The 56,077-nt window shown below is 26.9% G+C and carries 54 protein-coding genes; 9 read left to right on the top strand and 45 right to left on the bottom strand.

Features of this window, described 5'->3' with window-relative positions:
- Positions 1-52: 52 nt before the first annotated feature.
- From NG904_RS11620 to NG904_RS11640, 5 genes are all read right to left on the bottom strand, one after another.
- Positions 53-1,660: a putative polysaccharide biosynthesis protein gene (locus tag NG904_RS11620; protein WP_252231729.1), complete on the bottom strand. Its 1,608-nt coding sequence runs from the start codon at positions 1,658-1,660 to the stop codon at positions 53-55.
- A 9-nt stretch (positions 1,661-1,669) separates the two neighbouring features.
- Positions 1,670-2,638, bottom strand: a complete 969-nt coding sequence (locus tag NG904_RS11625) for an RluA family pseudouridine synthase (RefSeq protein WP_252225416.1) — start codon at positions 2,636-2,638, stop codon at positions 1,670-1,672.
- Positions 2,639-2,668: 30 nt separating this feature from the next.
- Positions 2,669-3,850 carry a M20 metallopeptidase family protein gene (locus NG904_RS11630; RefSeq protein ID WP_252231730.1) on the bottom strand — a complete coding sequence of 394 codons (1,182 nt, stop codon included), beginning with the start codon at positions 3,848-3,850 and terminating at the stop codon, positions 2,669-2,671.
- Between the two features lie 24 nt (positions 3,851-3,874).
- Complete coding sequence (locus NG904_RS11635) at positions 3,875-5,989, bottom strand: cell division protein FtsA (RefSeq protein ID WP_252231731.1); 2,115 nt, start codon at positions 5,987-5,989, stop codon at positions 3,875-3,877.
- 571 nt (positions 5,990-6,560) lie between these two features.
- The gene (locus NG904_RS11640; protein ID WP_252213746.1) at positions 6,561-8,567 is read right to left on the bottom strand and encodes an ATP-dependent helicase; all 2,007 of its coding nucleotides are present in this window, start codon (positions 8,565-8,567) and stop codon (positions 6,561-6,563) included.
- A 183-nt stretch (positions 8,568-8,750) separates the two neighbouring features.
- Here NG904_RS11640 and NG904_RS11645 point away from each other — a divergent pair, with 183 nt between their 5' ends.
- On the top strand, positions 8,751-10,229 hold the full coding sequence (locus tag NG904_RS11645; RefSeq protein WP_252213748.1) for a nicotinate phosphoribosyltransferase: 1,479 nt from the start codon (positions 8,751-8,753) through the stop codon (positions 10,227-10,229).
- Between the two features lie 117 nt (positions 10,230-10,346).
- On the opposite strand, the gene NG904_RS11650 is transcribed toward NG904_RS11645, so the two are convergent.
- From NG904_RS11650 to NG904_RS11660, 3 genes are all read right to left on the bottom strand, one after another.
- Positions 10,347-10,553 (bottom strand): hypothetical protein, encoded by a 207-nt coding sequence (locus tag NG904_RS11650; protein ID WP_252213750.1) that lies wholly within the window; start codon positions 10,551-10,553, stop codon positions 10,347-10,349.
- 281 nt (positions 10,554-10,834) lie between these two features.
- The gene (locus tag NG904_RS11655; protein WP_252225422.1) at positions 10,835-11,152 is read right to left on the bottom strand and encodes a hypothetical protein; all 318 of its coding nucleotides are present in this window, start codon (positions 11,150-11,152) and stop codon (positions 10,835-10,837) included.
- Positions 11,153-11,399: 247 nt separating this feature from the next.
- Positions 11,400-11,717: a hypothetical protein gene (locus tag NG904_RS11660; RefSeq protein ID WP_252213754.1), complete on the bottom strand. Its 318-nt coding sequence runs from the start codon at positions 11,715-11,717 to the stop codon at positions 11,400-11,402.
- A 276-nt stretch (positions 11,718-11,993) separates the two neighbouring features.
- Between NG904_RS11660 and perR the strand changes: the two genes are divergently transcribed.
- The gene (gene perR, locus NG904_RS11665; RefSeq protein ID WP_205449880.1) at positions 11,994-12,410 is read left to right on the top strand and encodes a transcriptional regulator PerR; all 417 of its coding nucleotides are present in this window, start codon (positions 11,994-11,996) and stop codon (positions 12,408-12,410) included.
- A 124-nt stretch (positions 12,411-12,534) separates the two neighbouring features.
- A complete protein-coding gene (locus tag NG904_RS11670; protein ID WP_252231732.1) occupies positions 12,535-13,443 on the top strand; it encodes a hypothetical protein in 909 nt (302 codons plus the stop codon).
- A 136-nt stretch (positions 13,444-13,579) separates the two neighbouring features.
- On the opposite strand, the gene NG904_RS11675 is transcribed toward NG904_RS11670, so the two are convergent.
- The 10 genes from NG904_RS11675 to NG904_RS11720 form a co-directional block, all read right to left on the bottom strand.
- Positions 13,580-14,176 (bottom strand): hypothetical protein, encoded by a 597-nt coding sequence (locus NG904_RS11675; RefSeq protein WP_205449877.1) that lies wholly within the window; start codon positions 14,174-14,176, stop codon positions 13,580-13,582.
- A 114-nt stretch (positions 14,177-14,290) separates the two neighbouring features.
- Positions 14,291-14,554, bottom strand: a complete 264-nt coding sequence (locus NG904_RS11680; RefSeq protein ID WP_205449878.1) for a hypothetical protein — start codon at positions 14,552-14,554, stop codon at positions 14,291-14,293.
- Positions 14,555-14,585: 31 nt separating this feature from the next.
- Entirely contained in the window at positions 14,586-15,113 is a 528-nt protein-coding gene (locus NG904_RS11685; protein WP_252225428.1) for a hypothetical protein, read from the bottom strand.
- A gap of 183 nt (positions 15,114-15,296) precedes the next feature.
- Positions 15,297-15,893, bottom strand: coding sequence for a ribosome biogenesis GTP-binding protein YihA/YsxC (yihA, locus tag NG904_RS11690; protein ID WP_252231733.1), 597 nt, complete (start codon positions 15,891-15,893; stop codon positions 15,297-15,299).
- Positions 15,883-18,216, bottom strand: a complete 2,334-nt coding sequence (gene lon / locus NG904_RS11695; RefSeq protein WP_252231734.1) for an endopeptidase La — start codon at positions 18,214-18,216, stop codon at positions 15,883-15,885. Before lon ends, yihA begins: the two co-directional genes overlap by 11 nt.
- A gap of 306 nt (positions 18,217-18,522) precedes the next feature.
- On the bottom strand, positions 18,523-19,812 hold the full coding sequence (gene clpX, locus NG904_RS11700) for an ATP-dependent Clp protease ATP-binding subunit ClpX (RefSeq protein ID WP_252231735.1): 1,290 nt from the start codon (positions 19,810-19,812) through the stop codon (positions 18,523-18,525).
- Positions 19,813-19,851: 39 nt separating this feature from the next.
- The gene (gene clpP, locus NG904_RS11705; protein ID WP_252231736.1) at positions 19,852-20,451 is read right to left on the bottom strand and encodes an ATP-dependent Clp endopeptidase proteolytic subunit ClpP; all 600 of its coding nucleotides are present in this window, start codon (positions 20,449-20,451) and stop codon (positions 19,852-19,854) included.
- A 153-nt stretch (positions 20,452-20,604) separates the two neighbouring features.
- Positions 20,605-21,888 (bottom strand): trigger factor, encoded by a 1,284-nt coding sequence (tig, locus tag NG904_RS11710; RefSeq protein WP_252231737.1) that lies wholly within the window; start codon positions 21,886-21,888, stop codon positions 20,605-20,607.
- A gap of 92 nt (positions 21,889-21,980) precedes the next feature.
- Positions 21,981-22,778 carry a hypothetical protein gene (locus NG904_RS11715; protein ID WP_252231738.1) on the bottom strand — a complete coding sequence of 266 codons (798 nt, stop codon included), beginning with the start codon at positions 22,776-22,778 and terminating at the stop codon, positions 21,981-21,983.
- 98 nt (positions 22,779-22,876) lie between these two features.
- The gene (locus tag NG904_RS11720; RefSeq protein WP_252213774.1) at positions 22,877-23,083 is read right to left on the bottom strand and encodes a hypothetical protein; all 207 of its coding nucleotides are present in this window, start codon (positions 23,081-23,083) and stop codon (positions 22,877-22,879) included.
- Positions 23,084-23,404: 321 nt separating this feature from the next.
- Between NG904_RS11720 and NG904_RS11725 the strand changes: the two genes are divergently transcribed.
- Positions 23,405-24,175 (top strand): histidinol phosphate phosphatase, encoded by a 771-nt coding sequence (locus NG904_RS11725; protein ID WP_286674346.1) that lies wholly within the window; start codon positions 23,405-23,407, stop codon positions 24,173-24,175.
- A 167-nt stretch (positions 24,176-24,342) separates the two neighbouring features.
- Here NG904_RS11725 and hisE read toward each other — a convergent pair whose 3' ends face one another.
- The 16 genes from hisE to NG904_RS11805 form a co-directional block, all read right to left on the bottom strand.
- Positions 24,343-24,669 (bottom strand): phosphoribosyl-ATP diphosphatase, encoded by a 327-nt coding sequence (gene hisE / locus NG904_RS11730; protein ID WP_252231740.1) that lies wholly within the window; start codon positions 24,667-24,669, stop codon positions 24,343-24,345.
- 21 nt (positions 24,670-24,690) lie between these two features.
- Entirely contained in the window at positions 24,691-25,020 is a 330-nt protein-coding gene (hisI, locus tag NG904_RS11735) for a phosphoribosyl-AMP cyclohydrolase (RefSeq protein ID WP_252213780.1), read from the bottom strand.
- Between the two features lie 51 nt (positions 25,021-25,071).
- Positions 25,072-25,833, bottom strand: a complete 762-nt coding sequence (gene hisF, locus NG904_RS11740) for an imidazole glycerol phosphate synthase subunit HisF (RefSeq protein ID WP_252213782.1) — start codon at positions 25,831-25,833, stop codon at positions 25,072-25,074.
- A 37-nt stretch (positions 25,834-25,870) separates the two neighbouring features.
- A complete protein-coding gene (gene hisA, locus NG904_RS11745; RefSeq protein ID WP_252231741.1) occupies positions 25,871-26,584 on the bottom strand; it encodes a 1-(5-phosphoribosyl)-5-[(5-phosphoribosylamino)methylideneamino]imidazole-4-carboxamide isomerase in 714 nt (237 codons plus the stop codon).
- Positions 26,581-27,201 carry an imidazole glycerol phosphate synthase subunit HisH gene (hisH, locus tag NG904_RS11750; RefSeq protein ID WP_252231742.1) on the bottom strand — a complete coding sequence of 207 codons (621 nt, stop codon included), beginning with the start codon at positions 27,199-27,201 and terminating at the stop codon, positions 26,581-26,583. The genes hisA and hisH overlap by 4 nt, the downstream gene beginning before the upstream one ends.
- A gap of 21 nt (positions 27,202-27,222) precedes the next feature.
- Positions 27,223-27,810: an imidazoleglycerol-phosphate dehydratase HisB gene (gene hisB / locus NG904_RS11755; RefSeq protein ID WP_252213789.1), complete on the bottom strand. Its 588-nt coding sequence runs from the start codon at positions 27,808-27,810 to the stop codon at positions 27,223-27,225.
- Positions 27,800-28,852, bottom strand: a complete 1,053-nt coding sequence (gene hisC / locus NG904_RS11760) for a histidinol-phosphate transaminase (RefSeq protein WP_252231743.1) — start codon at positions 28,850-28,852, stop codon at positions 27,800-27,802. Before hisC ends, hisB begins: the two co-directional genes overlap by 11 nt.
- Positions 28,853-30,139, bottom strand: a complete 1,287-nt coding sequence (gene hisD / locus NG904_RS11765) for a histidinol dehydrogenase (RefSeq protein WP_252231744.1) — start codon at positions 30,137-30,139, stop codon at positions 28,853-28,855.
- A 61-nt stretch (positions 30,140-30,200) separates the two neighbouring features.
- A complete protein-coding gene (gene hisG / locus NG904_RS11770) occupies positions 30,201-30,824 on the bottom strand; it encodes an ATP phosphoribosyltransferase (protein WP_252213795.1) in 624 nt (207 codons plus the stop codon).
- A 2-nt stretch (positions 30,825-30,826) separates the two neighbouring features.
- Entirely contained in the window at positions 30,827-31,975 is a 1,149-nt protein-coding gene (hisZ, locus tag NG904_RS11775) for an ATP phosphoribosyltransferase regulatory subunit (protein ID WP_252231745.1), read from the bottom strand.
- A gap of 617 nt (positions 31,976-32,592) precedes the next feature.
- Positions 32,593-33,099: a GNAT family N-acetyltransferase gene (locus tag NG904_RS11780; RefSeq protein ID WP_252231746.1), complete on the bottom strand. Its 507-nt coding sequence runs from the start codon at positions 33,097-33,099 to the stop codon at positions 32,593-32,595.
- A gap of 189 nt (positions 33,100-33,288) precedes the next feature.
- Positions 33,289-34,140, bottom strand: a complete 852-nt coding sequence (locus NG904_RS11785) for a DegV family protein (RefSeq protein WP_252231747.1) — start codon at positions 34,138-34,140, stop codon at positions 33,289-33,291.
- A 269-nt stretch (positions 34,141-34,409) separates the two neighbouring features.
- On the bottom strand, positions 34,410-34,847 hold the full coding sequence (locus NG904_RS11790) for an ACT domain-containing protein (RefSeq protein ID WP_252213809.1): 438 nt from the start codon (positions 34,845-34,847) through the stop codon (positions 34,410-34,412).
- Positions 34,844-35,743: a homoserine kinase gene (thrB, locus tag NG904_RS11795; RefSeq protein WP_252231748.1), complete on the bottom strand. Its 900-nt coding sequence runs from the start codon at positions 35,741-35,743 to the stop codon at positions 34,844-34,846. Before thrB ends, NG904_RS11790 begins: the two co-directional genes overlap by 4 nt.
- A gap of 3 nt (positions 35,744-35,746) precedes the next feature.
- Complete coding sequence (gene thrC / locus NG904_RS11800; protein ID WP_252231749.1) at positions 35,747-37,210, bottom strand: threonine synthase; 1,464 nt, start codon at positions 37,208-37,210, stop codon at positions 35,747-35,749.
- A 119-nt stretch (positions 37,211-37,329) separates the two neighbouring features.
- Positions 37,330-38,268, bottom strand: a complete 939-nt coding sequence (locus NG904_RS11805; protein WP_252231750.1) for a DUF6414 family protein — start codon at positions 38,266-38,268, stop codon at positions 37,330-37,332.
- Between the two features lie 271 nt (positions 38,269-38,539).
- Here NG904_RS11805 and NG904_RS11810 point away from each other — a divergent pair, with 271 nt between their 5' ends.
- Positions 38,540-39,523 (top strand): alpha/beta hydrolase, encoded by a 984-nt coding sequence (locus tag NG904_RS11810; protein ID WP_252231751.1) that lies wholly within the window; start codon positions 38,540-38,542, stop codon positions 39,521-39,523.
- Between the two features lie 264 nt (positions 39,524-39,787).
- On the opposite strand, the gene NG904_RS11815 is transcribed toward NG904_RS11810, so the two are convergent.
- Entirely contained in the window at positions 39,788-40,345 is a 558-nt protein-coding gene (locus NG904_RS11815; protein WP_252231752.1) for a DUF3867 domain-containing protein, read from the bottom strand.
- Positions 40,346-40,534: 189 nt separating this feature from the next.
- Here NG904_RS11815 and NG904_RS11820 point away from each other — a divergent pair, with 189 nt between their 5' ends.
- Positions 40,535-41,305, top strand: a complete 771-nt coding sequence (locus NG904_RS11820) for an alpha/beta hydrolase (protein ID WP_252231753.1) — start codon at positions 40,535-40,537, stop codon at positions 41,303-41,305.
- A gap of 129 nt (positions 41,306-41,434) precedes the next feature.
- On the opposite strand, the gene NG904_RS11825 is transcribed toward NG904_RS11820, so the two are convergent.
- From NG904_RS11825 to NG904_RS11860, 8 genes are all read right to left on the bottom strand, one after another.
- Complete coding sequence (locus tag NG904_RS11825; protein ID WP_252231754.1) at positions 41,435-42,232, bottom strand: sirohydrochlorin cobaltochelatase; 798 nt, start codon at positions 42,230-42,232, stop codon at positions 41,435-41,437.
- On the bottom strand, positions 42,222-43,505 hold the full coding sequence (gene hemL, locus NG904_RS11830) for a glutamate-1-semialdehyde 2,1-aminomutase (protein ID WP_252231755.1): 1,284 nt from the start codon (positions 43,503-43,505) through the stop codon (positions 42,222-42,224). Before hemL ends, NG904_RS11825 begins: the two co-directional genes overlap by 11 nt.
- Before the next feature lie 194 nt (positions 43,506-43,699).
- Complete coding sequence (hemB, locus tag NG904_RS11835) at positions 43,700-44,665, bottom strand: porphobilinogen synthase (RefSeq protein WP_252231756.1); 966 nt, start codon at positions 44,663-44,665, stop codon at positions 43,700-43,702.
- Positions 44,666-44,667: 2 nt separating this feature from the next.
- Complete coding sequence (gene cobA, locus NG904_RS11840; protein ID WP_252231757.1) at positions 44,668-46,143, bottom strand: uroporphyrinogen-III C-methyltransferase; 1,476 nt, start codon at positions 46,141-46,143, stop codon at positions 44,668-44,670.
- Between the two features lie 215 nt (positions 46,144-46,358).
- Entirely contained in the window at positions 46,359-47,231 is an 873-nt protein-coding gene (gene hemC, locus NG904_RS11845) for a hydroxymethylbilane synthase (RefSeq protein ID WP_252213831.1), read from the bottom strand.
- Between the two features lie 49 nt (positions 47,232-47,280).
- Positions 47,281-47,955 (bottom strand): NAD(P)-dependent oxidoreductase, encoded by a 675-nt coding sequence (locus tag NG904_RS11850; protein WP_252225451.1) that lies wholly within the window; start codon positions 47,953-47,955, stop codon positions 47,281-47,283.
- The gene (gene hemA, locus NG904_RS11855) at positions 47,913-49,118 is read right to left on the bottom strand and encodes a glutamyl-tRNA reductase (protein WP_252231758.1); all 1,206 of its coding nucleotides are present in this window, start codon (positions 49,116-49,118) and stop codon (positions 47,913-47,915) included. Before hemA ends, NG904_RS11850 begins: the two co-directional genes overlap by 43 nt.
- A gap of 334 nt (positions 49,119-49,452) precedes the next feature.
- On the bottom strand, positions 49,453-50,319 hold the full coding sequence (locus NG904_RS11860) for a ferredoxin-like domain-containing protein (RefSeq protein ID WP_252231759.1): 867 nt from the start codon (positions 50,317-50,319) through the stop codon (positions 49,453-49,455).
- Between the two features lie 241 nt (positions 50,320-50,560).
- Between NG904_RS11860 and NG904_RS11865 the strand changes: the two genes are divergently transcribed.
- Both NG904_RS11865 and NG904_RS11870 read left to right on the top strand, forming a co-directional pair.
- Positions 50,561-51,202 (top strand): undecaprenyl diphosphate synthase family protein, encoded by a 642-nt coding sequence (locus tag NG904_RS11865; protein WP_252231760.1) that lies wholly within the window; start codon positions 50,561-50,563, stop codon positions 51,200-51,202.
- Between the two features lie 147 nt (positions 51,203-51,349).
- The gene (locus NG904_RS11870) at positions 51,350-51,625 is read left to right on the top strand and encodes a DUF1294 domain-containing protein (protein WP_252213841.1); all 276 of its coding nucleotides are present in this window, start codon (positions 51,350-51,352) and stop codon (positions 51,623-51,625) included.
- A gap of 214 nt (positions 51,626-51,839) precedes the next feature.
- On the opposite strand, the gene NG904_RS11875 is transcribed toward NG904_RS11870, so the two are convergent.
- Together NG904_RS11875 and metA are read right to left on the bottom strand one after the other, a co-directional pair.
- Positions 51,840-53,192, bottom strand: coding sequence for a sodium-dependent transporter (locus tag NG904_RS11875; protein ID WP_252225453.1), 1,353 nt, complete (start codon positions 53,190-53,192; stop codon positions 51,840-51,842).
- A 357-nt stretch (positions 53,193-53,549) separates the two neighbouring features.
- Positions 53,550-54,470, bottom strand: coding sequence for a homoserine O-acetyltransferase MetA (metA, locus tag NG904_RS11880; RefSeq protein ID WP_252213845.1), 921 nt, complete (start codon positions 54,468-54,470; stop codon positions 53,550-53,552).
- Positions 54,471-54,832: 362 nt separating this feature from the next.
- Between metA and NG904_RS11885 the strand changes: the two genes are divergently transcribed.
- Positions 54,833-55,891: a lactonase family protein gene (locus tag NG904_RS11885; RefSeq protein ID WP_252231761.1), complete on the top strand. Its 1,059-nt coding sequence runs from the start codon at positions 54,833-54,835 to the stop codon at positions 55,889-55,891.
- Positions 55,892-56,077: the final 186 nt, after the last annotated feature.

A 56,077-nucleotide genomic window follows, 5' to 3' on the forward strand; every position in this document is an offset into this window, starting at 1 on the left:
CTCAGTCCACTTTGCTTATGTATATATCAACGCTCTACTAAAACATAGCCAATTATTTTAATTTTACTCTCAAAAATCTTGGCAAGATATTATATGCTTTTTGAGAGAATGACGTAATATCATTTTTTCTGATGCCGCCTAATATTATCATCAAGTACAAGTATGCAAATCCACCTACTGAAATCATAAGCATTGTTACTAATCCTTGTGCTATTCCTCCAGCATCTAACAATATGAGTAATACTCCAAAAGGTTCTTTAATTAAGTATATGCCTGCAACCATTCCTATTGAAGAAAGAATAGGTTTTAAAGTATGCTTAAATATTGGTAATCTCATTTTTAATGTTTTGCTAAGTTTTCGTTGATTTAATATAAAAGGTATTGCAAACCATAGAAAATTACCAAAAACAGCACCTAATACATTGATCTCTGGCATTCCAACCAATATGTAATTTGTAACTATTTTAGCTACTATACCTATCATAAATGTTCCTAAAACAAAGTAAAGCTTATTCATACTTTGCAATATAACATTTTGAATTTGTACAACGGCCATTAATATTACAACAACAGAACCATATATCATTAATTCAAACCCTTGTTCTGAGCCATATAATAATAAATAAATTTCTTTACTTAAAACGGCAAGTCCTACAGCTGCTGGTATTGTTACTGCATAAGTTATTCTAAATGCAAAATTTACTTTTCTTCTAATCTCTTTTTTATCTTTTATAGCTACTGCACTTACAATTGCAGGTAATACTGTTGTTGCTAGTGCTGTAACTATTACTAACGGAACAGAAAGTAATGTTTTGTACGTTCCAAGTATTCCGTAAAGCTCATTAGCTTGTTTTTCTAAAAAACCAGCATAAGCTAATCTATTTTTTACATTTACCATATCAATTAAGCTACCCAAGTTTTGTAATCCAGCACTTAATGTGATTGGTACTCCGTATTTGACTAATTTCCTAACTATTCTCTTATTGCTTACCCTTTTAACAGGTGACTCTGCACCAAAGGCTTCCCCTTCATAATTTTTCTTATAATATACATATATCATATAAAGGCACGCTATTATTGCACCTAATGTAGTACCTACTGTTCCACCAGCGCTACCATAAGGAATGCTTATTTTTACTAAAACATAAGCAAATGCTAAACTCACTCCAACATTTATTATTTGTTCTAATACTTGAGATACAGCTATTGCTGTCATATTATTTTTACCTTGAAAGTACCCCCTATATGCTGACAATATAGAAGTCACAAAAATACTTGGAGCTAAAAATAGCAGACCATATGCCGCTTGTGGTGTTCCTATTGCATTTGCTATAGGCGTAGATAATATCATGATAAGTATACTTATTATACCTCCAACGCCAGCATAAAGTATTGTAGATATCTTTAGTGCCTTAATTGCATCTCTTTTATTTTTCATAGCTGTAAGCTCAGCTACAACTTTTGCAATTGCTGGCTGAGCTCCTAAAGTAGTTACTGCATATGCAAATATGAATACTTCATAACACATTTGGTATATTCCAAGGCCTTCAAGACCTATTGTTCTTCTTAATAACGGAACATAAAATACAGACATCAGTTTAGCTAAAAGTCCTGCTGCTGAAAGAATTACAAAGCCTTTAGTAGATGATTCTTCTTTCATATTAAACCCCTATCTAAGTGAAAATTTAAATACATCACTCTTTATCTTCTTTAATATCGGAGGTAAAGCATTAACTACAGTTTTATTTGTTAAATAAGCTACTTTACCTTTCATTTCTTTAAAAACTAATTTATATGCATATAAATATTGATATTCTAATCCATACTTGTTTTTGAAGAATGAATTTAATTTTCTATCTCCATATTTGTCATCACCAATTATAGGACTTCCTAAATGTGATAAATGAGCTCTTATTTGATGGCTTCTTCCTGTAATTAAATTAATTTCAAGTAATGAATATGCACCATTAGTTTGTGTTGTAGTAACTTCCATTGCTATTTTTTTAGAATCTGGTACTTCTTTTTCATATACCTTAGATATATTTGTATCTTGATTCTTTAATATATATCCTGTATATAATCCATCTTTTACCTTTCCCTTAACTAAAGCTACATAATATTTTCTTACTCTATCTTCTCTTATTGTTTCATTAATAGATTTTAATCCCTCAAATGTTTTTCCAAACATAACCAAACCAGATGTGTTTCTATCTAATCTGTTACATGGTGCAGGTGTAAATGTAATTTCATTTTCTGGAACGTATGATCCTTTTTCTTTTAAATATGAAAGTACATAATCTGTTAATGTAGGTTCTTTTTCATCTTTATCAGGATGTACTAAAATACCTGGCCATTTTTCAACGACTAATAAATTTTCATCTTCATATGCTGTTTTCATTCCACTAAAATTTACTTGAATAAATTTTTCTTTCTTTTCCGGATTACTCTTTATATATTTTATTTCAACAATATCTCCTTCTTCTAAGAAATACTTTTCACTTTGTTTTTTACCGTTAACTCTTATATCTTTTTTTCTTAAAGCTTTAAATATTGCACTTAGTGGAACGTCCTTTAATAACTTTCTTAAAAATTTATCTAATCTTTGACCGGCTTCATTAGCTCCTATTTCGATTTTCAAATATTATCACTCCTATAATTTTTCTTTTGGTTACTTTGTTAAATAATTAAATGCTGTTAAACACTGAATTGCTACACCAAGTGGTATGCAATCTTCATCTATATTAAAAAGATTACTATGTGCAGGTTCAGTGGTTTTCTTTTGTTTATTTCCTGACCCTAGAAAATAAAATGCTCCTGGTCTTTCCATTGCAAAATATGCAAAACTTTCAACTCCCATATGAGGTGCTTTTTGTTCAACTACATTTTCATTTTTTAATATATTACTTGCAGAACTCTTTAACAATTCTACCATATAATCATCATTGTATAGACAAGGATAGCTTTCTTCTATCTCTATTTCTGCTTTTGCTCTTGAAGACACAGCAATTCCATTAACAATTTCTTTTAATCTTTCGCTTGCAAATATTCTGTCTTCTTTTGTCATCGTTCTAATTATTCCGCTTAATGTAACTTCCCCTGGAATAATATTTTGAGCTGTCCCCCCATTTATTGTTCCAATAGTAATTACTGATGGATTTACAGGCGATATTTCTCTACTAACTATACTTTGAAGTGCAACTACTATATGACTAGCTACAACAATAGGATCAATTGTTGTATGTGGTGCAGCTCCATGTCCCCCTTGACCTGTAATTTTTATTTTAAATGGATTAGATGCAGCATTAACAACGCCTTTTTTAACTTCTATATTTCCAATACTTACATTTTCATCAACATGAAGACCCAACACATAATCAACCCTTGGATTTTCTAGTACTCCATCTTGTATCATATATTGAGCTCCACCAACAGTTTCTTCAGCAGGTTCAAATAATAATTTCACATTTCCACTAAATTCACTTTTGTATTTATTTAATATTTGGGCTACTCCTAAAAGTATTGTTGTATGTGCATCATGTCCACATGCATGCATTTTCCCACTTACTTTTGAGCTATACTCACAAGATTTCATATCTTGAATAGGAAGTGCATCCATGTCTCCTCTTATTGCTATAGTCTTATTGCTGCCTACTTTTTCTCCTTTTATAATTCCACAAACTCCAGTTTTTGATACCTCTATATATTCAATGCCTTCTGTTTTTAAAAAGTCTTTTATAAGGTCAGAAGTTCTATGTTCTTCAAAACCAACTTCTGGATGCTCATGTATATCTCGTCTTATTGATATCAATTTGTCTTTTATATCATTAGCCTCTTTTTTAAAATCTATCATAAACACATACTTCCCTTCTAGATATTATGACCAATAAACTTCTATAACATCGCCCTCAACTATTCTAGCTGTATATGATGAATTTTCCCCATTAACTTTAGAATTTATTGTGCCCTTTGAAATTGTTAAATCAAAATCTATATAGTCAAAAATATCAACAAAAACATATTCATTTTTGCCTTTTAATACTATCTCTTTATTATTTACAATAACTTTTATTTCATTAAATTTTTCCTGAAATTTATCTTTATCTACATCATTATTTAAATTATCATCAGTACTTAATTCATAATCTTCATTTAACTTAGACTCTTCGTTTTCTTTTTTAAGTTCTTCATTGCTATCGTTTATTGGTTCAATATCTTCTAGTTTATCATTCTCTATTTGTGTTTCAACTAATGAACTATCTTTTTTTATAAGTCTTTCTCCATCTTGAGCTTCGTATTCCTCATATAACAAAACATCATCTTTGAACAAGCTTATTTCATCATTATTTAAAACATATTCTTTTATTTCAGAGACTTTATTTGGTATAAATACTCTAAGTTCATCACTATTTTTCAATTCATAATGTATATCTTCTATTTTATTATTTATTGTTATTATAGGTTCCAAATTTATAAGTTCATCATTAATATAAATAGTTATAGAATTTATATTTTCAATATAATCACGTACTTTAGGACTCGCATTATTACCATTCTTAGCATATTGTACTTCTATATTATCATTAGCCTTAACTTCTGTTTCTAATGCAGATTCATTTCCATTTATAAATATCTTAGCACTAGTTCCATATTCTCCAAATACAATTCTTTTACGTCCATTATATTTAAATCTTATACTCTTTCCATTTTTAGCTATAAGTAATGAGGGATTAATTCCCGCTTGAAGTAATACATCCATAACTGTATGCTTATGAGAATTAAATAAACTAACAGGTGTATCATTTAATATAACATCAATAAAATCTGTACCTAAATTTCTTAATGCTATAAGTCCTATTCCTAGTACTGTAACCCCTGCTGATCCCAAGGAATTATCAGATATGCATTCTGTAATAGCATTTCTATCTTTAATTGCAATTCTTTGAGGTGGTAAATTTAAATTCACACTTATACATTCTAATAGTCTAGGTGTATGTGCCCCTCCACCAACTAAAAATACAGCACTTGGAGACTTTCCACCATTTAATTCTAAAATCTTACTTGAAATCTCTTCTGATATCTTTTTTACTGATGGATCAATTAGTTTAATAATATTTGATGATAAAATTGTATTTTCAAGGCCTAACACATCAGTATAAACAATTTCTTTAGATTCATTTACAGACTTTTTTATAAATTCTGCTGTATTAAAATCAACTAAATACTCTTGTGCTATTATTTCAGTAACTTCATCTCCAGCCATGGGTACCATACCATATGCAGATATTGTTTCTTTATTACTTATTGCTATATCTGATGTTCCCGCACCAACATCTATAAGAGCAATATTTAATAACCTTAAATTTTTAGGTATAGCAGCTTCTATTGCTGCAATAGGTTCTAATGTTAAATTAGTTACTTTTAAATTTACCTTATTCATTACAGAATAAAGAGAATCAATGACAGATCTCGGTAAAAATGTTGCTATTACTTCTGCTTCAATAGTTTTCCCCTTATGTCCTATTAAATTAGATATAACAAAGCCATTTAAATAAAAGCTTTTAACAGAATAACCAACACAATATAATTTTCCATCAGCACTATTATCTATTTCTTCTTCTGCATTTTTAACAACACTAAGTTCTAAACTCCTTACAATTTCCTTATCAATTTCTTGATCTTCATCTATTTCTATTTCTGCCCTTGAATTTACAGTTCTTAAAAATCTCCCAGCAGCTGCTATGGATACTTCTGTAAGTGTAATTTCTATTTTCTCTTCTAATACTCTTTTCACTTTTTCAACCACAGAAGCAACTAAATTAATATCATGAATTTGACCATCTACCATGGCTCTTTCTTCATGTTCCATATATTCTTCACATACTACTTCAAATTTTTTATCTCTTATTATCCCTACAGTTCCTATTATAGATCTTGTTCCTATATCTAATGAAAAAATTATATCTTTAGGATTAAAATTTTTTAACTCCATCTAAACACAACCTTTATCGTACAAATTTAGTAATTATTCCTCTTAAATATACTATAAATTATATATTATAATCTAATCACATTCAATTAATCATAATTCTCACAATTTCTTTATTATCCAAATAATTATACTATATATTTCATAAAAGTTATAATAAAATAAAATTATACAAAATATTATTATTTTTTTGCATAAAAATAAGCATAAAAATGAAGTATTAAAACTCCATTCTTACGCTTATTTAATTTTTATTTTTCTTATATTTTTCTCTTTCTTCTTTTGGATTTATTATTTTACCAACTGCAATGAGTATAACTGCTGCTAAAATTAATATAACAATCCATAATTTAATATTCATAACGAAATCACCTTATCTCTTAATATAATGCATAAATCATAAATATTTATCTAAAAGTATATATTCTATAAATTAATATAAAATCCTTTAAAATAATATTAACTAAATATATAACTCTTTATTACAAATAATTTATTCTATTATTCTTTAACATTTTTTTACTTTAGCAAGAAAGCAGAGGCATATAAAAACAATATTTTATTTACAAAACTATTAAACAATCTTTTGTATTAAATTATTTTCTGCTAATACCTTTAAAGAAAAACTTCTAATAATTCCATCTTTAAAATTTATAGTAACTTTATCATCTTCAATTGATTCTATTTTACCTAAGCCATAAGTCTTTTGCATTATATCATCACCTATTTTATATCCATAAGTATCCTTAGGCAGTTTATCAAATCCTGATTCACCTATAAATCTAGATATTTCCTTAAATTGTCCTCTTCTATTCCTTGGTGCAAATAAATAAAGATTATCTATTGTTCTTGTTATTCCAACATAAAAAAGTCTTCTTTCTTCTTCTATGTTTTCTTCTTTGCTAGAGGAATGTGGAATAGTATCTTCATTACAATTTATAAGATATACATTTTTAAATTCCATGCCCTTTACGCCATGAATTGTACTAAGTATTACTCCTTCTCTTTGATTTTTATTTTTACTTTCTTCTATTTCATTACTTACATTTTCAATGTGAACTAAAAAATCAAATATATTTTTAAATCCTTCTGCGGATAATTTGAATTCTTCAATTACTTCTTCTAAATCATCTAAGTTCTGACTAAATCTTTCGCAATAAGATTTCAAATAATCTATATATTCTAGATCCATAACTATATATGAAATTGCAGAACCTAAAGAAACTTTATTTAAATAATTAAAGTCTTTCTTTAATTCATCCAGCTTCTTTCTTTGAAATGGTGGAGTATCATCTTTGTTTATTAATATATCAATCAAATTTTCCTGTATAGTATACTTTCTCACATAATCTATATTGTGCTTACTTATATATCTAAATGGTTTATTTATAATCTTTAGAAAACTCTCTTTATCAAAGGGGTTTACAACAAATTTTAAATAAGCTATCAAATCTTTACATATAAAATGTTCAAAAAAATTATATTGTCTATCTAATAATTTAAATGGAATATGATTTTTAGTAAATGCATCTATAACACTCATAGCTTCCATATTAGTTCTATAAAGAACAGCATTTTCTTCATATTCTATATTATATTTTTTTTCATTTTTAATTAAATCTACTAAAATATCCCCTTGAGACTTTTCGTTATAAGGAGTATAGAATTTGATTATTCCATTTTCTTTTTTATTAGATAATATTTTTTTATTATTTCTTTCTTTATTAAACTTTATTAATGCCTTAGACTTTTCAACTATATTATCTTTACTTCTATAATTAATTGATAAATAATGTTTTTTACTATCTTTAAATATCTCATCAAAAGTAACCATATACATTGGTCTAGACCCTCTAAATGAATAAATACACTGATCTTCATCTCCAACAGCAAATAAAGAATTATCTTCACCATAATTTATTAATTTTAAAAATTCAATTTGTAACTCATCACAATCTTGAAATTCATCAACTAGAATATATTTAAATAATTTTCTATAATAACTTAATGCCTTTTCATTATTTTCAAGTAATTCTAACGCTTCTATGGCTAAATCGTCAAAATCTATTTTTCCATGCTCTTTTTTATAATATTCATAACATTCTAAAGCATCTTCAAATATTTCTCTAGATACAGATGGTTTGAAATCACTCAGTCTTATTCTTGAAGTTTTATATAATGATATATTATTTAAAACTTCTTTAATTTTATCTTCATTAATGTCATCAAAATACTTTGTTAACACTTTATTTATAAGCTTGTTTACAATACTTCCATCTATTATATCTATACTTTTCCCTGTTCTTAAAAGAATTTTGTAAAAGAGTCCATGAAATGTGCCAAAGAATGGTGATATATTTTGTTTAAATCTATTTTCATATCTTTCTTTCATGTTTTTAGCTGCTGCTTTAGTAAATGTAATTACTATTATACGTCCATTACTAACTTTTAGTTTATTAACTAAATAATATATTCTGTTAATTATTACAGTAGTTTTTCCAGATCCAGGAGCTGCAATAATTAATGCATTTTTATCCTTAGTTATCACTGCTTCATTTTGATATATATCCAGATTATACATTAACTTCCTCTTTCCTTACTTAATTCTTGAATTATTATATAATAACGCAATAAATAACTATATTGTAATAATTATATTATAGATGTACAATAATTTTATTATATACTTTTATAGATACTTTCACAAACTATAGGTAGATAACTTAATTATAGTATTGTGAACTTTACTTAAAGGAGACTATTCATGGAAAATAAATTTAATGTTAGATACGAGAGAAATCTTACAATGTTAGTAGATTTTTATGAATTGACTATGGGAAATGGTTATTTCAATAAAAATCTTCAAAATAAAATTGCATATTTTGATATGTTCTTTAGAAGAGTTCCTGATGGCGGTGGTTATTGTATCATGGCTGGAGTTGAACAATTAATAGAATACTTAAATAATTTAAAATTTACTGATGAAGACATTATGTATTTAAAAAATAAAAATATTTTTTCAGAAGATTTTCTTAAATATTTAAGAGATTTTAAATTTAGTTGTGATGTTTGGGCTATTCCAGAAGGAAATCCAGTATTTCCAAATGAGCCATTAGTAACAGTAAAAGGTCCTGTAATCCAAGCACAACTTGTAGAAACAATGATACTTTTAACTATAAACCATCAAACCTTAATAGCAACAAAAGCTAACAGGATTTGTAGAGCTGCTGGCAATCGTTCTGTAATGGAGTTTGGTTCTAGAAGAGCTCAAGGATATGATGGTGCTATTTATGGTGCTAGAGCTGCAATGATAGGTGGATGTGATTCAACAGCATGTACTATTTCAGATAAAATGTTTAATATTCCTGCTGTAGGTACAATGGCTCATAGCTGGGTACAACTATTTGACAATGAATATGAAGCATTTAAATCATGGGCTGAACTTTATCCAGATAATTGCTTATTATTAATAGATACTTATAATGTTATAAAATCTGGTATCCCTAATGCAATAAAAGTTTTTGATGAAATATTAAAACCACTGGGAAAAAGACCTACGGGTATTAGAATAGATTCTGGTGATATAACCTATTTAACTAAGCGTTGTAGACAAATGCTAGATGAAGCTGGATATGATGATTGTAAAATAGTAATCTCAAACTCACTAGACGAACATATAATTAGAGATGTACTAGAGCAAGGCGCTTGTATAGATTCATTTGGTGTAGGTGAAAGATTAATAACTGCAAAATCAGAGCCTGTATTTGGTGGTGTTTATAAATTAGTAGCTATAGAAAACGATAATGAACTAGTACCTAAAATTAAAATCAGTGAAAATGATGAAAAAATAACCAATCCTGGTTTTAAAAAAGTAATTAGAATTTTTGATAAATCTTCTCATAAAGCTTTAGCTGACCTAATAGCTTTAAAGAATGAACAAGTGGATGAAAGTAAAACATTGACTATATTTGATCCCGTTCATACTTGGAAGAGAAAAAAATTAAAAAATTACTATGCTAAAGAGCTTCAAGTTCAGTTATTTGATAGTGGTAATTGTATTTATGAATCACCTAGTGTGCTTGCAATTAGAGATTTTGCTAAAAATGAAACAAATAAATTATGGTCTGAAGTTCTTAGATTTGAAAATCCACATACTTACTATGTAGATTTATCTGAAAATCTATGGGCATTAAAGCAATCACTTCTTCATAAATATACTAAATCATATGAAACTCAAGATTAATCATTATGCTCTGTTTTAGCATAATGTTGATGTATTTAAAACAGATCCAATTATTAGGCACAATCAAAAAAATATCCTATATTTTTAACTTTAAATATAGGATATTTTTTATGCTAACTAATAGTTACTTTCATCATTATAAATAGATTTTTTTAAAAAGCTATATTCTTCTTTTATTATATCTTTGAAATTTATTCTATTTACTGATAAGTATTCTTTAAAAATACATTGTCCATCATCTTCAATATCACTTGTTAACATTGGACATGAATCATAACATTCATGATACTCCTTAGAACTTGACCAAAATGGACACTTACCCATAAACTCACACCCTTTTTTTGTAAGAAATTGTTTCCATCAGACTCATTATATTATAAAATATAACAAAAATAAAGTTTTTTAGCATTTTTACATATTTTTATAATATTTTTCTTTTTTTATTTCTATTTATAAAAATATCTTAATGTTCAAAGCTATATAAAATTAACATTTATATAACCTTTATCTAAACATAATGTAATTTTTTCAAATTAAAAACTCTCTATTTCTTCTATAAAAAAATAAAGCTATACTATTAAAAATTAATAGTATAGCTTAAACTTCTAATTATTTTTATTTACTGTTATATTTATGATTTCATTTTGGAATGCTTTCAACAATGCCTTTTCTAATACCTTTTGGTTATCAAAGTTTTCTATATCTTTGCATACTGCAAATACCTTATTAGTCTCACCTTTGAAATTCATATAAGTTAAAGTTACATTTGGTTTATCATACTCTACATCTATAACTTTTATCCCCCAAGATATCTGAGCAAAATCATCTTTTATATTTAATTGATTTAGTTCTTTTATCTTTTTTACTTCTTTACTTGGATCTGTAATTATTATTAATTCTTCTCCAACTTTATATTTTCCCATAACTTTTTCCTCCTTATACATGAGCTGCTTAATTATAAGTAGTTTTTGTATATAACGTTAATTAATTAACAAATATATATTATTTTTTATTATTTAATTTTTCTTATTATATCACATATTATATATAATAAAACAAAAAAGTGAAAAAACATTAATTTACTTTATGTTAGAAAATTTCTACATGTAATAAATTAATTTTTTTCACTTATAATAAAATTGTGTTCATATATAGTTACTTCTATAAACACTAGCTATTTTTATCAACTGCTATATTTATTATTTCATTTTGGAAAGCTTTTAATAATGCTTTTTCTAATACCTTTTCGTTATCAAAATTTGCTATATCTTTGCATATTGCAAATACTTTATTTCTTTCACCTTTAAAATTTATATATGTTAAAGTTACATTAGGCTTATTATATTCTACATCTACAATTTTTACGCCCCATGCTATTTGTGCAAAGTCCCCATCTATCTTTAAACAAGTTAACTCTTTTAATTTTTCCATCTCTTTATTAGGATCAGTAACTATTATTAATTCGTCTCCAACTTTATATTTTGCCATATCGTACTCCTCCTCTATAATAATATAATTTTTAAAATAGATTGTTAATAAATTAACAACTTGTCCTATTTATATTTTAACAGAATTTGATAAAGTATACAATAGGTAATTTACAAAATATTAATAATATAATATTTTTTATGAATATTTTCCGTATATTTCTTATTATTTAATAATTATTACTACCTATTTCATTATTAAGTAATAATAATAATTGACTTTTAATTATTATTATTATATACTTTTAATATATTACAATAAACGGAGGTGTTTACAATTAACGAAATAGCTTTAATTTTCAAAGAAAAAAAGCTTAAATTGACACCACAAAGATTAGCTGTATATAATTATTTATTAGGCACTGCATCACACCCATCTGCCGAAATTATATATAAAGCTATTCATGAGCAATATCCAACCATGAGTTTAGCTACTGTATATAAAACACTAAAAACTTTAGTAGATGTAGGACTTATCCAAGAAATTAATGTTGGGGAAGGAAATTTCAGATATGATAGAAATCCTAATTCACACCCACATATACAATGTTTAACTTGTGGAAGAATTGATGACTTTGAAGATTTAAACTTGGATTATATTAATCAATTAGCAGAAGATCACTCTAAGTTTACAGTTTGTTATAATAGAGTTTATTTTTATGGATACTGTAAAGATTGTCAACATTTAAAATAATAAAAAAATAAATTATAAATATACCCATTTTTATAATCTTAGATTATTAAAAATGGGTATATTTTTTATAAAGTTAGAATTAAAAAAATATTATGTACATATAATTTAATTGAGGTGATACATAATGAAATTATTAATAATCAAAAAAAAATTTATTCTAGCTTTAATAGTTGTAATAATTATATCTACTACTATTATTATAAACAAAAGTAATAATTTACAAACCATTGCTCCTATAGATTCAACTAAAAACATAGATATCGATTTGACTTGTGATGGTCAAAATGAACATATAGAATTTATTAAAAAAGATAATACTGTTGATTTAAACATTTCTCATAATAGTAATAACACTTATCTATCTACTAAAATTAATGACAATGTACTTTTTTCTTTAAATAACCATTGGTCACCCAAAATTTATTTATATGATCTTTCTAGAGATGTAAATCCAGAAATAATTCTACAAGGTGTAAAAGAAAATAAAAGCATATGTTATATATTTTCTTGGAAAGATGGTGAATTTCAAAATCTATATTCAAGTGATAAAAATATATTTGGCATATTAGACTCTAAAAATAATAAAACGCCTCAATGTTTTTCATTGTCAGCATCCAAAGGAAATTCATCTTCAAGTAGTTTTATGATAATAAATAATGAAGTATTAGATACAACAAACGATGCTTCTACTATTCCGTCACTAAACAACATAACTAATTTCATCAAATTAATAGAAACACCTTATGAATTAGATGATTTACCTGATATATTTTCCCCTAAAATAGATAGTAACGATTTAGCTACTTTATGGAATTTAGATAAGGAGAATCATTCATATTCTTTTCAAGATGCATTCTTTTATGATTACAATTGGGATTCTTATAGTAATGCTACATCTTTAAAATGGAGATTAACTTTTGAAAAAAATAAATTAAAGGGAGAAGAGGGAGATAAAAATGAAGTTATTTTTTATCTAGATTCTACAATAGAGGACTCTAATTTTAAAATCATTTCAATAAAAAGGATTAAATAAAAAGGCCGCTAATGCGGCCTAAAAGGGGGATGGGGGGGTGCTTAATAAAAAGGTATTTTTTATTAAGCTTTTGGAGAATATATTCTCCGTTACAGTAATATTATTAACAACAATTCCATTTGTTATACATAGTATTTTAAATATCTTTAAATGCACCATTTTTATACAAATCTATTATCTTATCTATAAAATTAACTTTTTCTGGATGAACAAACCCCCTTAAAGATATTAACATTTCTAAATTACTATCTTCTTCTTCAATTTCTTTTTTATGATGAGAATTTGATCTTTTATTTTTCTTCTCACTTATATTTTTTTCTTGAATATTTATGTCATTTGATTTATCTGTAAAATCATTCATAATATCATTTGATGTATTCATAAAGTCACTTGTAATATCATTCATTGTATTTATGTTATTATTTCCATTCATAGGATTCATGTTATTCATGTTCATATTGCTCATATTGTTCATATTCATGTTTCTTTGATTTGCATTTCCGAAATTACCTAAATTTATTCCTGCCATATTTGCTAATGGTGCTAAATTAGCTAAATTTAAGCCATCTATATTCATAGATGCTAAAAGACTATTTATATCAAAATTTCCTCCTAACATTCCCATTAATTGAGCTGGATCTATTCCAAATGGATTGACATTATTGTTTCTAAAATTATTGCTTCCCATATTATTATCAACTGGCTGTTTTTCCTTACGTTTATGTTTAGCCATCAAAATTCCTCCAATTATAATTCTCCTAATTTAATATATGTATAATACAGTAAATATGTTTATACTTTTACGCATTTTTTTGGAGGGCTTAAAATTAAGCCCTCCATCCACTATCTAGCAGCAGCAAACATTTCCTGAATTGTTATATCCTGAATTGAAGAAACATCCACCAAATAATATAAATAGTAAGATAATTAAATATGATGAATTACAATTTAGTAATCCTGATCCACATGCTATTAATAAGAATATAATTGGTGCAACACCACATCCTCCACCTAAGAAGCCAGATCCAGTATTATTGTTTGTGCAGCAAGGTGTACAACAGCAATCATTCATTTTCTTTTCACAGCAACATTTATTCTTCTTTTTAGACATATATATCTCTCCTTCCTAAAAATTCAGAATTCTAGCAACAACAATTGCCAGTAAAATTACCTAAACCTGATGTAAATGGGCTTATTCCAGCACCACCGCATCCTGCATTATTTCCACCCCATCCATTACAAAGGAATAGAATTACTAATAAGAATAGATATGCACTACAGTTTCCTAATAATCCACTGCCAGTTGCATTTCCTTTGTTGTTACAACAGCAATTGTTATTGCTGCAGCAGCACTCTTTCATTGGACGTCCACAACAACAACAACAACAACAACAATCATCATTGCATGCACAGCAATTATTATTCATATAACTATTATTTCCACCGCCTAAGAAGCCATTACTACCACAGCCACAATAGAATAATATTAATAAAATCCAAATCCAGCTACCTAATCCACAGCCGGTACCAAATCCACCATTTCCACAACCTGGGTTGAATCCTGGATTTCCTCCGATGTTATTTCCACAACAACAATTATTGCTAGTATCTGAATCACAACAATTATCATCACATGAATTTAAGCCATTTAGGATATCATTCATCTCCATATATATTCCTCCTTGGAAATTTTTTATTCTTGATACTATATACTATTCGCTCATATTTAATTTGACACTATTTTTAAAATAAAATAAAACTCCATCAAAAAATTAATTTTGATGGAGTTTTAACTCTTTTATTTATTAAATTTAAACGCTAGTTTTCAATATAAATACGTTATTAGAGTATATTTAATCAATATCTGTAGCAAACTCTAAAAAAAGCTTGTCAATTAACTCTTCTGTTCCTTTTTTATTTAAAGATGAATAAAAATATAATTTATCATCTTTTGTTAAATTTAATGTATCTCTTATTAGTTTTTCACTTTTTTTGAACTCTGAATTTTTAAGTTTATCACTTTTAGTTGCAACTACAACTACATCATATCCAAAATGCTTAGCCCACTCATACATCATTAGATCATCACCAGTTGGCTTATGTCTTGAATCTACAAGACATACTATTCTTTTTAATTCTTCTCTATGAGATAAATACGTCTCTATAGTCTTTCCCCAAGTGTCTTTTTCACTTTTTGATACTTTGGCATATCCATATCCAGGTAAATCAACTAAATAAAAGTCATTATTTATTAAAAAGAAATTTATAAGTCTTGTCTTTCCTGGTGTTCCACTTACTTTAGCTAATTTTTTTCTATTAGTTAAAGAATTTATTAAAGAACTTTTTCCAACATTAGATCTTCCAACAAAAGCAACTTCATTTCTACTATCAATTGGGTATTGATGTGGTTTTACGGCTGAAATAATAAATTCTGATTGTTTAATTCTCATTAGTATCCTCTCCAATTAGCGCATTTTTTAATACCTCATTCACTTGACTTACAGGAATGATATTTAATTTATTTTTTATTGAATTCGGTATCTTTTCTATATCTTTCTCATTTTCTTTTGGAATTATTATAGTATCTATACCAGCTCTAAATGCTGCTAATGATTTTTCCTTTAATCCTCCTATAGGAAGTACTCTACCAGTTAAAGTTACTTCCCCTGTCATTGCAATATTATGCTTAACTTTCTTACCTGATAAAGCTGACACTAACGCTGTAACCATTGTTACTCCAGCAGACGGTCCATCTTTAGGAACTGCACCTTCTGGTGCATGTATATGAATATCTTTATTTTTATAGAAGTTTTCTTCTATTTGAAATTTATCTGCGTTCGCTCTAACATAACTATAAGCAGCTTTTGCAGATTCTTTCATTACATCACCTAATTTTCCTGTAAGTTCTAGCTTTCCGCTTCCCTTCATAGCCATTACTTCTACCGGTAATGTATCTCCACCATATGCTGTCCATGCCATACCTGTAACTACACCGATTTTATCTTCTTTATCTATCTTATCAAATTCATACTTTCTTTTACCTAAAAGCTTTTGTACCTTGATTTTATCAATTGTAATCTTTGATAGATCTTCACTTAACATTTCTGCTAAAGCTTTTCTTATAATAGAATTTAAATTTCTTGTAAGTCCACGAACTCCTGATTCTCTAGTATATCCTTCTATTATTTCATTAATTGCCTCATCTTTAAGTTCTACCTTATCAGAATTAATTCCCATTTCCTCAAGCACTTTTAGTATTAAGTGATTTTTAGCTATATTGAATTTTTCCTCATAAGTGTATCCAGATACCTCTATTATTTCCATTCTGTCTAATAAAGCTCTTGGTATAGTTTCTAAAGAATTAGCTGTCGCTATAAACATTACTTTTGATAAATCCATATCAAGTTCTAAATAATTATCTCTAAAAGTCTTATTTTGTTCACTATCTAATACTTCTAAAAGCGCATCAGAGGGTTCTCCCTTATAACTTGAACTAATTTTATCAATTTCATCAAATAATATTAAAGGATTCATAGTTTTAGCTTCTTTTAATGCATAAGCTATTCTTCCTGGTATAGCTCCAACATAGGTTTTTCTATGACCTCTAATTTCAGCTTCATCTTTCATTCCGCCAAGAGATATTCTTGAATATTTTCTATTAGTAGAATGTGCTATTGATTTAGCTATTGAAGTTTTTCCTACTCCAGGAGGACCAACTAAACATAAAATAGGTCCTTTAGAATTTTTACTTATTTGTTTTACTGCTAGATATTCTATAATTCTATCTTTAACATCTTCTAATCCATAATGTTCATTGTTTAATACTTCTCTAGCTTTTATTATGTCTATATTTTCCTTAGTTTGCTTGTTCCAAGGTATGTTAAATACCCAATCTAAATATGACTTTATCAAATTTCCTTCTGAAGAAGATGAAGAAGTACTTTTAAGTCTACTTAATTCATACTGAGCCTTGTCTTTAACTTGCTTGGGAAGTTTTGTTTTATTAAGTAAAGTTTCGTACTTATCTATTTCTTTCTTTTCTTCATCTTCCATTCCTAATTCTTCTTGAATTGCTTTTAATTGCTCTCTAAGGTAAAATTGCTTTTGTTCTTCATCAATATGTTTTTTAACTTTTTTTGAAAGCTTATTTTGAATTTTTAATATATCTGTTTCTATTTTAACTCTAGTTAATACTAGCTCTATTCTTTTCTTAATATCTATTGTTTCTAATACTTCTTGCTTTACGTCATCTTCAGTAACAGAGTAAGATGCTATTATGTCAACAAACCCACTAGGATCCTCTAAAGGTTCTGTTGATCTTATAATATCTGCATAGTTATCATCCGATAGCTTCAGCAGATCAATAAACTCTTCGTCTAAAAGTTTTATATAAGCTTCTAATTCTTCATTAACCTCTATTTCCTGTTCTATAATTTCTATAGAACCTTCAATATATTCATTATCATTTGCCACATATTCAACTATTTTTCCTCTTTTTACACCTTCAACTAGTACTCTAATTGTATTGTCAGACATTTTAAGAATTTGCTTTATTTTACAAAGTGTTCCTATATCATATATATCTGCTCTCTCTGGATCCTCTATTTCAGGATCTTTTTGAGTAACGAGAAAAATTTCTTCATTATTTAACATAGCTTCTTCAACTGCTGCTACTGATCTTTTTCTTCCAACATCAAAATGTGCTACTATATTTGGAAAAATAGTTAATCCTCTTAAAGGTATCAGCGGAAGTGTATATAAATTTTGTGTCATTCAAACGCCCCTCCATCTTAATTACTTCATTTAGTATACACATATTAAGTGTATATTTCAATAAATATACATAATTTAGGATTAGTCTAAATTATAAACTTGTTACAACTAATCTTAAATATTATTATTATAAATTATTATCAAAAGTTTTTCTAGCTTTTGCTGTTAATATTTCGTTTTTATAATTAAATTCTGCAATATACTTGTATGATAAATTCATTTTTTTATTACGTCAATACTAATTGATTTTCAAATATCTATATAAGAACAAAAATACTGATATCTAAATAGATATCAGTATTAAGATTAAGCTGATTCAATATCTTTTTTAACTCTATTTGATGCTAAAGTTCCCCTTGTTTTACCTTCCGGTAATCTTTCTACTTGAGGATTTTCTTTGTCCTTAATACATTCTTCAGTTATAGTAACTTTCGTTATTTGTTCATCCGAAGGTATTTCATACATTATCTCCGTCATCATTTCTTCAATGATGGCTCTTAACCCTCTTGCACCAGTCTTTCTATCTATAGCTTCTTCTGCAATAGATGTTAGTGCTTCATTGTTAAACTCAAGTTCAACATCATCTAATTCAAATAGCTTCTTGTATTGTTTTACAAGAGCATTTTTCGGTTTAGTTAAGATGTTTATTAAAGCATCTTTATCTAATGATTCTAAAGTGACTAATATTGGAAGTCTTCCAACAAATTCAGGGATTAATCCAAACTTAAGTAAATCTCCTGGCATTATTTCTTTTAGAAGTTTACCAATGTCCTTTTCATGTTTACCTTGAATTTCAGCACCAAATCCCATAGAACTTTTTCTTGTTCTATTTTCTATTATTTTATCAACGCCATCAAAAGCACCACCACAAATAAATAATATGTTAGATGTATTTATTTGAATAAATTCTTGATGTGGATGCTTTCTTCCACCTTGAGGTGGTACTGAAGCAACTGTTCCTTCTAATATCTTTAGCAATGCTTGTTGAACACCTTCGCCAGATACATCTCTAGTTATTGAAGGATTTTCAGATTTTCTTGCAATTTTATCTATTTCATCTATATAGATAATTCCTCTTTCTGCTCTTTCAACATCATAATCAGCATTTTGTATTAATTTAAGAAGAATATTTTCAACATCTTCTCCAACATATCCAGCTTCTGTTAATGTTGTAGCATCAGCTATTGCAAATGGAACATTTAAAACTTTAGCAAGTGTTTGAGCAAGTAACGTTTTACCAGAACCTGTTGGTCCTAACAATAGAATGTTACTCTTTGACAATTCTACATCTGAATCTTGCTTATTAGTATTAATTCTTTTGTAATGATTGTAAACAGCTACTGATAATGACTTTTTAGCTCTTTCTTGACCAATTACATAAGAATCTAAATATTGTTTTATTTCATTAGGTTTAGGTACACTTTTGGTATCAAATTCCACAGTTTCTTCAAATTCATCTGCTATGATTTCTGAACATAAATCTATACATTCATCACAAATGTATACTCCTGGACCTGCTATTAATCTTTTTACTTGGTCTTGAGTTTTACCACAAAATGAACACTTCAACTGTTTCTTTTCATCATATTTAGCCATATATTCACCTCACTTAGTACAATTAAATAAATTACACTCTTATTTATCTTTTCCAGTTTCGTTCTTAGTTATTACTTTATCTATTAAACCATATGTCTTAGCTTCATCTGCTGTCATAAAGTTATCTCTTTCAACATCTGCTTCAATTACTTCTAAAGGTTGATTTGTATTTTCACTTAAAATCTTATTTAAAGATTCTTTAATTTTTAATATTCTATTAGCATGTATTTGAATATCTGTTGCTTGACCTTGAAATCCACCAAGTGGTTGATGAATCATTATTTCTGCATTTGGTAAAGCAAATCTTTTGCCTTTAGCACCACTTGATAATAAAAATGCTCCCATAGAAGCAGCCATACCTACACATATAGTAGAAACATCTGGCTTTATATATTGCATAGTATCGTATATAGCCATACCAGCAGTTATTGAACCTCCAGGACTATTTATATATATAGATATATCCTTATCTGGGTCTTCACTTTCTAAAAATAATAATTGTGAAACTATTAAATTAGAAGAATCATCATTTACTTCACCACTTAACATAATTATTCTTTCTTTTAACAATCTAGAAAATATATCGTAAGAACGTTCTCCTCTACTTGTTTGTTCTACAACCATTGGAACTAAACTCATATAATTCCCTCCTTTTTCATATAACAACATTTGAAATTGATTCTTATATAAATTATATAAAAAAATACCCAAAATGTTAATCTTAAATTTGAAATAATTGCCAGAAATACTTCTGGCAATTATTTTTCAAACTATAAAATTGTATAATATCTATTATTTACAAGATTCTTTTATTAATTTAAGAGTATTTTCTATAATTATATCTTTTTCAATCATACCTTTTTGAGCTTTTAATAAAATGTTAGCCATCTTTTTAGGATCCTTAGGTCCATACATTCTACCTAACTCTAATGCTTTTTCATTTAATTGTTCATCAGTTGCTTTTACATCTTCAGCTTTAGCTATTGCTTCAAGAATTATGTCAGCTTTAACTTTTCTTTCAGCATTTTCTTTCATGAATTCTCTCATTTTTTCAATTGTATTTCCAGTGAATTCCATGTATTGATCTAAGCTTAATCCTTGATATTGTAATCTTGATTCAAGATCCTTCATCATAGAATCTATTTCTTTTGTTAACATTACTTCTGGAAGATCTATTTTTGAAGTTTCAATTATTGAAGTTATAACAGCTTCTTCAAATTCTCTTTCAGCTCTTGCATCATTAGATTCTTCTAATCTTTTCTTTATATTTTCTTTTAATTCTACGAATGTATCAAATTCAGATACTTCCTTAGCAAATTCATCATCTAATTCTGGTAATTCTTTAACTTTGATTCCTTTTACTGTTACTTCAAACATTGCTGGCTTAGCATTTAATTCTTCTTTACCATAGTTTTCAGGGAAAGTAACATTAACTTCTTTCTTATCTCCTATAGATAAACCTATTAATTGTTGTTCAAAGTTATCAATAAATGTACCTGATCCTATTTCTAATGGGTAATCAGTACCTTCTCCACCTTCAAATGCTTCACCATCTACGAATCCTTTGAAGTCGATTATAGCTATGTTTCCATCAGCTACTGTTCCTTCTTCTTTAGTTTCAATTCTTGCATTTTTAGATTGCATTTCTTTTACTTGTTTTTCAACTTCTTCTTCAGATACTTCATATGAAGGTTTTTTAATATCTAAACCTTTATATTCTCCTACTTCTACTTCAGGATATGTAGTAACTGTTGCTGTATAAACAAGTTCTTTACCTTCTCCAATTTCAACAATATCAACCTTTGGATAATCAACTGGTCTGATATCTTCAGCCTTTAATGCTTCATTATAACTTTCATCTATAGCTATATTAACAGCATCATCATAAAAAATTTCAATGCCATACATTTTCTTTAGTATTGCCATTGGAACTTTTCCTTTTCTGAATCCTGGCACATTGTATCTACCTTTGTTTTTATTATATGCTTTAGTTAATGCGGCATCAAATTTTTCTGCTTCAACTTTTATTTCTAATTTAACCACATTTGTTTCTATCTTTTCAACTTTAGCTTCCATCTTATTAATTCCTCCTAAAATAGTATACATCTAATTTAACTAGGTTATTATACCATAAATCCCTGTTTCTTATCAAATTATTTATATAAATATTACTGTTTAGCAATATTGCAATTTACATCTATGTAATAAATATTACCATCTACAGTAATTTTTATTCCTTTTTCTTCACGTTCAAGAATTTCTATTTTTGCTCCCGCTAAATCCCACTTTATTACATCACTATTATTACTTATATTTGTTATCCATAAATATTGTTTTGTTGCTGCTGTTCCAAAATAAGGTCTATTACTAACAAAAACTATATTATCATCATTAACAAACTTGGGATTATAATTCCATAAATATTGTGGATTACTCATAATAGTTGATTCTCTTGTAAATACATCACCCTTTGATGATTTATATTCTTCTTTTGATATAATCTGAGAAGTCCCATCTACATTATATAAAGTAATTGTTTGATCATTTTCCAATATCAATATTTTTTTTCCAGATTGACTGATATCATATACCAATGTCTCATCACTAGACTCTATATTTGTAAATTTTATATCTTCATTTTCTTTAATATATATAGCTTTAACTTTTTGCCCATTTTTTAAAGTTATTTCAAAAGATTCTTCTTCAGATTTAGGAAGTTCTGGTTCTTTTTCTACTCGGTCAATCCCTTGCTCCGATAAAATCTCATCATTCTTTTGAATTGAATCACTATCTATCCATGCCTGTATCTTTTGTTTTACATTTGAATAATCTGTAGTGTTACCTAACACTTTAATCATTGATATAATAACCACTAAACTAATTATTATAAATATTATTAAAAAATTTCTTTTTCTTCTTTTCATGCGTTTTTCATATTCTCTACTAAAAATACTTGGTTTAGCCAAAACTTTCCCTCCAAAATACATATATTATAACCAACCAAATTAATTATATATTATTATTTCTTTTAAATCTATATCTTAATTTATATTTAATATTTTCTTTATAATTTATGCTTACTGCACTTTTTACTTTTACACCCAGTACATTTATTACAATCAACAGATTGGTTATTCTTAGTACAACATCCACCACATTTTAAAAGACCTAATTCTTTAAGTTCTTCCATTGATAAATTGCATACATTTTCTGAATACTCCTCATAATCTGGAGTACCCTTTAATAATTCTTCTTTTTTTATTTCTATCATAATTTTTAATTCTCCTACTATATTTTTTGTTTATTCACATCTCCTTATGATTTGTTATTAAAATGAATTTTATGAAAAATATTGTTTTAGTAACCCTAAATAATGTATAATTACTTTATACTCAATTACATAATATTACTTTATTTATCATATTGTAATATAAAACCTTCTTCAAAATCCCATGTTGTTCATTTAGTTATTTTTTAGATGGACATAATATTTAGTCTGCATTTTAATTATGCAGACTTTTTTAGAATAAACTTATTATAATATATATATCATATATTTCTACATTAATATATAAAAATTGGAGTGATTAAATTGATATTTGATAGCCATATTCATACAATATTTTCATCTGACAGTGATATGAAAATATCTGATGCTATATCAAAAGCAAATGAATTAAATATAGGACTTATACTAACTGAACATTTAGATCAAGATTATCCTGATAAAGATCTGTTCAAATTAGATATTCCTAATTACTTTAATAATTATTCAGAATATAAAAATAATAATTTACTTTTAGGCATAGAATTAGGCTTAACTCTTCCTTCATTTAATACAATAAACGAAAAAGCAAAAAATTTTAATTATGATTTTGTACTAGGATCAGTACATGCTGTTTATGATGAAGATATTTACGTTGACTATTGTAAAAGAGATGATCTTACTAAAAAAGAATTCTTTCATAACTATCTTGAATTCATGCTAAACGTAATAAATAAATATGATTGTTTTGATTCATTAGCACATTTTGACTATCCTTGCAGATATACTAAGTTTGAAAACAATGAAATTGCTTTATGCGATCATGGTGAAATACTTGATGAAATATTTAAAACATTAATTTCTAAAGGAAAAGTACTAGAGATAAATACTCGAAGACTTGATACTAATGAAACATTTCATAATATGATAGATATTTACAATAGATATAAAGAACTTGGTGGTAAATATATAACCCTTGGTTCAGATGCTCATAATGTTAATGACATAGCCACTAATTTCAAAAATGCACTTTCACTAACAGAAATACTAGGTCTAAAACCTATTTATTTCAAAAATAGAAAACCTGAATTTTTTTAAAATAATTAGACTAAAAAACTCCAATATAGTTTGTTTAATGTAAACTTAAATAAAATATCTGTTTTTATAGATGTTAATATGTGAATAAGTGAAGTGGCAATTAACTTTACTCATTCACATATTAACATCTTATTAAAGCAAATCCTAAATAAAGATTATATTAACTTTTAGTATTCTTTTATTGCTTTTCTTTCACCTTTAAAATTATTAATCTTTTCACTTCTTTTTTTTAATTCATTTTTTATATTTTCTAAAGGTATATTAAGCTCAGCCATTAATACAAGTATATGATAAGTTAAATCACATATTTCATTTACTTGTTCCTCTTTATTGCTTTCCTTACTGCTTATTATAACCTCTGTGCACTCTTCTCCAACCTTTTTTAAAATTTTATTTATTCCTTGCGTAAAGAGATAATTAGTATACGATCTATTTTCTCCACTAATTTTTCTTTCTAAAATTGTACTATATAAATTTTTTATCTCATTTTCCATAAAAACCACTCCAATTCTATATTAAAAATCTCTATAAAAACAACTTTTGTTTCCAGTATGACATGCTGCTCCTTTTTGATTTACAGTAATTAAAATAGTGTCATTATCACAATCTATTTTTATTTCCTTTATATATTGAAAATTCCCTGATGTAGCCCCTTTATTCCAAAGTTTCTTTCTACTTCTACTATAAAACCAAGTAGTATCCCCTTCTAAAGTTTTCTTCAAACTTTCTTTTGACATATATCCTAACATTAATACTTCTTTACTTTTATAATCTTGAATTACAGCCGGAATCAGACCATTCCCTTTATCAAAATCAACAATATTTATGCGCTCCTCAATATTCATATAAACCTCTCTAATATATTAAAAATTAGCTTTGTTTTAAATTTAAATTCTTTATACTCTAATAGGTATTTTTTTATTAATCAAATATTTCTTCACATCTTTAACTGTTAATTCACCATAATGAAACAGCGATGCTGCTAATGCTGCATCAGAAATATTATTTTTAAACACCTCATAAAAATCTTCTAAACATCCACATCCGCCTGAAGCTATAACAGGTACACTGGTTATATTGCTTACTGCTTTTGTTAATTCTAAATCAAAACCATTTTTAGTACCATCAGCATCCATTGATGTTAATAAAATTTCTCCTGCACCAAGTTTTGTTACTTCTTCAACCCATGATAATAAATCAATACCTGTATCTATTCTTCCTCCATTAACAACCACATTCCAGCCTGAATTATCCATTCTTTTTTTACCATCTATAGCTAGTACAATGCATTGATTTCCAAAATAAAATGCACTTTCTTTTATTAAATTTTTATTCTTAACAGCTGCTGAATTTAAACTGACTTTGTCTGCTCCAGCTCTTAATATAGCTTTTATATCTTCTAATGAGCTTAATCCGCCTCCAACAGTAAATGGAATAAAAATTTGCTCAGCTACCTCTTCTACTACTTTAAGCATTATTCCACGTTTTTCATGAGTAGCTGTTATGTCTAGGAATACTAATTCATCTGCTCCCTGATCATTATAATGTTTTGCAAGCTCTACTGGATTTCCTACATCAATTAATCCTTTAAAATTTATACCTTTTACTACTCTTCCATCCCTTACATCTAAACAAGGAATTATCCGCTTAGTATGCATGTACTCACCCCCTTTTTAATAAATAATTAAATTATAATTATCTTGTTATATCTATTGCTTCCTTTAATGATAAGCTACCCGAATATATGGCTTTTCCTGTTATTGCCCCATAAACATCAATTTTTTTTAATTCTTTAATATTTTCAATATCTTTTATTCCACCAGATGCTGTTATATCTATATTTACAAGTTTTTTCAATTCAATAAGCATATCAACATTAGGACCCTCTAATGTTCCATCTTTACTTATGTCTGTAACTATTATATTTTTTACACCTAGGGTCTCCATATTTTTTGCAAAATCTAAATAATTAAGTTTGCTTTCTACAAGCCATCCTCTTCCATAAACATATCCATTTTTGCAATCTATACCAACTGAAATTTTTTCTTTATAACACTCAATAGCTTTTTTTAAAAGTTCTTCATCTTCTATAGCTATGGTTCCAAGAATAACTCTAGAAACACCATTTTCTATTAGTTTTTCTATAGTTTTAAAGTTTCTAATTCCTCCACCAACTTCTATAGGAATAGTCAATGTTTTGGCTAGTTTTAATATTATCTTCTCATTAACGCAATATCCAGATTTAGCACCATCTAAATCAACTAAATGAAGATAATCTGCACCTAAACATTCAAATTCTTTTGCTATATTAAAGATATCATTTGCAACTACTTCTTTTTTATTATAGTCACCTTGATAAAGTCTCACTGCTTGACCATCTATTATATCTATTGCAGGTAATATTATCACTTAATCAACTCCCCAAAGTTTTTTAATAACCTAAGTCCTACATCTCCACTCTTTTCCGGATGAAACTGTGCACCTATAATATTTTTATGTCTAACAATTCCAGGAATTTTATTAATTCCATATTCAGAATAAGCAATTAAATCCTCTTCATCATATCCTTGTGCACAATATGAATGAACATAATATACAAAATTACCTTCTTCAATACATCTACAAATTGTATCTTTTTTATTATAAATAAGATTATTCCAACCTATATGAGGTATCTTTACATTATTATTTTTATCTTCTTTCAATTTAACAATATTACCTTTTAAAAGTCCTAATCCCTCTTCTTCATACCCCTCAAATCCTTTTTTAAAAAGAAGTTGCATTCCAAGGCATATTCCAAGAATCGGTTTTCCATTTTCAGCTTCTTTTTTTATTATAGTATCTAAAGACTTTTCTTTTATATTGCACATTGCATCTTTAAATGCTCCAACTCCTGGTAATATAATTCCTTTAGAATTTTCAATTTCATTCTTATTACTTGATATTTTATTTTCTATTTCAAGGTTATTTAATGCATTACTTATACTTTTCAAATTTCCCATTCCATAATCGATTATAACTATCATGTAATTTTTAGCCCCCTTAAATTACAATATTCCCTTTGTAGATGGTACTTTATTTAATTCATTTCTTTCTTTTGCCTCTCTTAAAGCTCTTCCAAGTCCTTTAAATAAAGCCTCTATTTTATGATGATCATTTTTTCCATATAAAATTTTACAATGTAATGTTATTTCTGAATTTAATGCAAAAGCTCTAAAAAATTCCTCAACCATTTCAGTAGATAATCCCCCTACTTTTTCTCTAGTAAATTCACAATCAAATACTAAAAAACCTCTACCACTTATATCTAAAGATACTAACGACAACACCTCATCCATAGGCAGAAAAAAAGTTCCATATCTATTTATTCCTTTCTTGTCTCCTATGGCTTCTTTAAATGCTTTACCCAAAATTATTCCAATATCTTCAACACTATGATGATCACACACATTTAAATCCCCATCACAAGATAAATAAACATCCATATTACTATGAAATGAAAATAATTCTAACATATGATCTAAAAAACCAATTCCAGTATGAATTTTATTTAATCCATTTCCATCTAAATTAATATCTATTTTCACCTTAGTTTCACTAGTATTTCTTTCTATTTTAGCTATTCTATTTTGCATATTCTTCTACAACTTGATATATAAAAATTTCTCTTAATACATTTACTAGTTTTCTATTTTCTAACTGTGAACCTACTGTTATTCTAAACGTATCATCAGAAAAATTTCTAATCAATATCCCTTTCTCATTTAATCCATTTAATAAGGCATACTTATGTGATGTTCTTCCAAATATAAAGTTACCTTTAGACGGATAAAACTTTATCTCCATTGAAGCATCCTTCTCTATAGATTTAAGTTGAAGTAATAATTTTTCTCTATGAGCAATAATTACTTTAGAATTTTCTATAACTCTATCTGGATATTTTAATGCAGTTAATACCATAGCTTGAGAGTACGAATTAACTGTATATGGTATCTTTTTTTCACTTAATTTTTCTAATATATTTTTATTAGATATTAAAAATCCTACCCTTAAAGCAGCTAAACCCCATGCTTTTGAAAGTGTTCTTGTAACAATTAAATTTTTATATTCATTTATATATGAAATCATACTTTCTCCATTAAATTCATAATAAGCTTCATCTACCAGTATTGGAATATTGGGAAATCTTTTTAATAATTTGATAATATCATTATTGCTTAATGATAGACCTGTTGGATTATTGGGATTTGAAAATATAATCAAATCTACATTCTCCCTTTCCTCCAATTTAATAAATTCATCTAAATTAAATACTATATTTTCACCTAGTTTATACTTAACTATTTTTCCTCCAAATAAGTCAGTATAGAAATCATACATTGTAAAATCAGGATCTAATGTGAGTACTTTCTTACCATAACCTATATAACAGCTTATAACTAATTGAATCACTTCATCAGAGCCATTTCCAACTATAATATTTTCACTTTGTGTTCCAGCATACTCAGCATATAGATTTTTTATTTCAAGCATATTATTTTCAGGATATCTGTGAAGCTCTATAGTAGATAAATTACTTTTCATTTCTATCATTATATTATTATCCATGTCTATATAACTTTCATTGCTATTTAATCTTATTTGGTATTCTTGATCTATATCTATATATTGATTCATTTATACAAGCCTCACTTTCACTGAATTTGCATGAGCAGTTAATCCTTCTTTATTAGCTAATGTTATTATTTTTTCTCCATTTTCTAAAATAGCTTTTTGAGAATAATATAAGAAAGATGATTTTTTAATAAAACTATCTACAGATAATGGTGAAAAGAATCTAGCTGTTCCACTAGTTGGTAGTACATGATTGGTTCCTCCAAAATAATCTCCTATTGGCTCTGGTGAATATCTTCCTAAAAATACGGAACCAGCATTTCTTACCTTCCCTAAATACTCCATTGGATTATCAACCATGAGTTCTAAATGCTCTGGAGCCACAAGATTTGATATATCTATGCATTCATCTATATCTTTACATATTAGAGCTTTACCAAACTTCTTAAGAGAATCTCTTATTATATCTTTTCTTGTAAGATTTTTAATTTGTAATTCTAATTGTTTTTCTACTTCATCATATAGTCTTTTTGAAGTTGTAACTAATATAGATGAAGCTAATTTATCATGTTCTGCTTGAGACATTAAGTCAGCAGCTATAAAACTTGGATTTGAGTTTTCATCTGCTATAATCAAAATTTCACTAGGCCCTGCAATCATATCTATATCCACAGTTCCAAATACTAATTTTTTAGCAAGTGCAACAAATATATTTCCTGGACCAACTATCTTATCTACTTTTTTTATACTTTCTGTACCATAAGCTAGCGCACCAATAGCTTGTGCACCACCAACTTTATATATTTTATCTACCTTTGCTATACTTGCTGCAACTCCTATATATGGATTTATCTCCCCATCCTTATCAGGTGGAGTTACCATTACAATCTCATCAACTCCAGCTACTTTTGCAGGTATAACATTCATCAATACCGAAGAAGGATACGCTGCTGTTCCACCAGGAACATATACGCCAACTCTCTCTAATGGAATAACTCTTTGCCCTAAATAAACCCCTTTATCTTTAGCCATAATAAATCCATTTGTTTTTTGCTTTTTATGATAATCTTCAATATTTACTTTGGCCTCTTGTAGTGCTTGAATAAATTCTTTCTCAACACAATCAAAACATTTTTCTATTTCTTCACTTTTAACCTCTAATTTTTTTAGTTTAACTTTATCAAATTCATTAGTAAATTTAAATAACGCCTTGTCTCCAAGTCTCTTAACTTCTGATAGTATAGTGCTTACATTAAACATAACATCATTTTGTATTGCACCTTCTCTTTGATTTAATTCTTTAATTAATTCACCCTTATTTGCTTCATTAACTTCCATTAAATTTAACAATTGAATCGCCCCCAATTTACTATTGTTAATTATTATATTGTCTTTTAGCATATATAACTTATCAGATTACATCTCTTACTCTATGAAGAAATTCCCTTATTTCATTTTGTTTCATTTTAAAACTAGCTTTGTTTACTATAAGCCTTGCACTTATATCAAATATATTATCCAAAACAATAAGTCCATTTTCTTTTAAAGTAGTTCCAGTCTCCATAATATCTACAATCCCATCACATAGCCCTAGTATTGGTGCAAGCTCTACTGACCCCTCTATTTTTATCACTTCTACATCCATTTGTTTCTTTTTAAAATACTCTTTTGCAACATTTGGATATTTACTTCCTATTTTTATATGTCCAGTCTTTTTAAAAACATCATTTTCAGGCAATGACGCTACTATAAATTTGCATTTTCCAATCCCTAAATCTAATACTTCATAACAATTATCTCCACTTTCCAAGATAGTGTCTTTTCCAACAACTCCAACATCAGCAACACCATGTTCTACATATGTTATTGAATCTGCTCCCTTAACTAAGAAATACTTAATATCTCCATTCCTATCATTAAAAACTAATTTTCTTCCTTTATTTTTTAATTCACCTGGATCAAAATTGGCTTTTTCTAATATTTTTATACTTTCTTCTTCTAATCTCCCCTTCGTAAGTGCAATACTTATTGCCATATTTATCTTCCCCCATATTTAACTATTTTAAATTCACTTAGCTCTTCATCATGAAATAATTCCACTACTTTTCCCTGTTTTCGCAGTTCCTCACTTTTCTTTATAGCTTGTACTACATCTTTGTTACCATAAAAAAATTTATAAATGTCTCTATTTTTCTCTATTATCTCATTATTATCTATATTTTTTATCACTACTAAATCAACATCAATTGAAAACCCTATTGCTGGCAGATCAGTGCCATAAGATTTTATTAATTTATTATATCTACCACCCGCTAATATACTATCTCCAATGTCTTCCCCATACCCCCTAAAAATTATTCCTGTATAATAATTAAGTTTAGGTACCATCCCTAAATCAAAGGTTATATTTTCTTTATATCCTAGTTCTTCTAATTGAATATATAACTCTTCTAAATAACTTATACTTTTTAAAAGTGCATTATTAAAGGCTAATTTTTTTCCTTCTTCAAGCACTTTTCTATCACCAAACATCCAAGGTAATTTATTGAAAAATTTTCTATACTCTTCTTTTATATCTAGTCTTTTTAGAAAGTCTTCTAAATTTTTTAAATTTTTTCCTTCTATCAATTTAGCTATCTTTTCTTTATTCTCCTTACTGATATTTAAATCGTTAAATGCAGAATTAAAAAATTCTATATTACCTATTTCTAATTTAAAATTCTTTAGCCCTAATTTTTTTAATGACTCTAATGCTAACACCAATATTTCTAAATCCTTATCAATACCATTAATCCCCACTAACTCAATACCACAATCAGTATATTCATTTCTTCTACCACCTAAACTCTCATGAACTCTAAAAACATTTGATATATATCTAATTCTTATAGGTAAAGCTTCACCTTTTAATTTAGTAGAAACTAATCTTGCTATTGGTATTGTCATATCTGGTCTTAAAACAAGTATTCTTCCCTTATTATCAAAAAACTTATACATCTCTTCTTCTTTTAAGCTTTCTGGATAATAATTAAATGTTTCATAAAATTCTAATGTTGGTGTTATTACTTCTCTGTATCCCCAATTACTAAATAAATCATCCATGTTTTTTTCTAGGTGTCTTTTTATTTCACATTCATTTAAGACAAGATCTCTTGTCCCTTCTGGAAGCATATTTCTTTTATTCATTACTCCACCCCACTTATTGCTTTTACTTTAACGCGTTAAATCGATATTGTAATTAATAATACTGTATATTTTTGTTAATGTCAATATTAACCATAGATTTTATTAACATTTATTTTATCATATTGACTATAATTTGTTAATTCGATATTTTTATTGTTTTATAATTAATATATTAATAAACATTATTTTTTAATTAAACTCATGTCTAACTAAGTACTTTTTAGCAAAATTTTATTAAAAACATAACATAATTAGAGTAATTTTTCATTTTAACAAAAGGCTATGTTTTAAGTGAATGTTGATATTTTAGTATAAGGGCGAACTGGCATTGGAATTTGCTTTTTAGAACTCTTAATGAAGATTTGTACAATTAATTGCTTGTCAGCAATCTTTGATTGGGAGCATGCATTAATTGGACTAAGCTTTATTTTAGTGTTCTTAAAGTAAATTCCTCTGTCCATGAGCTTTATACTACAATATCAACACTGTTTTAAAACATAGCCTAACAAAAAAGAACTATTTTGAAATAAATTCAGAATAGTTCTTTAATACATATCATGTTACAAATAAATTTTCATATAAATAATTGCTATTTAATAAAATAATATTTGTATTTTTTAAAGTCCATGTTTATCAATCTTTTCTATTGTCTCTTTATCTAATCTATGAATTATCCACTGATTCATTTGCTTAGCACCTATGCTTTCATAAAAGTTAAGAGATGGTTCATTCCAATCTAAACAAACCCACTCCATTCTCTCACATTTTTCTTCCTTAGCTATATGTACTAGAGTTTCAAATGCTTCTTTTCCAATGCCGTTTCCTCTATATTCAGGATCTATATAAATATCCTCTAAATATAATCCCGCTCTTCCTATAAATGTTGAAAAATTAAAGAAGTATATTATATACCCTATAACTTTATTATTAAATTCTATAATCAAAGCATGTGCCCTGTTATTTTCAAAAATTGATTCTCTAAGTGTTTCTTCAGTAGCAACAACTTCATCTAGCATCTTTTCATATACTGCTATTTTTTTAATAAATTCTAATATAGCCGGTATATCTTCTTCTGTGGTTTTCTTAAATTTAAGCCCTTTTATTTTTGTTTCTATATATCCCATATTTTGCCCCCTAATAAATTCATATTTATTTTATTATACCAAAAATAAACATCTAAAGGATACGCCTCCAGATGTTTTTAAGTTAATCATATTTAAAACACAGCCTAATAAAAAAATCGATAAATTTAAATTATTAATAATTTAAATTTATCGATTTTAATTAAACTTGTCTTTGTTATATGTAAGAATTTAACATTTAGTATAGTATGCAACCCCCATACTGCCTGGACCTACATGTAATCCTATTATAGGGCCTATATATTGAATAGTAACAGGTATATCTAATTTTTCTTCTAGTCTTTTAGCAAGTTCTAATCCTTCACTTTCACAATTGATATGATGAACTATAACTTCGCCTAAACCTTTTTCTTTAACATTCTTTATAACTTCATTTACTATTGTATCAACTGCTTTTTTCTTTGTTCTTACTTTATCAAATACTGTAGTTTCTCCATTCTCTACTGTTAAAATAGGTCTTATTTGAAGTATTGTTCCAAGTAAAGCAGAAGCTCTGCCTATTCTTCCACCTTTTTTTAAATACTTTAGTGTATCTGGTACAAATAAAAATCTACTATTTTCTTTTACTTGTATTGCTGCTTTAACAACTTCATTTATACCATTTCCAAATTTAGCACTTCTTGCAGCCTCCAACACTTGATATCCCATCTGCATACAATTAGTTGTTGAATCTATTAGCTCTATCTTTGCATCAGGATATTCTTCTAAAATCATTTCACGAACTAAATTAGAACTTGAATATGTTCCACTCATCTTTGATGATAAAAATATTCCTACAACATCATGTCCATTAACTACTTTTTCCTTAAATATTTTAAAAAGTTCATCAATACTTGGTTGTGATGAAGTTGGAATTTCATTGCTTTTTTCCATCTCTTCATAGAATTCTTTGTTATTTAAATCAATTTCTTTATAACTTTTTCCATTTAAAATAACATTCAATGAAGCAATTGAAATATCATATTCTTCAAGTAATTTTTGTGGAATACAACTAGTACTGTCTGTTACTATCTTTACTGCCATGGTTATCCCCCTAATATATGTAATTTTTATAACTACAATTATATCATATTTATTAGTTATTTCCCTATATTATCGGTTTCTAATCTATATTTTTACACATTAAGAAAAAGACGTAGTAATATATAATGTTCGTATATTACTACGCCTTCTTCTTGTTAATAAATTAGATTTATTTATACTAAATTATTTATATTTAGTAACATTTTAATAAATCTTATTAAAATCTTACCTTATAAGCCCCTTTTAGTTAATCACATAACTTTTTAAATTTATTCCATTGCTACAAATTCTATTTTTTCAACATGTTGTATTCCTGACAAACCATTTAAAAGTGTTTTTATATCTCCTATTAATGTAGACATATCAATTGTAACACTTATATTTGCTATTCCATTTATAGGTATACCTTGATTTATAGTTAGTATGTTACCACCTTGTTCTGAAATATAATTTATTATTCCAGATAAAACCCCTGTTTGATCTTTAACTATTAAATTGAAAGTCACTTTTTTGCCTTGAGAAGTCTCTGCAAAATCAAATATATAATCTTTATATTTATAATATACACTTCTACTTATCCCTGCTATTTTCGTAGCTTCAGTAATTTCTTTGACCTTGCCATCTTTCAATAGCTTTTGAGCAAAAACAACTTTTTCATAAACATCCGGTAAAACTCTTTTGTCTATAACTAAGTAATTTCCTTTCATCGACAATCTCCTTTTATTACAAATGCCCCCTTGTTATCTGCTTGTAATTCTAAAACTCCCCATTTAATACTATGATCTTCTAAATATTGCTTAATATTATTGCTAAAGCCATTAGCCCCATTATCGATTATAGACATAATAGTTGGTCCTGCACCACTCAAATAGCACCCTAATGCTCCAAGCTCATAACATTTATTATAAACGTCATCAAAGTGAGGTATCAACTCTTTTCTATAATTTTGATGAAGTGCATCATTACAAGCACTTCTTATTAAATCATATCTATCAGTAGCAAAGCAAGAAATCATAAGTGCTGCTCTCCCAATATTATAAATTCCATCTTGTCTTGAAATTTGTTTTGGAAGAACTTTTCTTGCTTCTTCAGTAGATAATCTGAAATCAGGTATTATAGTTATAAATTTAACTTTATCTTTAATTTCTATTTTATTATATAAAGTCTTATTATTTTCAATTATTGCAACAACTATTCCCCCAAATAGAGCTGGTGCAACATTATCCGGATGACCTTCTATTTCAACAGCCATTTCTAATAGTTCATCCTTTGAAAATTTTCCCCCTAAAATTTCATTAGCTCCAACTAATCCCCCAATTATGCAGCTAGAGCTACTTCCAAGTCCTCTTGATATAGGTATATCTTGATTTAATATAGATATTTCAAGCCCATTGATTACATAACCTGCCTTATTAAAGCAATACTTCATAGCTTTATATATTATATTATCTTCATTACAAAATTCTTCTGGTATCCCATTAAAATTTAATCCATCATTTATTTCTCTAAAGGCAAATTCATTATATAATTCTACTGCCATCCCTATTGAATCAAATCCTGGTCCCATATTTGCTGACGTAGCTGGTACTCTAACTTTAATCATAATTTATCCTTCAATTCCAAGATAAGAAAGTAATGCTTTTTTCATCTCAGACTTATCCCAAACTTCATCATGAAGAATTTCATATTCCGATAAATTAACCAAACTATATGGTATATTGTTTTTTGTAATTTCAGATAACTTCTTTAATACCTCAAAATCATCAATTTCATCATTTGAAATATTTAGTGCTTTACAAATACTTCTTGGAAATTTAAATGGACTAGCAGTTGATGCTATCAACACTTCTTTAGTATCATTAGTTTCTGCTTGATATTTATTTTTAACAACATAACCAACAGCCGTATGAGTGTCCATTAAGTAATTATCTTTTTCATAAACTTCTTTTATTGCATTAGATACTTCTTCTGTTGTAGCATATTCTCCATAAAACTCTTTCATAAATTTTTTCATGTCATCATTTATTTCATATACGCCATTTTCATTCAATGAATTCATAAGATTATTTATAACTTCTGAATTTCGTCCACTTGCCTCGAATAACAATCTCTCAAGATTAGATGATACTAAAATATCCATTGATGGTGATTCCGTTAATACAAGTTCACGTCTCTTATCATAAATACCGCTTTTAAAGAAATCTGTTAAAACTTTATTTTCATTTGAAGCACAAATAAACTTATCTATAGGAAGTCCCATTTGTTTCGCGTAGTATGATGCTAATATGTTTCCAAAGTTCCCTGTTGGAACTACTACATTAATTTTTTCATCTTGTTTTATAACCCCTTTTTTCACCAAGTTGAAATACCCATAAAAATAATATACTATTTGTGGAACTAATCTCCCTATATTTATAGAATTTGCAGATGATAAAGCAAATCCTTTCTTTAATAAGTTATCTTTAAAATCATTATCTCCAAATATTTGTTTTACAGATTTTTGTGCATCATCAAAATTTCCATTTATTCCGATAACTTTAACATTATTGCCTTGTTGAGTTATCATTTGTCTTTCTTGTATAGTGCTTACACCTTTCTTAGGATAATATACCACTACTTTAAATCCCTCAACATTTTTAAATCCTTCTAAAGCTGCTTTTCCTGTATCTCCTGATGTCGCTGCTAATATTACTATATCCTCTTCTTTATTGCAAATCTTTTTTGCTCTTTTCATTATCTGTGGAAGAAATAGTAATGCTGCATCCTTAAATGCACAAGTTGGACCATGATATAATTCTAAAAAATTATTATGTACCTTAACTTCAAACCTATTATTATATGATTCATTAATTGCGTTCTTTAAATCTTCATCATCAATATCAGTAAAATATTCATTAATAATTTCAAATGCTAATTCTTCATAACTAAATTCCTTTTTATTCTTTAATGATGAATATACACTAGGAAAACTTTCAGGTACATAAAGTCCTCCATCTTTAGAAATTCCATTTATTATTGCCATTGCAGAGGATACCCCATATTCCACTCCTCTAGTACTTATAAATTCCATTCAATCACCCCAATTTCTTTATCTAATTATATATGCCTTTTCTTAATATATATATATTATCATGTCCTTATACAGAAAACAAGTGTTTTTATTTTAAATACAAATAAGCATAACTATTCTCAGATAGAAATGCTTATTGGCATTAATTGTATTCCCTTATTTTCAACTTTGCAACAAGGTCTTTCAGGTACTATTATCCCATTATCTTTTAAACATTCTAAAAGCGAATCACAATAATTTAAAAGATCTTCATAAAACTTTTCTGTACCTGTTTTTCTTAAAAAATTTATACATCCTGATCCACAGCATGTTTTTACTACCTTGCCAATTACTTTACATTCACAATTTATTTTATCAAAGATATTATAATCGTTATTCATAAAATTGTTTTTATTAACAGTTAAAACAGTAGTACAATCCCCTGTGGTCATAATTAAATCCTCAGTATTATTTAAAGTCAGTGTTCCTTTTAAGTTATTCAATAATTTTAAGAGAACTGAAAAATTTATAAATTTATATTTTTCTTTATCTAATAATGGATCTAAATTGTCACACCCTATAGCACTTAATAAAGCAATTATAGTTTCTACATAAGACACAATTGATTGATTAGTTATTTGTCCTGTGATTTCTACTAATTCTCCTGATTCAACTTCATCGTTTAATATATTAATAGCATTTCTAGAATGTAATATTTCCCCTTTATTAAAAAAATCATTAAGATTTCCATTAAGAACAAATGTTGTATATGTCCTACGTATTTCTTCTTCTAACCTTACGTTTCCTGTACCATTAAAATCTTTCCATACTTGATTATGCTGTTCTGCATTTACCAAATTACCTTTATTTTCATCCCTATATCCTTCTCTTTCGTTTTTTCCTTCAGTTTCCTGTTGAAAAGAACCACTCCTACTATCAAAATGAACTCCTTCAGAAACTTTTGCATCTCTAATTCTTTTTTGAATTCTTGTATCTATATAACCTGATAAAACTAAAGAAGATAAATTTCTAACTAAGTTTTCATCTAAATATATAAGCATATCAAAAGGATTATTCATATATTCTCTCCTTATAAAAAATCACTAAGCGACTGTAGAACGTTTATTTTTTTACGCATCTGCTTTTTTAAAATGTATTTGAAAAAATCTAGCAGACGACTGTATTCTCTATTTTTATTATCTATAAATTATTTATATGATTTCTATTAACATATTATTTCTCCTAAAATCTTAAATAAATCATATATATTTATTAAATTAATACATAGTATAATCATTATATACTTATGATATAATAGTTATTATATTAATTTTAAGTTGTGGTGTTTTTATGCGTATTATAAAAAAAATTTTAAAATTTTCATTAATAATTATATTAATTTTAAGTATTAGCTTAGGAATAATCTTTAGAAAAAAAATTCAATTAACTTATACTATTGTTAAAGATGTAATTTCTTTAAAAGATAATTTTTCGTTAAATAAAGAATTTGAATTCTCACCGACTAATGATGTAGATTATAAAGATATAATCTATAAAAATACTAATAATGTACAATTAAAATTAGATATTTATAAACCTTTGAAAAATATCTATAAGAGTTCTCCTGTAATTCTATATGTACATGGTGGAAGTTGGGTATATGGTGATAAGAGCATTCCTCAATTTATCACTCCAATACTAGATATATTTAGAAATAATGGATTTACTATAATAAGTACAGAATACGAACTTATGCGTTCGCATGAAAATTTCGAAAAACAAATATGTGATATAAAAGATACTTTAAGATGGATTTACAAAAATAGCGAAGACTATAATATGAATCCAAACCAAATTGGAATTATAGGTATGTCATCTGGTGCTCATTTATCATTGATGAGTGCATATACTTCAAATGATGATTTTACTGATGATGTAGATTTAGCTAAGTATCCTTCAAAAGTGAAATATGTCATTGATTTTTTCGGTCCTACAGATCTTAATTTGTTAGATACATCTGATTTGAATTGGGACTTAACAAATATTTTTAATTCTATAAATGATAGAAGCTCTATAGCCTCTGAATTTAACCCTATTAACTATATTAATTCTAACATTCCAGATACTTTGATAATTCATAGTAAGAGTGATTCCCTTGTTCCTTATGAAAGTTCTTTAGACTTATATAATAAATGTGTTGAGGAAAAAGCATCTGCTCAATTAGTACCTTTAGAAGGTACTTCACATGATATGTCAAACATATTTACACAAGATATAATCGATCTAACCAAAGAAGTATTAAAGTTTATAGTAAAAAAATCTCCATTATATTAATTAATATAATGGAGATTTTAATTTTAGGATATGTGTTGATATATTCAATAGGGAAAGTGGCATATATCAACACATGATTATAGCATTGCTCCTTTATCAATAGATATATCTTTTTAAAATTGTTCCTTATGCCCACATACTTTTCTTTCATAGTTAAAACTACTCTATCCTAGTGCTTCTTATTTCTTATTTCCATATAAAAAGTCCTCTTCTAAACAATAGGTTTTAATATATTCTTTGTTTAAAAGAGGGTTTTATTCACATTTAATATTCATATGATTTAATGTTTTCAGATAATACAACTTTTAATTTATCATTTTCTATAACTTTTTTATATGAACATATAAATTCATTTAATTCATTATCACTTAAATCTATCTTTTGAAGACTTATTAACCTCATTTGATCTTCTTCTATTAATACTGTTAGATTATTTTTTTCATTACTTATTGTGTATTCAGATACTGTTTTCACTTTAATTCCGCTCTTATATTTTTCTTGAAATCCCATGGTTTTTCTAATAGACTCATAACCATTTGGCATTTTATTTAAATTTATACCTGCCATTTTTAGTTGTTCTTCAATCATAGAAGAGTCTATTCCATATCTCTCTAAGAATTTCTTCTGTATATTTAATAACTTATCTTGTGAAATGTTATTTTCTTCCATATACGTCATGATATTTTTAGAAAAATCTTGCATTGTTAAATTTCCAGCAGCTAATTCATAATACATAGAATAAATATAACTTTCAAATTTATCTACATCTTTATCCTTAGCTTTATTTTTCAACTCATTAAAATCTATAATTTTGTCATCCATATCTACTCCTCCTTATTTATCATTATATACTAATACACTTATTTATATATTAACAAATCTATTTATTAGTGTAAATTTTAAAATTTATAAATTATTTTACAATATACACTATATAAATTCTATGGTAAGTATTATAATATATCTCATAAAAATACTTAAAATATAATTTTTAGGAGGATATAATTACTTATGATTATTTCACAATTTCTAAATTCATTTGATGGGACTAAGCTTTATGTAAGAAAAAGCTTAGTTGATAATGCTAAAGCAGTGCTTATTATAGCTCATGGCTTAACCGAACATTGTAATCGTTATGAACATTTGATTAAAAATTTAAATATGGATGGTTTTAGTACTTATCTTTTTGATCATAGAGGACATGGAAAATCTCATGGTACAAGAGGTCATTGTAATAACTTTGATGAAATAATTCAAGATATAAATTTTATGGTAGATATAGCAAAAAAAGAAAATAAACATCTACCAATATTTTTAATTGGACATGATTTAGGGGGATTAGCTATAGCAGAATTTGCAATAAACTATCCCAATAAAGCTAGTGGACTTGTTATGTCTAGCGCTTTAACAAATAATACTAATGATACTTATGTTGCAAATGATGTAGAAAAACTAATTTGTAGTGATAAAAATGTAGTAAATAATTATATTAAAGATTCTTTAATATTAAAAGAAGTCTCAGATAGCTTATATACTGAAATTCAAAAAGCTCTTAAATCTTTAAATAAAGATTTACATAAATTTGAATTTCCAGTATTAATTCTTCACGGAAAAGAAGACAAGCTTGTTTCATGTAAAGATTCAGAAAAATTCTATAATGCAATAAAATCATCTGATAAAACAATTAAAATTTATGACGGTTTATATCATGAAATTCTTAACGAACCTGAACGTGATTATGTGATTGATGATATTAGCCAATGGATAAAATCACATTTATAACATATCAATATTCATTAAACATATATCCACATAAAAAAACATTATAATTATTAAACCTAAAAGAACTAAATCTGATAGATTAATTTAATCATTCAGATTTAGTTCTTTTATATTGTTACCATTTAATAATTATAATTTATTTATTAACTCTTTAATATTTTCTATATATAATCTTTTTACACTTAAAAGTTCTGTTAAAGATTTATTAAAACATGTTACTTTTACACCTTGAGCTTCTATCATACACTTCCATGAATCCTTATTTTCTCCAAATATATCTTTACTAATATGCTTACCAGATACTGATAAAAATGGTACTATAGTTATTTCTTTTATTTGTCTTATTATAATTTTATCTAAAATTTCATTTATAGAAATTTTTCCTTCTAAAGTTCCTATAAGTACATTTTCATAATTCATATTTAATAATTCTTTTTGAAACATGCTATATACAATATCAGATTTATTTGTTGTACCATGACCTATTAATAATAAATTTTTATCTTTAGGTAATTCATTTTTTATACCGTCTACTATATTACTAAATACCATTCCTTTAGATTCATTATCTAATTGTAAAATAGGATTTCCTAATATAATTTTATTAAACTCATGACTATATTTAGAAATAAATTCTTTTATTTTCTCATACTCATTTCCATGAAGTACATTTAAAGGCATTATTATAATATCCGTACAATCCTTTAATTTTGCACTTCTTAAAGCTTCCTCAAAATGTAATATATAAATACCAAAATCATTTGATAATTTTCTTAGTATTATTTTAGATGTAAAACACTTAAAAACTAAATATTCACTTCCATAAACTTCTCTTATCTCATTTTCTATTGGATCTATACATTTTTTTATAGCTTCGGTATTTGATGTACCAAAACTAACTAATATAATAGCTTTATTATTTTTCATTTACAGAAAACCTCTTAAATGCATCTAAGAACTTATCAATATGTTCTTCTGTATGCTTTACACTTAAAAACATAGCTTCAAATTGTGATGGTGCAATATTAAAGCCTTCATTTAACATGTGTTTAAAGTATCTTTTAAATCTTTCGTTATCACAAGTTTTCACATCTTCATATGTATTTACTTTTTCTAATTCTGTAAAGAATAATGTTAACATTCCACCAACTCTATTTATTGTTAATGGTACATCATTTTCTTTTGCTATTTCTATAAGACCTTCTTGAAGTTTTTTACCCATTTTTTCAACATGATCATATAATTCCATATTATTTTTAAGCTTAGTTAATGTAGCAAGTCCTGCTGCCATTACAATAGGATTTCCTGACATTGTTCCTGCTTGGTAAACTCCTCCACATGGAGATAACTTTTCCATTATTTCTTTCTTACCAGCATATGCTCCACATGGAAGACCGCCACCCATTATTTTGGCATATGTAATTAAATCAGGCTTAACATCAAATAATGTTTGTGCTCCCTTAAATGCTACTCTGAATCCTGTCATTACTTCATCAAATATAAGCAATGCACTATATTCATCACATAAAGATCTTAATTCCTTAATAAAATCTTCGTTGGCCTTTATAACACCCATATTTCCTGCAACTGGCTCTATGATAACAGCAGCAATTTCATTTCCTTGCTTTTTAAAAAGTTCTTTTATTTGAGTTTTATCATTATATAGTCCTATTAATGTGTTTTCTACACTTTCCTTTGGTACTCCAAGAGATCCTGGAATTCCTTCTGTAAGTACTCCTGAACCTGCTTCTATTAAAAATCCATCGAAATGTCCATGATAACATCCTGCAAATTTAACTATCTTACTCTTTCCTGTATATCCTCTTGCAAGCTTTACAGCACTCATAGTAGCTTCTGTACCTGAATTAACCATTCTTATCATGTCTACATTATCTAAATTTTCACACATAAATTTACTTAGTTCTAATTCTAACTTAGTTGGTGCTCCAAAAGCTAAAGCATTTTCACATGTTTCTTTAATAGCACTTACTACATCTTCATCACAATGTCCTAAAAGTAGTGGCCCCCATGCTAAAACAAAATCTATATATTCTTTTCCGTCTTCATCTTTAATAATTACGTCTTTTCCTGACTTTATAACTGGAGGATTCATTCCCATCTCTTTAAAACATCTAACAGGACTATTCACTCCACCTGGCATATATTTCTTTGATTCTTCGAATATCTCTAAACTATTCATTATATTCACTCCCTGTACATATCATTAAAATACTTGTAATAAAACTTAATTTTACTCAATATATTCAATAAAAAGTGGATAATTGAGAGTTTCAGTTAAAACTCCTAAAGACTTTCTAAAAAATATATTTTAAAATTCTACTAGGAATTTTCTCCTTAACTCTACACTTTCCACTATCAATTCTCAACTAAAATTTATCTATTTAAAATTTGTGCCGCTTCTAATGCATGATAAGTTATTATTATATCTGCCCCAGCTCTCTTTATTGAAGTTAAAATTTCCATTATTATTCTTTCTTCATCTATAAGTCCTTGTTTGCCTGCTGCTTTAACCATTGCATATTCACCACTTACATTATAAGCTGCAAGAGGCATCTTAAAGTTTTCTTTGCATTCTCTAATTACGTCTAAATAAGGTAATGCTGGCTTAACCATTATAATATCGCAGCCTTCTTCTATGTCTTTTTCTGTTTCTCTTAATGCTTCTAATCTATTGGCTGGATCCATTTGATAAGTTTTTCTATCTCCAAATTCAGGTGCTGATCCTGCTGCCTCTCTAAATGGTCCATAAAATGCTGAACAATATTTTGCAGAATAACTCATTATACTTACGTTTTTAAATCCATTGTCATCTAATGCTTTTCTCATAAATCCAATTCTGCCGTCCATCATATCTGAAGGTGCTACCATATCAGCTCCTGCCTTTGCATGAGATACTGCAATTTTTCCTAAGTATTCAAGTGTCTCATCATTATCTACATCAGATTCATGAATTATTCCACAATGTCCATGAGATGTGTATTCACACATGCAAACATCTGTTATAACAAGTAGTTCTTTGTTTAACTCCTTAATCTTTCTTACAGCTTGTTGAACAATTCCGTTATCATTATATGCTTCACTTCCACAAGCATCTTTATGCTCTGGAATACCAAATAAAAGCACTCCTGCAATGTTAGCTTTTTCAACTTCTGCAATTACTTCATGTAATCTATCTATTGAATAATGATAATTATCTGGTAAAGAAGAAATTTCTTTCTTTATATTTTCTCCTTCTACAACAAATATAGGATATATAAAATCCTTAGTATGTAGTGTAGTTTCTCTTATCATATCTCTAATAGCTGATGTTGCTCTTAATCTTCTACCTCTTTTTATCATAATTACGCCTCCATATCTTTTACAAATGACTCAATTTCTTTTAAAAATCCATCTTGTGAATGCTCCTTACAAATATAAGCCTTTATTCCTAACTCTTCAAGTGGTTTATTAGTTCTAGTGCCTATTGCTATAACTTGTTTTTCTTTAATAGCATCTAAGCCAACCATATCTATCATGTTATATACAGTTGATGGGCTTGTAAAAAATACTATATCAACTTCATCAAATGCTCTTTTATTTCTTACTCTTCCTTTTACTGTATCATAAATAAATACTCTATCTACATTAGCACCTACATTAGATAATTCATCTGCTATATCTGACTTTGCTAATGATGAACATGGAATAAGTACTTTTTCATTTTCTTTAACATGTGGTTTTAACACTTTTATTAATCCAGCACCTATAAATTCTCTAGCTTTCACAAAACATATTATACCTCTTCTTTCAAGAGCTTGCCATGTTGCTTTACCTATAGCTGATACTTTAGCTTGTAATTTTCTTATATCATATTTCTTTTCTATTAAATAGTCAAAGAATATATCAACTGAATTCACAGAAGTAAATACTATATGATCATAATTTTCTAAATCATCCATATAGATATCTAAATTACTAGCTGTACTTTCTATTTCTATAGCACTTAAAGCCGTAACTTCAGCACCCATATCTCTTAACTTTTGCTTTAAAGTAGCTGCTTGCTTTTGAGATCTAGTTACACAAATATTTTTGCCAAACAAAGGTTTATGTTCATACCAAGCTAAATCTTCATTTAAATTAACCACTTCACCGATAACAATTATACATGGTGATTGTAATTTAGCTTCCTCTACTTTTTCACATATGTTTTCTAAGGTTCCAACTACCTTCTTTTGTTTACTCGAAGTTCCTCTCATAACAACGCCACAAGGTGTAGAAATATCTTTTCCATTTAATACAAGTTCATGTACTATGTTTTCTAAATTGCTTAATCCCATCATAAATACTAAAGTTCCTTCTTCCATAGCTAATGCTTTGAAATTAGACTTAATATGTTTTGCTGACATTCCAGTTACAACATGAAAACTTTGAGCTATTCCCCTATGAGTTATTGGGATTCCTGCATAATTTAATACTGCTATTGGAGAAGTTACTCCTGGTATTACTTCAAACGGAATATTTTCTTCCTTAAGAGCTAATACTTCTTCTCCTCCTCTTCCAAAAACATAGGGGTCTCCGCCTTTAACTCTTCCCACTACATGGCCTTCTTTTGCTAATTTTACTAGCATTTCATTTATTTCTTCTTGTGTTTTATAATGTGCTCCTGGTTCTTTTCCACAATAATAAATTTCACAAGAATCGCTTAAATAATTTAAAATATTATTTGAAACTAATCTATCATATAAAACTGCTGTACATTCTTTTAATTTGTTCACAGCCTTTATAGTTAATAACTCTTCATCTCCTGGTCCTGTACCTATAACATATACTTTATTCATAATCTATTTTTAATAAGATGTTATGCCTACTACATAAACCTCTTATTAATTCTAAGCCACCTTTCAGTAAATTTTCAATATGCATCTTAAATGAATATCAATGTTTTAGTATAAAAGCTATCTATAGTTAGAGTTTGTTTTTTTATAATTTTTGAAATCAAACTTCCTCTATGATTATCATTATATTAAAACATCAATATCATACTTAAATAACATTATTCTAATATTTTTTGTGCTAATTTCTTTCCTAATTCAATATTATTAGTTTTGCATCCTAAAATATCTTTTTTAACTATTTTTCCACCTATATCATATATTCCAATCATGTATAAATCATCACCTTGAATTTCTGAATAAGCTCCTATAAGGCTATGACAATCACCTTGTAATTCTTTCATAAAACTTCTTTCAGCTTCCACAGTTAAAGTTGCTTCTGCATCTATTAAAGCTTCAAAATATTTATTAGCATCCCCATCTTTTAAGCACTCAATTCCAAGTGCCCCTTGAGAAACTGCTGGCAAAAATTCCTTTGGGTCAAAATAATCTGTTATTAAATTTTCATCACCAAGTCTTTTAAGACCTGCTGCTGCTAGCACGATTCCATCTAAGTTTTGTTCTTCCATTTTCTTTAATCTAGTTTGAACATTACCTCTTATAGGTACTATCTCTAAATCATTTCTTAGCAGTTTTAGTTGTGCTGCTCTTCGTATACTACTTGTTCCAACTTTAGCACCTTGTTTAAGATCTTTAAATGAGATATCTCCATTTGAAATAAATGCATCTCTAATATCTTCTCTTCCTGTTATAGCTGTAATCTCAAATTCACTACTAACTTCAAAAGGAACATCTTTCATGCTATGAACTGCAGCATGAGCTTCCTTATTTAAAAGAGCAAGTTCGATATCCTTGACAAAAAGTCCTTTACCACCTATTTTATTTAATGATACATCTAGCTTTCTATCTCCCTCAGTTACTATAAGTAATTTTCTACCATTTATATTAAATTTTGATTTTAATTTATCCATAATTATTTCAGTTTGAACTTGAGCCAACTTACTTTTTCTAGTTGCTATTATTAATTCATTCATTATTCTTACTGCTCCTTTATCTATCGAAATTTTTAACTTAAAATATAATCTATATTAATTTATTTAATATTTCTTCTTCAAAGTAAAGTTTTAATACTAATTCCTCTTTATGATTGTCATAAAAAAACTTAAAATCATCGCAAGAAATAAAATCTATTATCTCTTTTTTATATTTTGAAAGATTTATAGCTTTGTTTCTAATCTTAGTTGTTAAAGCTATAAAATCATCATAACTTTCTAATAGATCTTGTACTTTATTTGCAAGCATTACTGAACCTTTAGGATTTCCACCATTTGTATTTAATGCAAAAGTTATATTTTTAAGATTTCTTTGAACAGGTATAACACCCATACCATTCTTAAAACTTGAAGAGTCTATATATATTTTATAATTCTTATCACAATATTTTTTTATATTATCGTTAATTTCTCCATCATCTATTGTTATCAGAACTAAATGTTTATTTTCTAAAAACTCATAATTAAACTGATTTTTTATTAAAATCAGTCTTTCTTTAAATTCTTCACATAAACTTATTACTTCTTCACAAAAATCTTTTGAAATGACTTCAACATAGCAGCCTATTTTTAAAAAATGTTTAATCTTTATAAATCCAGCTCTGCCTCCACCAATCACACCAATATTTATTTTATAAGAAAATAGTGAAACAAAGGAATAATCTATTTTTTCTCCATAAATATGCTCTTTATTATTCTTAAGCATTCCTCTTCACTTCCCTTTAAAGTTTCTTCTTTCATTACCTCTATAGCTCTATTTATGTAATAGTCAGATGTACTCTTTATCATTTTATTCGCTAAGTCAATATCATTTTTGTCTTTACATTTATTTTTAAATGTAGTCATTCTCTTATCATATATTTCTTTAGAAGTTACTTTTAACTCTTCTATTAATGGAGTGATACTTCTTAGTCTTTTCCATTCATAATACTCATTTAAGTATTTCTCTAAAATAAATTTATTTGAATCCATCTTATCAAAACGCATTTTTTTATTACCATCATTTATGTGACTTATATTATCTATGTTATAAACCTCAGCTCTATCTATATAATTAATCTCATCATCAACATCTCTTGGAACTGCTAAATCATAAATTAGTATTTTGTTTCCTACTTCATTTATATCCTGCTCTTTTATAACTATATGAGGTGCTGATGTACATGAAATTACGCAGTCCATATCATTTATGTATTTATTTTTTTCTTCAAAATCTATTACTTTTACTCTATCATCAATAATTCCAGTCTTTATTTTCTTGTTTCTAACTGCTAAATAGACTTCATTTATATTATGTGCAAGTAAATATTTCATAGTTAAACGTCCTACATCACCATATCCTAATACCATGAATTTTTTACATTCTTTATTAATAGATTCATTTACAACTATTGATGCTGATGATACTGGAATTTCAAATAATCTCGATTGACTTTTAAATTTTTTACCACATGTTATAGCATATTGAAATAATCGTTGTAGTTCTAAATTAAGAGCTTTTGTATTTAAAGACTTAAAATAAGAACTTTTTACTTGACCTAGAATTTGATCTTCCCCTAATATTTTTGAGTGAAAACCACAAGTCACTTCAAATAAATGCTTACATGCTCTTTTATCTTCTGATATAAAAACATGTTCTTTATAACTATAGTCCCAATTCAAAACTTCAAAAATCTTTTTTAATAGTTCTTCATTAATATAAGAAACATTAAAATAAATTTCTGTTCTATTACAAGTTGCAAGTATGATAACTTCATCCAAACATTGTAACAAACTATTTAGATACTCATCATGTTTGTTTGCTTTTATAGTTAATTTTTCCCTAATTTCTATTGGTGTATTCTTTTTTATTCCTAATACTGCTATCATTATTTTTCCACCTTGTATAATTATTTAAATATTTATATGTTCTAATTTAATATACTTATTTTATATTAAAACATATAATAAAAAAAGCAAAATTCTAATTTATAATAATTATTTTTTAATATAAATTACATTTTATTACTTTATTTGTATTAAATGTTGTTATAATAGCCTTTTTTATATGTATCTTTTCAATTATTATAATTAATTACTTCTGAATTAACATCATAATTTTCCATATATTAAAAAGTTCAAGTTGTCTAATTAATTACCACTTGAACTTTTAATTCCTTTATAAATATTATTTCAGCTCCATTTTAAGTGAATATTGATATTTTTAAATAGATGATCTATTTAAAACATTATTTATAAATTCTTCTTTTCCTATTCTATCCATAACTTTAGAAATTCTTTCACCAGGTTGTCCTACTTCTCTATAGTAGTCAACAATTTTATCAACCATTGGAATTATTTCTTCTTCTTTAAATATCTTTCCTAAAGAGTCTCCAATTCTCATTCCTCTACCGAATCGTCCACCAACAAAGATTTCTCCACCTTTTTCTTTTGCAACAGCTGCGCCTAATTTGCATGCTCTTACGCATCCACCACAATTAACACATAAATCTTTATTATGTATTATCTTTTTATCAACTACTTCTAAAGCTTTTTGTCTACAAGCCTTAACACATAGTCCACATCCAATACACTTTTCTAAAACAAACTCAGGTACTGTTCTTCCCATAATACCAATATCATTTATATTAGCCTTTGCACAATTATTAGCACAACCAACTACTGCTACTTTACATTTATGAGGGGTATCTGTTCCAAAATACTTATCTTCTAATTGTCTACATATTTCTTGTGTATTAATATTTCCATGAAGGCATACAGTACCTTTACAAGATACTAATGGTCTAAATTTTTGTCCTGTACCACCATGTCTTAAACCTAACTTCTTTGCTTCTTCAATAACTTTTTCTACATCTTCATCTTTTATCCAAGGCACTTCAATTTGAAGTCTTGTTGTCATTCCGCAATAATCTCTACCATACTTTTTAGAAATAACATTTATATTGTTTAATTCCTCTACTGTAAAATTACCTGCTCTACCTAAAAATCTTACTGCAAAATGTTCTTTGTCATTTTGTAATAAAAAACCTAAAGCTTTTAATTCCTTTTGTCTTTTTGCATTAACTGCCATATATATGTCCTCCCTAGAAATAAATATATTTATTTACGTTAATTTTATATAAATAAAATTTTTAATAAACTCTTCTATACTATCTTAATAAATAAATTAATTATACTCTAATACTTTTTAATATATATTTATCATAACTAAATACCTATATGTGTATTTTTAACTATATTGGATATACTTATGTTTATAGATTAATATTTTTAAATCACATTAAAATTTTATTGCATTAGGAGATAAAAAAATGAGAATTCCAAAACATATAGGCGTCATTCCAGATGGAAATAGACGTTGGGCTTTAGCTAACGGATTAACAAAAGATAAGGGGTATTCCTTCGGTATAAATCCTGGCCTTGAAGTTTTTAAATTGTGTCAAAAAGAAGGTATATCTGAAGTAACTTTTTATGGATTTACAGTAGATAATACAAAAAGACCTAGTGAGCAAAAAATAGCCTTCACTGACGCTTGCATTGAATCTGTTAAATTACTCACAAAAGAGAATTGTGAAATATTAGTTTTAGGAAATACAGATTCAAAATTATTTCCTAAAGAACTATTACCATTTTCAAAAAGAACTACTTTTGGAACTGGTGGAATTAAAGTTAATTTTTTGATGAACTATGGTTGGGAATGGGATTTAAATATCTTAAAAGAAAATGATTCATCTCATAAGGGGATTATACCTTATATACACTCTAAAGATATTTCCAGAATAGACCTGATTATAAGATGGGGTGGAAGAAGAAGACTTAGTGGTTTTTTGCCGGCTCAATGTGTTTATTCAGATTTTTATGTAATAGACTCATATTGGCCTGCATTTAAAGATCATGAATTTTATGATGCATTAAATTGGTATAACCATCAAGATGTAACTCTTGGAGGCTAAATCAATTACTAAAACTTATACTATTCATATAAAAACTGATATTTATATAAAAAGCTATTTTATTTAATTGTGAAATAGCTTTTTTTTGAGTTCATACTTATGCTAAGATAAATAATATACTATATTATTTACACTGAGGTGAAAATTATGATTAAAATCTTTATTATATATTTACTATTTATAAATTTCATTGGTTTTTCTATTATGTTTATTGATAAAAATCGTGCAATACACAAAGAATGGCGAATTCCTGAAAAAACTCTAATTGTAATCTCCTTAATTGGTGGTTCTATTGGTATGCTTCATGGAATGTTTACTTTCAGACATAAAACTAAACATTTAAAATTTACACTAGGAGTTCCTACTATTCTAATATTTCAAATTGTATTTATTATATATTTATGTAATTACATTAAAATTTAATTAATTTCTTCTATAAATAAGAATAATTAAGTAGAACCAAATGAATGCTCCACGCTTTTTAGTTCAGAGTGAAGATATGAAAATTGAGAGTTAAAGAATAAAAAAATAAGGCTTTGCAATTATATCAAAGCCTTATTTTTGTTAATATTAAATATTTAACCAGTCGAGCTTAGTTGTGCATATTATAAAACACTACTAAAGCATTGACTTTAATTTAAATAAATGATTTTAAAAATACTACTATAATAAGTATTGGTGCTATGTATTTAATAATAAAAATTAAAGCTTTTACTATTGCTTCATTCTTTAATATTCCATTATTACTTAATTGATCTATTAAATACTTTTTATTTATAAAGTATCCAGCTAATAAAATTATCAACAATCCATTTATAGGTAAAAATATCTTAGATACAAGCACATCACATAAATCAAAAAATGATAATCCCAATATTAGTTTATCACCTAAAACACCTTCTGCATTACCTGATAGTGCTGCTAAGGATCCAATTCCTAATAATATTATTATATTTAATATTATTGCTCTCTTTCTTTCTATTTTTAATTCTTCTGTAAAAAATGCAATTAAAACTTCTAATAATGATAACATCGCCATTGTAGCTGCCATTGCAGTAAGAGCAAAGAACATAATTACCAAAATCCAACCGCCTGGCATTTTAGCAAATATTAATGGAACTGTATTAAATAATAATCCTGGACCACTACTTGGTTCTAATCCAAATGAAAAAACTGCTGGAAATATAGCAAGGCCTGCTATTAATGATACTAAAGTATCTGATATTGCTACCTTTCCTGCTGTACCAATCAAGTTATTATCATCAGTATAATAACTACTATATGTAATCATTGCTCCGCTTCCAACTGATAGCTTAAAAAATGCTAATCCTAATGCTGAAAGTACAACTCCAATATGTACTTTTGAAAAATCAGGTTTAATTAAAAAATTCACACCTTCTATAGCATTTGATAATGTTAAACTTCTAAAAGCACATACTAAAAGAAGTAAAATTAAAACAGGCATTAAGGTTTTTGTTAACTTTTCAATGCCACCCTTAACCCCTAAAACTAATATTATTCCACCAACTGATAATGCAATTAACTGCCAAATAATTGGAGCTATAGGTCCTACACTTGTATTATAAAATATATTACTTGCAGATTCTAATGTTACTCCCTTTAATGCCCCTGTTACCGCTTTAAATACATATGAATAAACCCATCCAACAACTACTGTATAGAAAAACAACATAAAATATGTTGCTAGTATTGCAAAAATACCTATAACTTTAAAGCCCTTTTTATCTGTAATCTTTGAAATTGCTCCATATACGTTTCTTCTAGTACCTCTACCTATTACAAATTCACTAATAAGTACAGGTAATCCTACTAAAGCAACACATATTAAATATATAATAATAAATGCTGCTCCACCATTTTCTCCTGTAATATAAGGAAACATCCATATATTACCTAAACCTACAGCGGAACTTAATGTTGCTAAAAAAACTGTTAAACTTGATGAAAATTTCTCTCTCTTCTGTTCCACACTAATCCTCCGTTTACTTTTTATAAATTAGACATTATAAATTAGACATTTGAAAATACTTATCAATGTGTCCTTTTAAAATCATTTATATTCTAACATTAAAAATTATCATTTGTAACATTTTTAGATAAAATACATTATTTTTTTTAATTTTATAAAGAATTGCCGAAAAAAACAAGCTTTTTTATTAATTTAATTAATTTTTTTAAACATCCTTAAATAATACTATTATTATAGTAACGATTTATTCGTTGAAAGTTGATAAGTGATAGTTAAAAATTATGTTTAAAAGTATAATATAGAATTTCTTATTTTTGGGTACATTGAAATAAGCTGTGTTTAAAAACACAGCTCTTATTACTTAGAGATATCATTGATGTTATACGGAGTATTTTGATATACACAATAATTTAACCAATTACCAAATATTATATTAGAACTACCTCTCCATGTAAATTTAGGAGTACTATTTATATCGTTATCTACAAAATAATTTTGTGGTATATCTATATTATCTCCCTTTTCCCTATCTCTCATATATTCTTCTTTTAATGTATTTCTATCATACTCAGGATGACCCATAAAGAATATTTTTCTTCTATCTTTAGTAGCTACAATAAAGATACCCGCCTCTTTGGATTCCGATAAAATTTCCAATTCTGAAATTTTACTTATATCTTCTTTTTTTACTTCTGTATGTCTAGAATGTGGTGCATAAAATATATCATCAAGTCCTCTTGTTAAATCGGCATTTTCATCATTTACCCAATGAGAAAATACTCCAAAAATTTTCTTTTCTAATTTATATTTTGGTATATTATAGTGATAATATAATCCTGCTTGAGCTCCCCAACATATGTGCAATGTTGAAAAAACATTGGATTTACTCCATTCCATTATTTGAGTTAATTCATTCCAATAAGTAATATCCTCAAATGGCATTTGCTCAACAGGTGCCCCAGTTATTATTAAGCCATCAAACTTTTCATCTCTTATATCATCAAAATAAGTATAAAACTTTTCCAAATGTTCTATTGGAGTATTTTGTGAAACATAACTTTTAGTTTGAATAAGCTTAACCTCAACTTGTAATGGTGTATTAGATAAGTGCCTCAATAATTGATTTTCTGCTAAAATTTTTTTTGGCATTAAATTAAGAATCGCAATTTTTAATGGTCTTATATCTTGAGTCTTAGCTCTATTATCATTCATGACAAAAATATTCTCGTTAGATAATACTTTAAATGCTGGTAATTCTGTTGGAATTTTTATAGGCACTAATAAAGCCCCCCTTCTTATTTGTGCTTTTATAAATTCTTTTAAAATTTTTGTTATTTACAAATTATTATACCAAAAAATTAATATTTATCAATAATTATAAAAATTTAATATTTAATTCTTAATATTAAAATAAATTACAATCTTAATAATTTATATTTATTTAAAAGTATTAAATTTATAATAATATTTTATTCAGTTTATTTTCATATACATACTTTTATTAATACTTAGATATTTATTTGTAATTATTTTACTAATATATTAATATTCCCAATATTTTTCATCTATTTTTTGGATATTTAATATATTTTATTTATGATATACTTATAATTATATAAACTAAAAGGGGGCACTACTTTATGATAGTAAATAAAGATATATTAATCGGCTTTATAGGAACTCATACAAATAATGATAGTAAAGGAATTTATAAGTTTAGTTTTAATTCATCATCTGGAAAAATAGATAGAATTAATTTGGCTTATGAAATTAATAATCCTAACTATTTAGCAATTGATAAAGAAAGAAATATTTTATATTCTACTTGTAGCATAAAAAAACAATCTGGGGTTTCTTCATTCAAATTTTTTGGAGAAAAAGACTATGTGGATTTAATTAATTATAATGTTGAAGATGGTAAAGAACCTTGTCATGTAAGCATAAGAAAAAATAAGCAACTTTTAATTTCTTCAAATTATAATGAAAATGAAATTAAAGTTTTTAATACTTTAGATGGAATAATTTTAACATCTCACGTAACTGTTAATAATGAAGATTGTGAAAAAGATTTAAACGATGAAAATTCTCATATAAATTGTTCTATCTTCTCACATGATGAAAAATATATTCTATCAGTTGATTCTGGAAAAGATGCTTTGATGCTATATACTTTTAATAATGATAAATTAGTGGCTAAAAAACATTTAAGTTACTCTTTTCCAAAAGATTCAGCACCTAAACATATAACTTATTCAAAATCAAAACCATTTTATTATGTTTTAGCAGAAAAAAGCTGTGAAATTTTCACTTTAAAGTATAATTCAAAAAAAGAAAATCCATTTGAAAAAGTTGAAGTAACTAGTATTTTTCCAAAAGGTTATAATGGAGAAAAATTAGCATCAGCTATACACATACACAAAAATAATAAATTTTTATATACTTCAGATATAAAAAATAATACGATAACTTTATTTTATATAAATGATGATAATGGAAAATTAGAATATGTTGATGTATTTGATTGTAAAGGCGAATGTCCTCGTGACTTCCAAATAGATCCTACTGGAAAGTATTTAATTTGTGGAAATGAACTATCTAACACATTATCTATTTTCTCAATTCAACAATCAAATGGAGCATTAAAATTTATAGGAACGGAAGACGTTCCATCACCAACATGTGTAAAATTTATTGAATAACAAAAAAATCCAACTAATTTTTAGTTGGATTTTTTATTCTTTAGGAAATTATATTATTAAATATGTGTTGATATATGAAATAGGTAAAGTGGCATTGTAATTGGACTTTGGGAATAGTTAATGAGTATTGTCACATTTATTGCTTGTCTCAATTTCATATTGAGAGCAAGCTAAAATGGGACTATA

Origin of the sequence: Clostridium sp. ZBS15 (assembly GCF_023845705.1) — a bacterium.
Classification (GTDB): domain Bacteria; phylum Bacillota; class Clostridia; order Clostridiales; family Clostridiaceae; genus Clostridium; species Clostridium aquiflavi.

What these genes read in the sequence shown, in the direction of transcription:
- NG904_RS11620 (WP_252231729.1), bottom strand. Translation starts at nt 1,660, where the DNA reads ATGAAAGAAGAATCATCTACTAAAGGCTTTGTAATTCTTTCAGCAGCA.
- NG904_RS11630 (WP_252231730.1), bottom strand. Translation starts at nt 3,850, where the DNA reads ATGATAGATTTTAAAAAAGAGGCTAATGATATAAAAGACAAATTGATA.
- NG904_RS11635 (WP_252231731.1), bottom strand. Translation starts at nt 5,989, where the DNA reads ATGGAGTTAAAAAATTTTAATCCTAAAGATATAATTTTTTCATTAGAT.
- NG904_RS11640 (WP_252213746.1), bottom strand. Translation starts at nt 8,567, where the DNA reads ATGTATAATCTGGATATATATCAAAATGAAGCAGTGATAACTAAGGAT.
- NG904_RS11645 (WP_252213748.1), top strand. Translation starts at nt 8,751, where the DNA reads ATGGAAAATAAATTTAATGTTAGATACGAGAGAAATCTTACAATGTTA.
- NG904_RS11650 (WP_252213750.1), bottom strand. Translation starts at nt 10,553, where the DNA reads ATGGGTAAGTGTCCATTTTGGTCAAGTTCTAAGGAGTATCATGAATGT.
- NG904_RS11655 (WP_252225422.1), bottom strand. Translation starts at nt 11,152, where the DNA reads ATGGGAAAATATAAAGTTGGAGAAGAATTAATAATAATTACAGATCCA.
- NG904_RS11660 (WP_252213754.1), bottom strand. Translation starts at nt 11,717, where the DNA reads ATGGCAAAATATAAAGTTGGAGACGAATTAATAATAGTTACTGATCCT.
- NG904_RS11670 (WP_252231732.1), top strand. Translation starts at nt 12,535, where the DNA reads ATGAAATTATTAATAATCAAAAAAAAATTTATTCTAGCTTTAATAGTT.
- NG904_RS11675 (WP_205449877.1), bottom strand. Translation starts at nt 14,176, where the DNA reads ATGGCTAAACATAAACGTAAGGAAAAACAGCCAGTTGATAATAATATG.
- NG904_RS11680 (WP_205449878.1), bottom strand. Translation starts at nt 14,554, where the DNA reads ATGTCTAAAAAGAAGAATAAATGTTGCTGTGAAAAGAAAATGAATGAT.
- NG904_RS11685 (WP_252225428.1), bottom strand. Translation starts at nt 15,113, where the DNA reads ATGGAGATGAATGATATCCTAAATGGCTTAAATTCATGTGATGATAAT.
- yihA (WP_252231733.1), bottom strand. Translation starts at nt 15,893, where the DNA reads ATGAGAATTAAACAATCAGAATTTATTATTTCAGCCGTAAAACCACAT.
- lon (WP_252231734.1), bottom strand. Translation starts at nt 18,216, where the DNA reads ATGACACAAAATTTATATACACTTCCGCTGATACCTTTAAGAGGATTA.
- clpX (WP_252231735.1), bottom strand. Translation starts at nt 19,812, where the DNA reads ATGGCTAAATATGATGAAAAGAAACAGTTGAAGTGTTCATTTTGTGGT.
- clpP (WP_252231736.1), bottom strand. Translation starts at nt 20,451, where the DNA reads ATGAGTTTAGTTCCAATGGTTGTAGAACAAACAAGTAGAGGAGAACGT.
- tig (WP_252231737.1), bottom strand. Translation starts at nt 21,888, where the DNA reads ATGGAAGCTAAAGTTGAAAAGATAGAAACAAATGTGGTTAAATTAGAA.
- NG904_RS11720 (WP_252213774.1), bottom strand. Translation starts at nt 23,083, where the DNA reads ATGATAGAAATAAAAAAAGAAGAATTATTAAAGGGTACTCCAGATTAT.
- hisE (WP_252231740.1), bottom strand. Translation starts at nt 24,669, where the DNA reads ATGGAAAATGAGATAAAAAATTTATATAGTACAATTTTAGAAAGAAAA.
- hisI (WP_252213780.1), bottom strand. Translation starts at nt 25,020, where the DNA reads ATGAATATTGAGGAGCGCATAAATATTGTTGATTTTGATAAAGGGAAT.
- hisF (WP_252213782.1), bottom strand. Translation starts at nt 25,833, where the DNA reads ATGCATACTAAGCGGATAATTCCTTGTTTAGATGTAAGGGATGGAAGA.
- hisH (WP_252231742.1), bottom strand. Translation starts at nt 27,201, where the DNA reads ATGATAGTTATAATCGATTATGGAATGGGAAATTTGAAAAGTATAAGT.
- hisB (WP_252213789.1), bottom strand. Translation starts at nt 27,810, where the DNA reads ATGCAAAATAGAATAGCTAAAATAGAAAGAAATACTAGTGAAACTAAG.
- hisC (WP_252231743.1), bottom strand. Translation starts at nt 28,852, where the DNA reads ATGAATCAATATATAGATATAGATCAAGAATACCAAATAAGATTAAAT.
- hisG (WP_252213795.1), bottom strand. Translation starts at nt 30,824, where the DNA reads ATGGCAATAAGTATTGCACTTACGAAGGGGAGATTAGAAGAAGAAAGT.
- hisZ (WP_252231745.1), bottom strand. Translation starts at nt 31,975, where the DNA reads ATGAATAAAAGAAATATGCTTCCAGAAGGGACAAGAGATCTTGTCTTA.
- NG904_RS11780 (WP_252231746.1), bottom strand. Translation starts at nt 33,099, where the DNA reads ATGGGATATATAGAAACAAAAATAAAAGGGCTTAAATTTAAGAAAACC.
- NG904_RS11785 (WP_252231747.1), bottom strand. Translation starts at nt 34,140, where the DNA reads ATGGCAGTAAAGATAGTAACAGACAGTACTAGTTGTATTCCACAAAAA.
- NG904_RS11790 (WP_252213809.1), bottom strand. Translation starts at nt 34,847, where the DNA reads ATGAAAGGAAATTACTTAGTTATAGACAAAAGAGTTTTACCGGATGTT.
- thrB (WP_252231748.1), bottom strand. Translation starts at nt 35,743, where the DNA reads ATGATTAAAGTTAGAGTACCAGCTACGTCAGCAAATATGGGACCAGGA.
- thrC (WP_252231749.1), bottom strand. Translation starts at nt 37,210, where the DNA reads ATGGAATTTATAAGTACTAGAGGAGTGGAATATGGGGTATCCTCTGCA.
- NG904_RS11805 (WP_252231750.1), bottom strand. Translation starts at nt 38,268, where the DNA reads ATGAATAATCCTTTTGATATGCTTATATATTTAGATGAAAACTTAGTT.
- NG904_RS11810 (WP_252231751.1), top strand. Translation starts at nt 38,540, where the DNA reads ATGCGTATTATAAAAAAAATTTTAAAATTTTCATTAATAATTATATTA.
- NG904_RS11815 (WP_252231752.1), bottom strand. Translation starts at nt 40,345, where the DNA reads ATGGATGACAAAATTATAGATTTTAATGAGTTGAAAAATAAAGCTAAG.
- NG904_RS11820 (WP_252231753.1), top strand. Translation starts at nt 40,535, where the DNA reads ATGATTATTTCACAATTTCTAAATTCATTTGATGGGACTAAGCTTTAT.
- NG904_RS11825 (WP_252231754.1), bottom strand. Translation starts at nt 42,232, where the DNA reads ATGAAAAATAATAAAGCTATTATATTAGTTAGTTTTGGTACATCAAAT.
- hemL (WP_252231755.1), bottom strand. Translation starts at nt 43,505, where the DNA reads ATGAATAGTTTAGAGATATTCGAAGAATCAAAGAAATATATGCCAGGT.
- hemB (WP_252231756.1), bottom strand. Translation starts at nt 44,665, where the DNA reads ATGATAAAAAGAGGTAGAAGATTAAGAGCAACATCAGCTATTAGAGAT.
- cobA (WP_252231757.1), bottom strand. Translation starts at nt 46,143, where the DNA reads ATGAATAAAGTATATGTTATAGGTACAGGACCAGGAGATGAAGAGTTA.
- hemC (WP_252213831.1), bottom strand. Translation starts at nt 47,231, where the DNA reads ATGAATGAATTAATAATAGCAACTAGAAAAAGTAAGTTGGCTCAAGTT.
- NG904_RS11850 (WP_252225451.1), bottom strand. Translation starts at nt 47,955, where the DNA reads ATGCTTAAGAATAATAAAGAGCATATTTATGGAGAAAAAATAGATTAT.
- hemA (WP_252231758.1), bottom strand. Translation starts at nt 49,118, where the DNA reads ATGATAGCAGTATTAGGAATAAAAAAGAATACACCAATAGAAATTAGG.
- NG904_RS11860 (WP_252231759.1), bottom strand. Translation starts at nt 50,319, where the DNA reads ATGGCAGTTAATGCAAAAAGACAAAAGGAATTAAAAGCTTTAGGTTTT.
- NG904_RS11865 (WP_252231760.1), top strand. Translation starts at nt 50,561, where the DNA reads ATGAGAATTCCAAAACATATAGGCGTCATTCCAGATGGAAATAGACGT.
- NG904_RS11870 (WP_252213841.1), top strand. Translation starts at nt 51,350, where the DNA reads ATGATTAAAATCTTTATTATATATTTACTATTTATAAATTTCATTGGT.
- NG904_RS11885 (WP_252231761.1), top strand. Translation starts at nt 54,833, where the DNA reads ATGATAGTAAATAAAGATATATTAATCGGCTTTATAGGAACTCATACA.